The organism is Nocardia sp. NBC_00508 (assembly GCF_036346875.1).
In the GTDB taxonomy this organism is placed as follows: Bacteria; Actinomycetota; Actinomycetes; order Mycobacteriales; family Mycobacteriaceae; genus Nocardia.
This window is the reverse complement of record NZ_CP107852.1, coordinates 634,385-692,055: the sequence shown is the minus strand read 5'-3', so window position 1 is coordinate 692,055 and position 57,671 is coordinate 634,385. Positions and strand designations below refer to the sequence as shown.

Below are 57,671 nucleotides of genomic sequence, written 5' to 3'. Positions count from 1 at the left end.
ACGGATTGGGCCGGTCTCCTGAAAGGGTGCTGATCGGCAGCACCGTCGACAGCCCGAGGAGAGGCCTATGCATACCGCCACCATCCCGAGCATGCGGCGAATGGAGACACTGGAGCTCGGCAGAGCATGCTGGGATTCGGCGAGTCGGCGCGGGGCGCGCTCGATCAACGCCGATGCGGTGGCCGTCGAGACGGACCCGATGACCGGGGCGACGGCGTTCGTGGTCGCCGATGGCGTCGGGGACCATCTCCTGGCCGTGAAGGCGGCGCGCACGACGGCCGCCGTGGCGGCACGGGTGGGTGTGCTCCACGGGGCGCGGGCGGGAATTCTTGCGTCGCAACGGGAGTTGCGTCGGGCGGTGCCGGAGCCCTCGGCCGACAGTGTGCTGGTCGTCGCGGTGCTGCCCGGTACGAGTCGGCCGGACGGGCCGTGCGAGGTGGCGTGGCTCGGTGACTGTCGCGCCTACCGCTGGAACGGGCGAGTGCTGCATCAGATCACCACCGACCACACCGTCGCCGAGTTGTACCGAGCCCGCGGGCTCGTTCCTTCGCCACGGGCGGGTCATGTCGTCACCACATCGGTGCGCACCGTGCGACCGTCCGAGATCGGGTACGCCGCGACCGGATCGAGCGCGGGCAGGCTGCTGCTGAGCACCGACGGAGTGCACAAGCCGCTCGGCATCGCCACGATCAAAGCCCTGCTCGCAGGGGACGACACGACCGCAACCCTGGCGAACACCCTGGTGGACAAAGCACTCCGTGGCGGAGGAACCGACAACGCCACCGCGCTGGTCGTGGACGTACCGGCACGCACGGCCGAGGAGCGCCGCTGAGATCCGGTCAGCAGCGGAGCGGCGGTATTTCAGTACGCTGACGCAGGTGTCCGAACCTGTGCCGCTGACGAGGCTGCTCGATGACGCGGGATTGCTGTCGCTCGAGCATCGCCTCCACCTCGAAGAAGTGCTGGGCGAACACGTGTGGCACGCGGATCTGGATGGACGGCGGCTCGAATTCGTCGGTGCGGAGCACTCCTTCGTGTGCACCAACGTCCACCTGCTCGGCACTGCCGACGCCGAGTCGTGGTTGTGGGGATGGGCCAATCCGTGGGGCTACCCGGCGTCGCTGGTCAAGGCCGCGGAGACGGTGCGCGAGTTCGGCTTTCGATACCGTATCGCCGAATTGCTCGCGGCGGAGCTGCCCGTCGCCCTGGCGGGTGCGGCGCCGGAGCCATACCAGGTCGCCGGGTTGCTGGCGGACGCCGCGAAGATCATCTGTGGGCGCTGGAGCTCCTACTGCGGTCTCACCGACGGCACGTGCGTCGCGTTTCTCGTCGAACATCCGGCGTTTCTGCTGCCGCCGCCCACCGCGTCCAGCCTGGCGCGTGTGCTGGCCTTCGGTGTCGGTGCGCTGCCGCTGGCCGATCATCGGCGCGCCGTGCACAGCTACCTGACCCGGCGGGGCCTGCGAGCCGGTTTTCTCGACGACTACCGGTGGCTCGAATTCAGCGGCCACGGTGTCGCGGGCGATATCGAATTCGACGAGCGCGGCGAGGTGGCTGGTCTCGACATTCGCGTGGACCTGGATCCGGCCGAGCCGCCGTTGGAGCCGAAACCGCCGTCTGCCCAATCCTGCCGAGCATCGGTGTCACGCGGTCTACGACACGCTCCAGGTCATCATGGCCCCACCTCGGGATCGCGGGTCACGGATCTCGGTCTGGACCCACCCCGCCGCTGACGGCAGGGCACGATCCGGGCCCGGCGGTCACCGTGGCCATCGGTCCGTGCGGGCTTCTGACCGCCGTCGTCGACATCGAGGCGACGACCCGCTCGGGTGTGGCGTAGATGCCGGTGCGACTGCTCGGCGCCTGCGCGCTTGGCGGGGAAGGTGTGCGGACTATCGCGCCGGACGATCCAAAGACGCCTATATGTGGCTGTCAATTCTGTGTGCTGGATTCAGCTAATGGCTGGTAAACGCGAGCTTTGTGAGTGCCGATTCGCATGGTTCGGCGAGTGATTTCGGTGGTTGGGACGGATACTGTTGGACATGGAACCAACAGCCAAGCAGCGCGCGGCACTGAGCGTCATCTGCGATACCTTCAACCCGGGTGATGGGCTGACGCTGCCGCCCGCGAGCGCGATCGGCGCCGTCGATACCGTCTTCCAGCTGCTGGATCGTAATCCCCGGCAGGCCGAGAAGAAGCAGATGGCCATGTTGCTGGATCTGTGGGACTCACGGCTGACCGGTTTGCTCACCGGCAGCGGCCCGCGGCGGTTCTCGCGCTTGTCGCAGCAGCAGCGGGAGCGGGCGCTGCTCCGGCTCGCCGATTCGCGCTTCGCGTCGGTGCGCGTGATTTTCCAAGCGCTCAAACAAGCGTCGCTGCTGTCCTACAACGTCACCCCCGGGCCGTCGGGCGCCAACCCGCTGTGGAAGGAGATCGGCTATCCCGCCCCGGTCGGCCCGTTGCCGACGGCGCCGGAACCCCCGTTGACCCCACTGCGGTGCAGTGAGACCACTGAATTGTCCTGCGATGTCGCAATCGTCGGCTCGGGCGCCGGTGGGGGTGCCGCGGCCGCGGTGCTGGCGGAAGCCGGTCTCGACGTCGTGGTGCTCGAACGCGGAAATTATTACGACGACCGGGATTTCGGCACCGGCGAACTCGGCGCTCTGCAGCACCTGTACGCACCTGGCCCGTCCGCGTCCGCGGAAGGCCAGATCACCCTCGTCGCGGGCACCTGTCTCGGTGGCGGGACCGTGGTGAACTGGAGCACCTCCTTGCCCACGCCCGATGACGTCCGGGCGGAATGGGCCGCCCTCGGCGCCCGGCACTTCGCCGAGGCCGAATTCGGCGACGCACTCGACGTGGTACAGCGGCGGCTCGGTGTCACCGATCGGCGCTCCTCGACCTCGGCGCGCGACAGCGTCCTGGAACGCGGCGCCCGGGCCCTGGGCTGGGAGGTGGATACGCTGCCGCGCAACGTCACCGATGCCTGCGACGCCGGTGTGGAGTGCGGACGGTGCGGCTACGGGTGCCGGCTGGGTGCCAAACAGTCGGTGACCAAGACCTGGCTCGCCGATGCGGCCGACCGGGGTGCGCGTCTGGTCGTGGACGCCGACGTGCGGCGGATCATCGTGCAGAACGGTCGTGCGCACGGTGTTTCGGCGCTGACCTCGGAGGGCGTGCAGATCCAGGTGCACGCTCGTGCGGTGGTGGTGTCGGCCGGGGCGATCCAGACGCCCGCGCTGCTGCGACGGTCCGGGCTGCGGAACCAGAATATCGGCCGCCATCTGCGTTTGCATCCGGCCGCCGCCGTGTTCGGGGTGTTCGACGAGGAGATCCGGCCATGGGAGGGCGGCCTGCAGACCCGCATCTGCCGGCATCACAGCGATCTGGACGGCAACGGCTACGGCGTCATCTACGAAACCGGGCCGGTGCATCCCGGTCTCGCCACCGGATTCATGAGCTGGCGCGGCGCGGCCGACCATCGGGCCGTCATGCTCGACTTCGCGCATTCCAACGCGATCGGCATCATCACCCGCGACCGTGATCCGGGTAGCGTCGCCATCGACCGCAGCGGTGAGCCGTTCGTCGAATACCGGCTGTCGGACTATGACGCCGCCCATATGCATACCGGAATCGTCGGGGCCGCAAGCATTCTGGAGGCCGCTGGCGCACGCCGCATCTTCTCCGGACACCAGGCGGGCATCTCCTACGAACCGGGCACGCGCGGCTCGCATGCCGATTTCGCCGCAGCCTGCCAGGCCGCTGGGTATGGACCGGGACAATGCTCGATGGGTGCCCTGCACATCATGGGCTCGGCCCGGATGGGTGGCTCACCGGACATTTCGGCCACCGATCCCGACGGCGCCACCTGGGAAGTACCGAATATCGTCGTCGCCGATGCCTCGTCCTTCCCGACCGCATCAGGTGTCAACCCGATGGTCTCGATCGAAGCGATCGCCTACCTGAACGCGAAACGACTTGCCGCGCAGCTCGTGTGACAACGCGTCGGCGCAGCGGTGCTCAGATCGCCCGGATTCCGTTGAGCACAGCGTGGAGCAGGCCGAGGTCGGTGTTCGCCTCGCCTCCTCCGCCCTGCGCCGACCGGGAGACCAGGTGGCCGTCATCGATCAAGTCGCCGACGAGGACCTTCGTCATCGTCAACGGCAGGCGCAGTTGCGCCGCCACCTCGGCCACCGACTGCGGGGTGCGGCACAGCTGGACAATGGCGGCGTACTCGGGTTCGCTGCGCCGCAGCACGAGACCCTGCCCGGCATCGACCACCAGGGTGGCCACGTTCAGTTCCGGCCGCACGGCACGACCCCGGCCGCGGGTGATGGCGTACAGCCGGACCAGCGGGCCGGCGTCCTCCTCATACCAGGGTTCGCGCGGATAACTCATGGCTGTGTCGAAGCGGACGGGTGCGGGCGCATGTCGACCGACAGATGTGTGCCGACCCGCTGTACCGTCTGATTCATCTCGTAGGCCACCATGCCCATGTCGGCATCGTCGGACGCCAGCAGCGCCAGGCAGGCGTTGGCGCCGGCCGCCGTGACGAACAGCACCGCACGGTCGAGTTCCACCACGGTCTGGCTGACCCCGCCGGCGTCGAAATGGTGGCCAACGCTGCGCGACAGACTGTGCAGCGCCGACGCCATCGCGCAGAACCGCTCGGCGTCGACCTTGTCCAGCTGCTTCGAATGGCCGAGCAGCAGCCCGTCCGAGGAGAGCAGCACGGCCGACCGCGCTCCGGTCAGTCCGTTGACCAGCTCGTCGAGCAGCCAGCCGAGGCCGGTTGTCGGGGAAGTAGTCATCGTCGCCTTCTCGTGGTGAGTTCTCGTCGCGGTCTAGTCGGCATCGGGTCGCGTCCGGCGTCCTTGGCGGGTTCCGTTCTCGATGGCGCTCATCAGATTGCGCGCCTCGTCGGCTGTCCGCTGCCGTACCGGTGCGGTGGCGGGCGGCGCCGTCTCCGTCGTGGCCTCGGACTGGCGGCGGCGGCGCGGCAACGACGGCCGGCCATCCGGAGTCGCCGCGGGAGCCGCGTCGAACTCGCCGCCGACAGCGGGTATGCCGGCACCGGGTGTCGCTGCGTCCGAACCCTGCTCGTAGGCCGGCGTGAACCACGCCGATTGCCGCGTTACCGGCGATGGCTGCGGCGTCGTGGCGTCCGGTGTTGTAGTGCCCGCCGCATCGGTAGACGTACCGTCGAGAACGCCGTCCTCATCGCCTGCTGGGCTGTGCGGCCGCAGGAGTGCGGTGGGAATCAGCACCACCGCCCGGACACCTCCGTAGACCGATTCGCCCAGCCGCACCGAAACACCATGGCGGTTGGCCAGTTTCGCGACGACGAACAACCCCAACCGGGCATCGCTGGACAGCGACACCACGCTGAAATCCGGCGGATCGGCCAGCAGTGCGTTGCGCGCGGCGAAGTCGTCCTCCGACATGCCCAGGCCCTGATCGATGATCTCGACCGCGACCCCGCGCCCGACCACGACGCCGGACACCTCGACGCGCGCCTGTGGGGGTGAGAAGGCGGTCGCATTGTCCATCAGTTCGGCCAGCAAATGGATCAAGTCGGCCACGGCGTTGCTCGACACCTGCGCCTCGGGCATTCGACCGGTCTGGATCCTGGCGTAGTCGAGGCTTTCCGCGACCGCCCCTCGGACCAGCTCCAGCAGCGGAACCGGCTTGCGCCAGCGCCGACCCGGTTGCTCGCCGCCGAGAATGATGAGGTTCTCCGCATTGCGCCTGGCCCGGGTGGCCAAGTGATCCAGCTGGAACAGCAGCTCGAGCTGGTCGGCGTTCTCCTCCTTGCGTTCGGCCTGGTCGAGCAGCGAGAGCTGCCGGTGCACCACTACCTGGCTGCGATGGGCGATATTGAGGAACACCGCGTTGACGCCCGTTCGGGTCTTCGCCTCCGCGACCGCCGCCGCCACGGCCGCGACATGGGCACGGTTGAAGGCGTCGGCGACCTGGCCCAGTTCGTCGGTACCGAAATCGAGACGCGACGCCTCGGCCGTGGAATCGACGTTCTCGCCCTGACCGAGCCTGCGCATCAGATCGGGCAGCCGCTGATCGGCCAATTCCAAGGTGTCGCGCCGCAATCGGCGCATGCGCCCGATGAAGCGGTTGGCCAGGACCAATGCCGCGAGGAAGGCGAGCGTCGCGATCAGCAACACCGCCGCGCCACCGAGCAACGACCGCTGCGCGGTCCGGTCGCCCTGTGCCCGTGCGATCTCGTGGGCGTCGTTGCTCTGGTCCTCCCACAGCTTCAGCAGCGCCGACACCACCTGGCCGGATGCCTCCTGCCAGGTCGCGACGCTCATCGGCAACGGGGTGGCTTTGGCGGTCGAGCGAGGATCCTGCGACCGGCCGGTGCTATCGCTCGACCGCGTGGACTCGTCGGAGGCGGTGTCGGTCGCCGACACCGGGCCCCGCAACATCACCGCGTCCTGCATCGCGATCACCTGCTGGTAGGCCGGTCCGGCGGTGATCCGCTCGAGCTGGGTGAGCCGGGCGCCCGGCAACACCCGGCTGGAATATGCCACTTCACTGCGGAATTCCCCCACCAGGCGGTTGAATTCGGTGAATTGCGCCGGAGGGTGTTCCCCGAGGGTCAGTGCTACCGCGCCCAGGGTGTCCGCCATCGATAGCGCCTCGGCGGCTCGCAGCGGATCGACGCCGTAGCCCAAATCGATGGCGATGCCGGCCTCCGGCGCTACCCGCGCGGCGAGCATCGACGCCGCGATGATCGTCCCGATGACCTGGCTGAAGAATTCGAACACCTGATTCGGCGGCGCCTGCTGGGCGTCGACTCCGCCGCGCAGCGTCGGAACCATCGCGAACAGCTTGTTGTAGCCCTCGATATCGGAGGCGGAGCCGCCGGGATTGAGTTTGCGGGCGGCATCGCCCTTGGCCATCACCGCCGCCAGCGCCGCGTCCGAGCGTTGCCGGGCGGCGGCAAGCCCTTGCGCGGCTTCGGTATCGCCTGCCAGGTGGAGCAGCGACAACCGGCGCTCCTCTTCGAACGCCTGCACCATGAGGATGGCCGGCGTGGTGGTGCTGCTGGCCAGTTCGGCCCATTCCTTCGCGGCTCGGCTGGAGTTCACCAGATAACCTGCCGCGCTGCCGCCGATCGCGAGCAACGTGACACTGGAGATGAGCACGATCGCCAAGAGGCGCACGCGCACACCGACTCGACCCCGGACATTGCGCTGGCTCGACTGTGCCAGTCCCACTGCGGATTTGCGCAGCTCGGCCCACTTGCTCACGCGTAATGCCCTACCTCCGACGCGGCCCCGCCCGAGCCGGACGGTGCCTCACCCAATACCCGCGGAGAGAGTAACGAAACTAACGCGTCACAACCGCGGATCGTGCACAGATGTGACAGGTAACATCGGTTCGGCCGATGTCGTCAACCCCGGCATATTGTCGCTCGTGGCAGGGGAGGTACGTCGGCCCGCGAAAGGCGCATGCGGCTGACGGGGAGTCCACCTCTGATCGCGACCGGTGTCGTGGGCTGCTCGCTCGGGTAACGCCAGCGGGGTCTGCGGCGATCAAGGGCTTGAAACACCCTGCTGGACAGAGGATTCCCATGGGCGTGGTGCAGAGTCTCGAGGTCCCTGGATTCGGTCGGTTGACCGTCCGCGATGGCGTGGAGGCGTATTCGGTCGACGCGCCGGGTGGTGTGTTCGATGACGCGATCAGCTTCCGGTTCGAGTCGAGTCCGCACCTGCCCCCCGAATATCAGATCCATTTCCTGCAATTCGCCGCTCACGAATTACGTGTGCACGGTGAGCGCGGCGATTTCTCCGCCCACGGCGACAGCACGCTGTCCCTCGATCCGGGCCACCTGGTGTGGCGGGTCGATACCCTGTCCCCGGTCGGCGGCGCGGCAAGCATCCGTCCGTGGTACGACGCGGGCGGTAACCATTCGGTCGACGGTGCGACGCTGACGATGGCGGACCGGCCGGGCTTCACGGTGCCCGGCGGCATGGTGGCGACGGTCGCCGGTGAGCTCGCGCACCCGGCCAACCATGCCGAGCTGGCTCGCTGCGGCACCCCGATTTCTGCGGACTACATCCAGCATTTCGACACCTATGTCGTCGGTCTGCGTCCGGCCGGGCTCGAGGTCATCGCCCATGTGCGATGGCAGTCGATCAATCCGCTGGATCATCTCGACACCGGTGTCGCGCACGCGGTGTCGGCCGCGCCCATGCACGCCGTTCACCCACCCGAGCGCGCGTTCGCGGTGACCTATGACCAGTGGGCCGCACTCGGCGCGGACTCCCGTCCGCTGCACCACTACGCCGATCAGCTTCCGCACGGCGCGGACTCACACCACGGCGCCGCGGCCCCGCCGAGTCCCGCCCACAGCAGCGGTTACCCCGCACCGCACAGCGCGATCGAAGGAGCCCTCGTGAACCCCCACCCGACCTCGCCGCCCCATCCTGCCTCTGCTGTGCCGGGGATGGACTTCCACCACGGCCCGGCCGCACCCGTCGCGCCCCTCCCCGGTATGGATTTCGGCGCCGACCACCACGACGCCGGTAAGCACCCCGGCACCGAAATACCGCATCATGTCGCGCTGCCCCCGGACGGCAGCCTCATTCCCCACCACGAGACCACCTACTCCGGTTCGCCCGGTACGTCGCCGAATTCGCAGCCGCAGGAGACGATGGGCTCAACCGCCGGGCCCGTTCAGCCCCTCGGCATGGACTTCGGTGACCCGACGGCTGCTGGACACGGACCGTATGGCTACGCGGCCGCCGCAAGCCCCCACCACGGTGGTGAGGCCCTCGGAGGCTCGGCTGAGGGCGGTCTCGCCGGGCCGCTCGATCTCGGTCCGATGCCCGGTCTGTGACCCGCAGCGATCGGGTCCAGGACCGCGGGTCGGCAGACCCGCGGCAGGGTTGCGGGAGTGCAGATAGGGCCGGGCCCGCTCGGCCTCGCGCGGAGATCCGAACTCGCGCAATTCGATCCGCACCGCGCCGGGGAGCGAAATCGCTCCAGTAAAGTGGGCTGATGTCCGATGCAGCGCATCCTTCCCCAGCGGTGCGTGTCGACCCGGCCGGGGCACCCGTCACCGCACGAGACACGGAGCGTGACCTGCTCGCGCTCGCCAATCAGCTGTGCTTCGCTCTCTACTCGACCTCGCGGGCGATGACCGCCGCCTATCGCCCTTTCCTGGACGCGATGGAGGTCACCTACCCGCAGTACATCGCCCTGCTCGCGCTGTGGGAGAGACCGGGCATGACCATGAAGGAACTCGGCGAACAGCTGCGGTTGGACTACGGGACCGTCTCGCCGCTCATCCAGCGCCTGCAGGCGCGCGGGCTGGTCGAGAGCGTGCGCTGCACGCATGATCGCCGCTCGGTCGAGTTGCGGTCCACCGAGGCCGGGCATGCGCTGCGGCGGCGAGCCTGGGAGATGATCGAATCGGTGTCGGCCGCCGTCGGGTATCCCCTCGAGGCCATTGTCACGCTGCGCGATCAAGTCAACGCGCTCGGCGAACGCTTGGACGCGGTGGTGTGCGAACATCAGGAACACTGACGTTACGTGCGCCCCGCGTCGCGCCACCGGCGGCTCGGTGGACCGTGGAAAGTTGATCCAGCGATCCGATTCGCGCGGCCGTTAGCTGTACTAGACCTTCCAGTTCCAAATTCGCGGATTCTCGATAACGTCGTCACGCATCGACTCATCGGATACGAAAGGCCGCCCATTCGTGAGGAGCAGTGAGCTGGCGCGCACCTGCCCGGACGAAGCAGCGTCCAGGGCAGTGCGGGTGGTTCGTGCGCGCATCTCGGTACGAAAGTCGGGCGGTCGGCAATTAATGTTCATCTCCCGAGCATGAACGCCTCTGCGGCCGACTCTGTTACGGATGGTGACCTGACCAGACGGGGACGTATCCGAGACGCGGCAATTCAGGTATTCGGTGCGCGGGGGTTCGCGGCCGGAATTCGCGCTGTTGCGAGTGCGGCTGACGTATCCCCAGGGCTCGTTATCCATCATTTCGGATCCAAGGATGGTCTTCGCGCCGAGTGCGATGCCCATGTGATCAATATTTTGGACGATCGCAAGGAAGCTTTCCTGGTCTCTCCAGAAGTTATCGAACCATCTTCGATACTTGCCGCGATCGACGAGTATGCGCCGCTTCTCGCATATCTCGCCAGGACGCTTGCGGAAGGGGGAGACCTCGCGCGGTCACTGTTCGACGAGATCGTGGCCAGGAGTGAGGAGGTACTGCACAAGGGGATTTCGAACGGGTTGGTCATACGGAGTCGAGACCCGGCCGCGCGGGCGCGCTATCTGACACTCGCGAGCCTCGCACCGCTCGTGTCGGCCGTTCAGTTGAGAGCCGGTGACGGTAGTGCCGACGGTCGTCAGGTAGTTCGCGACCTCCTGCGCGAACTGGCGCTTCCAGCGCTCGAGCTGTGGACCCGCGGTCTTTTCACGGACTCCAGATTTATCGATGTAGCGATTTCTCACGTATCCGCAGACTTTTTATGAAAGGAACGATCATGGCAGCAGTAATCGAAGTGAGCGGGCTCGAGAAAACATTCGGTCGAGCGCATGCCTTGAACGGGTTGGATCTCACGGTGACCAGTGGCGAAGTCCACGGTTTCCTCGGACCCAACGGAGCCGGCAAATCCACCACGATCCGGGTGCTGTTGGGAATCCTGCGCGCCTCCGCGGGCCGAGTGACTGTGCTCGGGCGGAACCCGTGGTTGGACGCCGTCAGCCTGCACCGCCATATCGCCTATGTCCCCGGTGACGTCACCCTGTGGCCGTCGTTGACGGGCGGCGAGACCATCGACGTCCTCGCGCGTATGCGTGGGGGAATCGACGAGGCCCGGCGCGATGAACTCATCGAACGCTTCGACCTCGATCCCAAGAAGAAGGCGCGGACCTACTCGAAGGGAAACCGCCAGAAGGTGGCGCTGATCTCGGCGTTCTCCTCGCGTGCACAGCTGCTGTTCCTGGACGAGCCGACCTCAGGCTTGGATCCGTTGATGGAGCAGGTATTTCAGGAATGTGTCGCAGAAGCTCGCGACCGCGGCGCCACCGTGCTGCTGTCCAGCCACATCCTCTCCGAGGTCGAGGAGCTGTGCGAACGAGTGACCATTATCCGGGCCGGTCGAACTGTCGAAAGCGGAAGCCTGGAATCGATGCGGCACCTCAGTCGCACGTCGGTGACCGCTGAATTGGTCAGGTACCCGGGAAATCTCATGAAGATTCCCGGGGTCGAGAATGTGCATATCGAGGGCACCACGTTGAACTGCCACGTCGAGAATCAAAGCCTCACCGAAGTCATGCGTCTGCTCGGCGAGAGTGGGGTCCGCAGCGTGGTCTGCCGCCCGCCGACGCTGGAGGAGTTGTTCATGCGGCACTATGCGAACGCCGGTGCAGAGCAGCAGGTGTCGGCATGAGCACGGCGACCCTCGAGCGAACTCGAAACGACGCCACAACCGGTGGTGGGCCATTCGCCGGAACCTCCGAGCTGGCCAGGATGTTCTTGCTCCGGGACAAGACGGTGCTCGGATTGTGGACGGTGTACCCGGCGATCCTGCCGGTCTTCTACGCACTGGCCATGGATCACTTGTATCCGACCGCGGAGGAGCGTGCGCGTTTCATCTCCTCGACGAGCGCCGCGTTGAAAGCCTTGGAAGGCCCGACTTTCGGCGCGAGCGTCGGCGGGCTCACCGCGTGGTTCGCGGGCATCGTCTACCCGGTCATCGCGCTGGCGGTCATCCTCACCGTGATACGGCACACTCGCGCCGAAGAGGAATCCGGGCGCTTCGAACTGGTCGGCTCGACCAGCGTGGGCCGCTATGCGGGGTTGACCGCAGCGCTGATCCTCGCGATCGGCGGGGTTTCGGTATGTGGGCTCTTCTGCTTCACCGGATTGGTCATTGTCGGCCTGCCGGCAGCGGGGGCAGCTGCCTTCGGTGTGGCCGTGATAAGTGCCGGTGCGGTATTCGCCGGTGTGGCGGCGGTCGCTGCTCAATTGAGCACGGGCGCTCGCACCGCTCGGGGAATAGCTCTGGGGGCCTTGGGCTTCGCGTTCATGTTGCGTGCCGTGGGAGACGCCGGGTCGGGCACGGTGTCGTGGGTGTCGCCGTTGAGTTGGTCGCAGCAGATTCGGCCGTTTTCCGACGAGCGGTGGTGGGTCGTCATCTTGCCGCTGACCGCCGTGATCGGCCTGATCACCGTCGCCTACGCACTGTTGCGCGGACGGGATGCGGGGGCGGGCGTGATTGCCGAGCGGCCCGGCCCACGGGTCGCGCCGCCGTCCCTCGCAGGGCCGGTCGGTCTGTCGTGGCGGAGTCACCGGGGGCAGCTGGTCGCGTGGACCGTCGGCTTGGGCCTGTTCGGTTTGCTGGTCGGCGGTATGGCACACGGGGTCGGCGACCAGTTCGGCGATATCGACGCAGTCAACGACATCATCTTGAAGGGTGGTGCATCGCAGGCGCTCGAAGAGTCGTTCATCGCGATGACCCTGAGCATCTTCGGCATTGTGGCGTCCGCCTATGCGGTATCCGAATCGCTGCAGCTACATATAGAAGAGGAAAGCGCTCGTGCCGAGGCAGTTCTCTCCACCGCTGTCGGTCGTATCCGCTGGGCGTTCAGTCATATCTTGTTCGCGATCGTCGGCCCCGCGATCGCGATGGTCGTCACGGGACTATTGGCCGGTCTGACGTACGGAATCGTGATCGACGACGTCTCGGATGCGGTCCCGAGAGTCGTTGCCGGCGCGTTGGTCCAGTTGCCGGCAGTGTGGCTGATGGCCGGGCTCGTCGTCGCGTTGTTCGGTGTGCTGCCGAAATACGCGACCGCAGCGTGGGGCGTGCTCGCCGCGTTCCTCGGTCTCTACATAGCCGGTGTCACCGCTGACATCCCGCAGGTTGTGCTCGACCTGAACCCGTTCTCCCATCTGCCGATCCTCCCGGGAGGCGAATTCCGAGCCGGGCCCGTCGTCGGTCTCACCGCGATCGCTGTGGTGCTGCTCAGCGTCGGGCTGGTGGCCTTCCGGCGCCGCGACATGCGATGACGAACGCCGGGTAGTCGAGTAACGGCGTCGACCCCGGCCGGAAAGTTGCCTCACTCATCGGGGTGTCGAGCACGCGTATTTCACGCGTGCTCGTGCCGATGGTGCGACTGATGTCGATTACACAATGCTCGGGAGGGATCGCGGATCAATGTGAACCGGGATGGCGCCGCTCTCCCTCGCCGGCCGGTGAATGGCTTGGCTCACAAGGTCGGGCTTCTGACCGATGTCATCGGGGACCGCATCTATAGAGCTACGAGACGTGAGGTGGATGAGGGGATTGATGTCCTTGTCGACGCCGATCGGAGTGCCTCGATACAGTACGAGCCGAGCGCCTCGGAACTTCGCGCGCTCACCGGCCACAAGGACACCAGCGGAGGTGATCAGGGATGTTGCGGCGCGGACTCGTCTTTCCAATAGCGCTCGGCCAGGCGCCGTTTATAGAGTTTCCCGGATGACGCGCGCGGCAGGTTGCGATCGAAGTCGATGGTGCGCGGAATCTTGTAGGGCGCCAAGCGGGTTCGGCAGAACTCGGTGAGCTCTTCGGCCAGTTCGGCGGTCGGTACCACGTCATCGAGCGGTTGGACGACTGCCTTGATCTCCTGTCCCCACTCCTCGTTGGGGATGCCGATCACGGCGACGTCGGCGACAGCGGGATGCTCGATGAGAACGTCTTCGATCTCCTGAGGGTAGATATTGACCCCACCGGAGATGATCAGGTCGTCTCGACGCTCGGCGAGATACAGGAATCCGTCCGGATCGAGATACCCGAGGTCACCCACCGTGGTCCAGCCTTCTCTGCTGTAGGCACGGCGCGTCATCTCCGCGTCGCCGAGATATTCGATCGGAACGGCGTCGGAAGCGTAGATTCTGCCGACCTGCCCCGCGGGAAGCTCGTTGCCGTCGTCGTCCAGGATGTGGAACTGCCCGTGGATCGCCTGCCCGACCGACCCGCGGTGTTCGAGCCAGCTCTGCGGTGAAATGTACGCGACGCCCCCTCCTTCCGATGCCCCGTAGTACTCGTGCAGAATCGGCCCCCACCAATCGATCATCGCTGATTTGACCGAGACCGCGCAGCGTGCGGCGGCATGGATAGCGACCCGATGTGTCGACAGGTCGTGGGCACGGCGCTCCGACTCCGAGAGCCGAAGCAGTCGCACGAACATCGTCGGCACCCATTGGCTGTGTGTGACGCCGTAGCGCTCGATCGTCTGCAGCGCGACGTGCGGGTCGAAGGCGTTCATGACGATGTCGGTTCCACCGATGCGGGTGATGGCCATCGTGAACCGCAGGGGCGCAGCGTGATACAGCGGAGCGCCCGGCAGCAAATAGCGGACGTCCTCGTTGTCGAGCTCGAACAGCGCGAAGAAGGCGAACACTTCCGGCGGCAGATCCCGTGGGTGAACACCGAGGAGCTGACGCCTGCCGCCCTTCGGCCGGCCCGTGGTGCCGGAGGTATAGACCATGTCGGAGCCCTCCTCCTCGTCAGGCAGATCTCCGGTGGAGTGCCATGCCGCGAAGGACTCGATGCTTCGGTAGCCGTCGATCTCGCAGCCCAATGAGAGGGCAGCAACCGGCACAGTCAGCTCGGCCGCCAGCGCCTCGGCCTGCTGTGCGCACGCAACGTCGGCGATGATGGCTTTGGCACCCGAGTTCGCAACGATATAGGCCAGCTCCGGAGCCGTCAGGTGCCAGTTCAGTGGGACGTAGTAAAGTCCCGACCGCTGGCCCGCCCAACAGACGCTGAAGTATTCCGTCGAATTGCCCATCAGGATCGCGTAGGTGTCTCCGTGCCCGAGCCCGAGCTCACGCAGCACTTTCGCGATTCTGATCGAATCGTCATTGAGCTGCCGATATGTGAGGGTCTCGCCGGTTTCGGCCAGGATCACAGCGGGTTTGTCCGGTGAGCGTTCGGCATGGATACCCGGATACATAGTTGTCCTCCTAGTAGCGCACAGTTCGGCGTCGGCGATACGGCCGAAGTCAAGACCGTGTCCCACGAGCACGTGACTGCGCGGACAGACTGTGAGTCTGCCGTGACCTCCACGCGCAGAGCTTGCCACCCCGTGCCCGCGTGGCGGCGTTCACTGTCCGGCGGGGCGTTCTACTGGGCAAGATGGCCGTACTTACCTTTGTAGAACAAGAGTGGGGCCCCGTCCGAACTTGCCCCGAGATCCAGGACCCGCCCGAAGACGATTGTGTGATCGCCCGCGTCGACTTCACGCTCGATTTCGCAGTCGACCCAGGCCAAAACGCCGTCGAGAACCGGAGATCCAGTAAGCCCGGGCCGCCAGGAAACTCCGTCGAATTTATCCGAACCGCTGATCGAGAATGCCTGGCACAGATCGTCCTGACGGACGTCCAGAATATTCGCCGTGAACTTCCCGGCGCTTCGGATCCTCGGCCAGGTCGTGGATGTCCGACTGGGGGCAAAACTGACCAGTGGCGGGTCCAGGGAAACCGACTGGAAGGACTGGCAGGCGAACCCGACCGGTTCATCTCCAGCTATGGCAGCGATGATCGTGACGCCACTGCAGTAGTGGCCGAGGACGTGGCGGAAGCGACCTGGCTCGACCACGGGCGTGGTCAACTCCGGCATGAGCTTTTCCTTTCCGATGGGTTCGACGATCCGGAAACGCAAGCGTCAGCCGGGCCCGGTGAAGTCTTTCGTCTGTCTTCCCATTTTGTTTTCGATTATTAACCTTTCGGTGGTCTGCTTGGTTTCGGGTGTGAGCGACCTGGAGCCCGGTGTTAGGCACGCTATACTCGCCTTGTGCAAGCGCTATCGCGGTACCTGTGCGCTAGCGGCACCCAGCTCGCGGCGGCTGTGTGTACCTCGAATGTTAGTAGACGTTCACGTTGTGAGCAAGACTGGAGCCCGGCCGACAGATGGGCGGCCGGGCGTGCGGCAAGTGGTTCGGTCGAGATCGCTGATCGGAACGCTGTGCGTCCGAAGGGTGCCGTGCTGTCGATGATCGTCACCCGCGCCATCCTCTGGGCTGAGCTTCGAGCCGCGCGAATGGTTGCCTGCCTACGGGCCGCCGGTGAATGTCGAGCGCTGTCGGGCACCATCGGCGACCGTCATGTATCGAACTCCTGCGCCGAGTGTGTGTTGGCCGCCACGTCATTTCGGAGTGCGGAGGCGACCTGTCGCTAACTGTAATAGGCGAGCTATTCCCGATCATGTGGCCGCGTGATGTGCTCGACTCGCGACGATTTACGGGATACGAAAGGGCGGGGCGATCGTGAGTATCGAGGCCAGCCGGACACACTCGGACGAAATGCCGGTTCCCGTAGCGGTTCGGGTCGTCTTCGAACCGACTCCGAGACGCGCGGATGGTGCAGGAGGTTTCGCGATTGCGGGACGTGTCGAGGGGAACGGCTGGCGGTCCCCCTTCTGGGGCTGGTTGGAACTGGTTTCGATCCTGGAGTCGGTCAATGAAAGTGCCATCGGTCGGTATCGGGATTTCATACTGCAGTGTGCTGACGGTGTGAATACCGAAGTCGCATCCGCATTAGCGGACCGTGCAGCCTCGGAGTAGGAGAAATAGTGGGTTTCAGGCTCGAGAATCTCGGCAAGTGGTCGAGCGAACTCGAATTCACAGTTACGAATGAGCAGATCCGGAAGTACTCCGCAGCGACGAACAACGTGGCCGCGGAGCACCTCGACGGCGCTCTGGCGCCACCCATGTTCGCTGTGGTTCCGCAAAGCCTCTCGGCTGCCCAGGGCCAAGCGGGGGAGATCGAGTATCCGGTTATCGACCTGGAGCCCGCAGCGGCTATGAAAGTGCTGCACGGTGAACAGGACGTGTACTTCCATCAGCCGATCCGCCCAGAGATGAAATTGCGAATCAAGAGTGCGACGGTGGGCATCTTCGGCAAGTCCAGCGGTACCGCCGCGGTGATCAAGTTCGAGACAACCGATGCCGACAACGCCCCGGTCAATACCCAGTACTGGACGTTGTTCTATCGCGGCGTCTCGCCCACCGAGTCCAGGGGTGAGGCCGCCCCACCAGGCTCCGTAGTGGACGAAAACTACCGCCAGCGTGACCCTTTGGCGACGGTCGTCCAGCAATTCGACGACGATCAGACACGGCGCTACGCGGAGGCGTCGGGCGATCACATGCCGATCCACCTCGACGACGAGCTGGCGAAGTCTGTCGGGTTGCCGGGTGTCATCGTGCACGGCCTGTGCACGATGGCATTCGCCGGCCGAGCCGTGATCGACAGTGTCGGCGGGGGAGACCCGAATGCGTTGAAGCGGCTCGCTGTTCGCTTTTCGCGAGTGGCCTTGCCAGGCGAGCAGATCGACACGCGCATCTGGGACGCCGGTCACATCTTCGACCGGAACATCTATGCATTCGACACCGTGAACAGCGGCGGCGAAACAATCCTGACCAACGGACTCGCGGAGATCGCCCGATGAGCGGAATCTTGTCCTACGGAAGTTATCTGCCGTACCGGCGCCTTCAGCGAGCACACATCGCGTCGGCGATGGGGACGCCTGCTGGTCGAGGCAGTCGGTCGGTCGCGTCCTACGACGAGGATGCGACATCCATGGGTGTCGAGGCATCGCGCGCTGCGCTGGCGCACCTGCCCGGTGGATCGGGCGCCGAGCAGGTCTTCTTCTCGACAACCCGCCCGCCATATCTCGACAAGACGAACGCGGGCGTCCTTCATGCCGCTCTGGGACTGGACCAGGATGCCTTCGCGGTCGACATGGTCGGATCCGTGCGGTCCGGTGTGGGGGCGCTCAAGTCCGCACTGGCTTCCTCCGAAGCCTCGTTGGCCGTGTCGGCCGATATCCGCACCGGTCTTCCGGGTGGCGTCGACGAGCGTGATGGTGGTGATGGTGCCGCGGCGCTTCTTTGTGCCGCCGCAGGCGAGTTCATCGCGGACTATCTCGGGGGCGATTCGGCATCTGCCGAGTTTCTCGATCGTTGGCGAGTGCCGGGCGAGATCGCGTCGAAAGTCTGGGAGGAACGCTTCGGCGAATCCGCCTATGTTCCGCTGGCAGCGGCTGCGGTGTCGAGGGCATTCGAGCAGGTGGGTATCACGGCGACAGACATCGACCACCTCATCGTGACCGGTTTGCAGGCAAGGGCAGTCCGTTCGGTGGCCAAGGCGGTGGGCGTTCGCCCGGAAGCCCTGGTGGACGACCTGACAGGAGTCGTCGGTAATACGGGCACAGCGCATCCGGCCCTGCTGCTGGCGAGCGTTCTCGATGTCGCCGCGCCGGCTGAGACCATAGCCGTGGTCGTCCTTGCCGACGGTGTCGATGTGATGATCTTCCGGACGACGGAGCTGCTGCCGAGTCGGCGCCAACCCCTCGGCGTGCGGGCACAAATCGAAGCTTCGCGCGATGACCTGAGCTATGCGAAGTACCTGACCTGGCGGGGCATCCTTCGAACGGAGCCGCCGCGGCGTCCGGATCCGGTCCCTCCTGCCGCCCCGCCGTCGTACCGCTCCGAACGGTGGAAGTACGCGTTCGTCGGATCCCGCTGCTCGTGCGGGACCGTGCATCTGCCGCCCGCGCGAGTATGCATGCGCTGTCATGCCGTCGACCAGGTGTCGCCGGAATCGATGCGTGAGGTCAAAGCAACGATCGCGACGTACACGATCGACCATCTGACTTACTCCGAGTCGCCCCCGGCGGTGGTCGGTGTACTCGACTTCGATGGGGGTGGGCGATTCCAATGTCAGCTCACCGACGTCGATCCCGACAGTCTTTCGATCGGTGATCGCGTGGAGATGACATTTCGAAATGTGTACACCGCCAACGGCATACACAACTACTTCTGGAAGGCTCGGCCAGTGAGAGGGCAGGACTGATGGCGTCGAGGGGAATTCTCGATCGGGTGGCAATCGTCGGAATGGGTTGCACACCGTTCGGTGAACTGTGGGACAAGGACGCGTCCGACTTGATCGTCGATGCCTCGCAGGAGGCGCTCGCCTCGGCGAACATGACGATGGGCGACGTCGATGCCTTCTGGTTGGGCACGATGAATTCCGGAACGAGCGGGCTGACCGCGTCGCGCCCCCTGAAGATCGACAACAAGCCGGTGACGCGCCTCGAGAATATGTGTGCGACCGGTTCCGAGGCATTCCGCAACGCCTGCTACGCGGTGGCGTCCGGTGCATACGACGTGGCTATGGCCGTCGGCGTCGAAAAGCTCAAGGATGGCGGTTTCTCGGGACTGACCGGTTCGATCCCACCGAACGACGGCACCTTCCCGGATATCAGCGCACCTGCGCTCTTCGCGGCCCTCGCGCCTGCTTACGGAAACAAGTACGGGGTGGACGACGAAACGCTGAAGGATGTGTTCACGCATATTGCGTGGAAGAACCATCGAAACGGCGTGAAAAACCCTCGGGCGCAGTTCCGCAAAGAGGTCGCCAAGCAGACCATCAAGGATTCGCCTCTGGTGGCCGGTCCGCTGGGTATCTTCGACTGCTCGGGCGTATCCGACGGGTCCGCCGCCGCCATTATCGTGCGCGCCGAGGATGCCCACCGCTATCAGGCAAAGCCACTCTATGTCAAGGCATTGTCGTTCGTCGCCGGCGCCGGGACAGGACCGATGGATCCCGACTACGACTACACGAGTTTCACCGAAGTGGTCGCGTCGTGCCGCGACGCTTACCAGCAGGCCGGTATCACCGACCCGCGCGAGCAATTGGCGATGGCCGAGGTGCATGACTGCTTCACCGTGACCGAGATGGTCTTGATGGAGGATCTCGGTTTCGCCGACCGAGGTACAGCGTGGAAGGACGTCCTCGCCGGAGCGTTCGACCATAACGGCACACTGCCGGTCAATCCCGATGGCGGCTTGAAGAGCTTCGGTCACCCGATCGGCGCCTCGGGGCTTCGCATGCTGTTCGAGATATGGCTTCAGCTGCGGGGCGAAGCGGGCGAGCGTCAGATCAGCAACGGCAAGAAGCTCGGCTTGACCCACAACCTGGGTGGTGCTCCGGGTTCTGCCGTGTCGTTCGTCTCCATCTGGGGCTCGGAACCCTCTGCCTGACAACGAATTCACCACTACTACAGAGACGAGGTCGATATGGGTTCACTTGAAGGTCGAGTAGCGATCATCACCGGTGCGGGTCGCGGAGTCGGGCGCGCCCATGCGCTGTTGTTCGCGCAGGAGGGCGCCAAAGTTGTCGTCAATGATGTCGGCGGTGCGCCCGATGGGGCCGGATCGGATTCCTCAGCCGCCCAGTCGGTGGCCGACGAGATCACGAGTCTGGGCGGGCAAGCGGTCGCCAACACCGATAGCGTGTCCGACTGGGCGGGGGCCGAGCGGCTCGTTCGAACCGCCATCGAGAGTTTCGGCGATCTCGATGTCTTGGTGAACAACGCGGGAATCATCCGCGACCGAATGCTGGTCGGTATGACGGAAGCCGACTGGGACAACGTCATCGACGTCCATCTCAAAGGGACCTTTTGCACGACGAGGCATGCCGCCGCGTACTGGCGCCAACAGGCGAAGGACGGTCGGACGGTCAACGCGTCGGTGGTGTGCACGTCATCGAATTCCGGGCTCCAGAACAATGTCGGCCAGACGAACTACGGAGCTGCCAAGGCGGGCATCGCTGCCTTCGCTCAGATCGCAGCCAAGGAGCTCGGCCGCTACGGCGTCCGAGTGAACACGATTGCGCCGGTCGCGCGAACCCGGTTGACCCTGCAGACGCCGGGCCTCGATGAAATCGTCAAGCAGCCCGACGATCCGCAGGCGTTCGACCTGTTCGACCCGGCGAATATTTCGCCACTCGTCGCCTACCTGGCCACCGCCGATTGCACTGTCACCGGCGGAGTCTGGGGAGTCTGGGGCGCGGAGATCAGCCTCTACGAGGGATGGCGGGTGATAGCGAACGCGGTCGGCGACAAGCAATGGAGTGTCGAGGACCTCGCTGTCCGGATCCCGCAGATCGTCGGAGAACGCGCGGATCTCGCCGAGATGCTGATTTCCGAGGGGCAGAACGCAGCGGACCTGATGCGCGGCGCTTTCTCCGCCGACTGAACAAGGCGGATCGACGGCATCGGCGGAATTCGGAGACTATGAGATGCGATTTCGAGACACGCCCGCAGAGGCTGCGTTCCGCAGCGAGCTACGCACTTGGCTCGCGCGGAACGCGCCTGCGGAAAAGGATTGCGTGACCTTCGAGCAGCAACACGAGTGGCAACGCGTCCTGGCCGCGGCCGGATGGGTCGGTGTCGCGTGGCCCGTCGAGCACGGCGGTCGTGGCGCGAGCCTGATCGAACAAGCGATCTTCAACGAGGAGATCACCCGGGCACGGGCTCCGCAGCCGATCAACGCCATTGGGCTCGGCATGGTCGGGCCGACGATCATGGCGGTCGGCACGCGAGAACAGAAGGATCGTTACTTGCAGAAGATCCTGGCCGCCGACGAAATCTGGTGTCAAGGATTCTCCGAGCCGGGATCCGGAAGCGACCTGGGGTCCCTGCGTACTCGTGCCGCCGCCGATGGCGACGACTTCGTGGTCAACGGGCAAAAGGTCTGGACCAGCTTCGGCAATGTCGCCGACCGATGCGCGTTACTCGCCCGAACCGACCCGGAAGCCGGTAAGTACCAGGGCATTACGTACTTCCTGCTGGACATGCACACGCCGGGAGTGGAAGTGCGGCCCTTGCGTCAACTGAACGGGGATGCGGAGTTCTGCGAAATCTTCTTGACCGACGTTCGGATCCCTCGGGAAAACATTCTCGGTGAGATCAACGGCGGCTGGAAGGTCGCGATGACAACGCTGATGCATGAGCGGGGGACCTTCGGCTTCACGCTGGTTACCGACGCACGGATCAAGTTGCAAGAGTTGGTCGCACTCGCCACGGCTGAGGGCCGGGACGGTAGTCGGCCGGTCGATGATCCTGTTGTCCGCCAGCGACTCGCGCAACTCTACGTCGACGTCGAGACCATGTGGCTGAATGCGGTCCGTGGTCTTTCGGCGACGATGAAAACCGGAATCCCGTCTCCGGAAGCGTCCTTGTCGAAGCTCGGTTGGAGTGAAACGACGCAGCGTATCGCGGCTCTCGCCGTCGAGATCCTGGGCCCGGCAGCGCTGGTGACATCGGGTCTGTCGCCGTGGCCACAGGTCCAGTTGCGATCGCTTGCCCACACGATCGAAGCGGGCACGAGCGAAGTGCTCCGCAACTCGATCGCCGAGCGCGTTCTCGGTCTTCCGCGATACAAATAGGAGAGACGACCCATGGAGTTCGGGTTCTCGGTAGAGCAAGAGGAACTGCGCCGTACTGTTCGTGACCTGCTGGCAAAGGAAGCGGGCCCCGCGCCGTTCCGTGCCGCACTCGATGCTTCGGACCATTCGCCGGACGCGCTGTGGCAGAGGGTTTCCGACGAACTGGGTTGGTGCGGTATCTGCGTGCCAGTGTCAGCCGGAGGCCTCGGATTGGGCATGGTCGAGCTGGCCATCGTGCAAGAAGAGGCGGGACGGGCCCTGTTCGGCACACCGTTCTTCTCGACTGTCTGTCTTGCCACTCCGCTGGTAGCGGAATCCGGTTCGGGACCCGTTCAGGAGAACTTCCTGCGTGGGGTCGCCACCGGCGGATTGTGCGCGACCGCCGCACTGATCGAGCCGACGGGCAGATGGGATGCCGCCGGCGTCGAAGCGTGTGCGACGCGCAGCGGCGATTCGTGGCGGCTCTCCGGTTGCAAATCGTTCGTCACGGACGCGCACCTCGCGGACGAGATAGTCGTGCTTGCTCGAACTCACCCGAGCGAGGCGCCGGAGGATGGACTGTCGCTGTTTCTTGTTCCAGCCGAGCTGCTCGTCCGTCCCCCGGAAGTGATGGATTCGTTGGACAACACGCGGCGACTCTGCCGAGTGTTTCTGGACGGCGTCGATATTCCGGCGGAGAGATTGCTCGGAGCCCCGGGCGCGGGGTGGCAGATTCTCGAAGCGGCAATGGACCGCATGGCCGTCGCGGTGGCGGCCGAGGCGGTCGGCGTCGGTGCGCAAGCGGTCGACATGGCGACCGGTTACGCCAAGCAGCGGGTCCAATTCGACCGCCCCATCGGGAGTTACCAGGCGATCGGTCACCGCTGCGTCGATATGTTCGCGGCCGTCGAGGCGGCGCGGTCGGCAGTGTATTTCGCGGCGTGGGCTATCGACGAGATGGCCCCGGAAGCGCGTCCGGCGGCTGCGACGGCAAAGGTTGCCGGAGGCGAAGCAGGTCATCTCGCCGCGGCGGGGTGCGTTCAGGTGCACGGGGGCATCGGATTCACATGGGAGCACGACGCGCATCTGTTCTACCGACGCGCTCAATTCTGCCGAATGTTCTTGGGCGACGCCTCGCGCTGGCGGGACCGTATCGCCGTGCTCGCACTCACGGGATGAGTCCAATGGTGAGTTGTAGCAGCGGAAATGCCCGTCCGCGAAGCGATCTCGGAGACCGCGTCCGAGATTCCCAGCGCCTGATCGGGTGGATGGTTCAGCGATGACGGAGCCGGAGAACATGACAAGAGACGACACTTCCGCTCGGCATCTGGAAGAAGTTCGCCGAGCCGAGCAGACTGTCAACAGTCTCGAGCGCGTGAGCGATCAGCTTCGTGCGAAGGGCCGGGCGGCAATCGGCGTCACGGGCGTGGATTCCGCCCCGGGATTCCGCCGAGCGGTGCAAGCCGGCAGCGGCTTGCCTGTTCTGGCCGCCCTCGGCTGCCTGGCCGGGGTCGGCACGTTCATGTTCTTCGGGGCCTTCTTCTCGGCGCCACAGATCGAGGACGCGATCGATGCGAGCTCCGGCCAGTTGTCATCGGCAAGTGGCATTCGTGTCGCGGTCGCGGCTATGGCCGGGCTGGTCCTGGCCGCTGTGAGCTGCGGGCGGCCGCGCCTACGGCGTCGGTCGATCCTGTTCGGCGCGATCCTCTCGAGTCTCGCATTGTTCGGTGCCTCGGTGACGCCGAACCTGGTGGGCATGTACGCCGCGCAGATCGCCGCTGGCGCGGGCCTCGGTGCGTTGGTGCTGTACCCAGCTGTCGTGATGGATGGATACCCGCCCACGGTCCGATTTCGCGCGCTGTCGACGATGTTCGCCGTGCAGGTCGGCGGGCTCGCGATTGCGGCCCTGCTGGTTTCCGTTCTGACCGGCGGTCTCGATCTGTCGTGGCGAGTCGCGGTCGCGGTGCTGGCATCGCTGTCGGTGTGCTCGGTGGCGGTGGCCGCGTGTGCACGGAACTTTCCGGACACCGATGCCGACAGCAAGACATTGCTCGCCATGGTGGAGTCATCGACCGATCAGGGGGCGGCGCATCCGCGAGCTATGACCGGCCGGCCGCGGGTGAACGAAGTACTTCGTCATATCTCGACGGTGCCGACCGCTCGCCGGATGCTGTCGGGAGCTGTCCTCCTCGGCATGTCGTCGATTCCGTTGCCATATCACATATTCGACTTCCTCCGGGAGGAACGGCAGGTGGGGGGAACCGAGCGTGGCGTGGTATTCGCCGGTGTCTGCCTCATGGCATCCCTTGGGTTGATCGCCGTGTCACGGCGGGGAGAACGTTCCTTCCACAAGGATCCGGCTGGGTTGCTGAAGCTCGGCTGCGCTGTCTTGATGGCCGGGATGGCGGCACTGTGCCTGGCCACCGGTGTTCCGGTGTACGCGCTGACGGTGATCGCCTTCGGCGTCGCGCTGGCCCTCGTCGCTGCCATGGCGCCGATCTCGACGCTCAGCTTGATGTCCGTGCTGCCCCCCGGTATGCGGACGCATGCGCTCGCGATCATGAACGCACTGTTCTGGGTGGTAGGCGGGGCTTGCGGGATCGCCTTCGTCGACGGAATGGCCCGACGGTTCGATCTGTTCGGCGTCTGCGTCGCGCTGGTCTTGCCCGCAGTGGGAGCGGTCTACTTCCTGCGCCAGGCTTCCCTGTCGATCAATGGCGATCTCGATCGGGCCGTGGATACCGTGGTCGAGGATGCCGAGGTCCAGATCCTGCGCAGTTCCGGCGCCCATCTTCCGATGATCAGGTGCCAGAAGATCGACTTCTCGTACGGCCAGCTGCAGGTGCTGTTCAATGTCGACTTCACCGTGGACGACGGCGAGATGGTCGCCCTGCTCGGCACGAACGGCGCAGGCAAGTCCACCCTGCTGCGAGTCATTTCCGGTCTGGGCCGGCCGAGCCGGGGGATAGTCCGTTTCCGCGGGGTCGACATCACCACGGTGGACGCGCAGCGTCGCGTGCCCATGGGAATTTCGCAGGTACCGGGTGGCCGCGGCGTCTTCGGGAACCTTACGGTTGCCGAAAACCTCCGCCTCATCGGATACACCCATGGACGGAACCGGTCGAAACTCGAGGCCGGAATCGACGAGACGTTCAGTTGTTTTCCCCGCCTGGCCGAACGGCGCAATCAGCTAGCCTCCACCCTTTCCGGCGGAGAGCAGCAGATGCTCGCCCTCTCGAAGGCATACATCCTCGAGCCGCGATTGCTGCTCATCGACGAACTGTCACTGGGTCTGGCGCCGAAGATCGTCTCCGAGCTGTTGACGATGGTTCGTCGCATCAACGCTCGGGGGACCGCGATCGTACTGGTCGAGCAGTCGGTGAACATCGCGCTCTCGCTGGTGCAGCACGCGTACTTCATGGAGAAGGGTGAGATCCGTTTCGATGGCCGCGCGGAAGACTTGCTCGAGCGCGGCGACCTGCTCCGCTCGGTATTCCTCAAAGGCGCCGCAGGCGGATTGGCCGAGACCGAGACCGTGAACCTGGAAACGACGACTATAGGCGGCCCACGATGAATATCTCTCTGGCAGGGTTCGAGATCGTGGGCTCTGCGGTCACCCTCGGAATCATCGCGGGCATGGTGTACGGCATCCTCGCAGTAGGGCTCGTACTGATCTATCGCGCCAACCGCATCATCAACTTCGCGCATGGCGCTATCGGTGCACTCGGGGCGTCTCTTCTCGGGCTCCTGGTCGTGGAGCGGCACGTTCCGTACTGGATCGCCTTTGTTCTCGCGCTTGCGGTTTCCGCCTCCGTCGGTGCCGCCACGGAGGTGGTGGTGGTCCGACGACTCCGCAAAGCTCCCAGTCTGATGGCGATGGTGGCGAGTCTCGGTGTGGCGCAATTCCTCCTACTCATGTCGGTGGTGGCGAACAACTCGGTAGGCGCCGGCTCGACCTTCCCTCAGCCGACTTTCCTTCCCGAGTTCCAGATCGGCGCTCTGGATGTCACACCGGCCTATTCGGCGATGCTCTTCCTGACGCCTGCCATCGTGGCGGGTCTGATGCTCTTCTTGCGGAAATCCCGCTTCGGACTCGCCATCAGGGGATCGGCGGACAACCCGGAGGCCGCGCAACTGGCCGGTATCTTCACCGGTCGCATGTCGACACTCGCGTGGGCGATCGCAGGCGCCATAGCCGCTTTCACCGCGATCCTCATCCTTCCGACCCAAGGTTTCACCTCCACGGATGCGCTGGGGCCTGCGCTGTTGCTGCGGGCACTCGTTCCAGCCGTGATCGCCCGAATGGCGAGCTTGCCCATCGCCCTTGGCGCCGGAATAGGCGTCGGGATCATCGAGCAGGTCCTCCTCTGGAACTATCCGTCCGGCGGCGCCGTGGAGATGATGCTCTTCGTCGGCATCGTTCTCGTCCTGCTCCTGCAACGAACGCGTACCGGCCGCGATGAAGACAAGGGCGCCTGGAAGATGGTCCGGCCATGGCCACCGCTTCCGGTCGGGTCGCGGCGAGCCACGGTGGCGAGAAATCTGAGTTGGGCGGTGGGAGCCGTCGCATTGATCGTTGCGATCCTGCTTCCGCTCGGACTCAGCAGTCAGTCGACGATCATCCTCGTCGCGGTTTTCGGCTACTCGATCGTAGGGCTGTCGGTCGGTGTGGTCACCGGGCTGGCCGGTCAGCTCTCGCTGGGGCAATTCGCCCTCGCAGGCATCGGTGCTGCGGCGTCCTACTGGATGACAAAGCACACCGGGGACTTCGCTTTCGGACTCTTGGGCGCAGCGGCCGCAGGTGCCGTCGCCGCGGTCCTGATCGGCCTGCCTGCGCTGCGCATTCGTGGCCTGATGCTGGGCGTGACCACGCTTTCCTTCGCGCTCATGGCACAATCCTGGCTGTTCCAACAGGATTGGATGTTCTCCGGGGGAGTCAACCCGGAAGATCCGCGTATCGGTTCCGCCTATTTCGATACGTCCAAGCGGTACTACTTCTTCGCCTTGGCCGCGCTGGTAGTCGCGGTACTGCTGACTCGGAATATCTGGCGAAGCGGCATCGGCCGCCGTCTGATCGCGGTTCGTGACAACGAAGAGGGCGCACGTGCGTTCGGGATCTCGGCTGTCTACGTGAAACTCCAAGCGTTCGTATTGGCCGGCGCTCTGGCCGGGTTCGGTGGCGCCGTATTCGGCAACTCGCTGTCGCATATCTCTTCGAACACTTTCGGTGCGCACGCGTCCATCGACGTTGTGGCGATGACAGTCCTCGGCGGAATCGGCGTGCTCGTCGGTCCGATCGTCGGTGCGCTCTACGTAGTCGCCCTGCCGAGTTTCGCGCCCTTGGACAACGCCGGGCTCGCCGCCACCGCACTCGGCTGGTTGGTACTGATCTTGTGCTTCCCGGGGGGAATCGCGCAGGTCGTTCAGCCGTTGCGGGAACGTCTGATCGACCTGCTCGCGGGAATCGGCGGGTCGAGACAGTCGACCGATAGTGGTGAAATACAGGCTGCCGCAAACGGTTTCGACTTGCCCGCCCGCGTCTCGGACCCAGCTCGGTCGGACGCGCGGAAGAGCCTCGAAGGTGTCGGGATTCGCAAGCGGTACGGAGGCCTGGTGGCCGTCGACAACATGAGTCTGCGCGTGGAGCCCTCCGAAACCGTTGGATTGATCGGTCCGAATGGTGCCGGAAAGACCACGCTGTTCGAGCTGCTCGGCGGCTTCGTCCGCGCTGACGAAGGCAAGGTCGTGTTCGCAGGCCGGGATGTCACCAAGCTCGGCCCGGAGAAGCGAGCCCGTCTGGGGCTCGTTCGATCCTTCCAGGACGCGGCTCTGTTCCCGACGATGACTGTCCTCGAAGTCGTTCAGGTTTCGTTGGAAAGGACGAAACCGACCCGGTTCCTGCCTTCCATCATCGGTCTTTCTCGGAGCGAGCGGCGGAATGTGGAGACGGCTCGGCGGCTCATCAGGCTGACCGGGTTGGAGGCGTACGAGAACAAGCAGGTAGCCGAACTGTCCACCGGTACCCGGCGCATTGCGGATATCGCTTGTATCGTTGCCCTCGAACCCACGTTGTTGCTGCTGGACGAGCCGTCATCAGGAATCGCGCAGCGCGAGACCGAAGCGCTCGCTGTGGCGATCGCGCGGCTGCGGGATGCCTTCGGTATGAGCTTGATCATCATCGAGCACGACATTCCATTGGTGATGAGCCTTGCCGACAGGATCGTCGTGATGGAGTCGGGGCGGTTCCTGGCGGAGGGTACTCCCGCGGAAATTCAGAACAACCCTTTGGTCATCGATGCGTACTTGGGGGCGGACCCACTCGTGCTGGAGCGATCCGACACGGTGAAGCCGACGGGCGAAAGCCTCGTCACCCCTGGCGCGGTGTAGCGGGACGCGCACCCGTGGACGGCAGCGGGTGATGTGGCGGGATGGCAGTCGGCCGCCTCGACGCGGGGTCGGCCGCCATCAGCTCGGCCGCGTCTCCTGGTCGAGGTGGCGCCGTCGAAGTTCGCGCTTGAGAATCTTCCCGGCGCCGGTGAGCGGAAGCGCATCGATGAACTCGACGGTGCGTGGTGCTTTGTACCCAGCGATAAGGGTTTTCACATGCGCGCGCAGCTCCTCTCTCGTCACTGTTCGACCGGCTCGGAGCGTGACGACGGCGTGCACACGTTCGCCATAGGTGGGGTCCGGCAAGCCGATAACGGCGCAGGCGGACACTGCCGGGTGCTGGTGCAGGGCCTTCTCGACCTCGGCGGAGTAGACGTTCTCTCCGCCTGAGACGATCATGTCCTTGATCCGATCGATGACGAAGAGATAGCCGTCCTCGTCGAGGTAGCCGGCGTCACCGGTACGCATCCACCCGTCGCGGAGCGCTGCGGCCGTCGCGTCGGGTCGATTCCAGTATCCGAGCATGACATGACCACCGCGGCTGACGATCTCCCCGATCTCGCCCGGTGCGACATCGTCACCGGCGTCATCGACGACGCGGATCTCGCTGTGCGGGGCGGCGCGGCCGGCGGAGTACCGTCGCGCGGTGTCGCTGCGGTGGTCCTCGGGCCCGAGCAAGGTGGCCACGGGTGAGAGTTCGGTCATGCCGTAGGCCTGGGCGAGTTCGACATCGGGCAGGAGGCTCAAAGTCCGGTCCAGGACGTGCGGCGGGATCGGCGAGGCGCCGTAGCAGAACCGCCGGAGACTGGACAGGTCGTATTCGCCGAATCCCGGATGCTCTATGAGCATTTGGATCATGGTCGGCACGAGGAACAGGTCGGTGATGCGGTGCTCCTCGACCGCTCGCAATACCCGGCGCGGCTCGAAGCTCGGCACGATGACGTGGGTGCTGCCGCCCAGAGAATGTGCCGCCCACATCGAGAGATCCGCGAGATGGAACATAGGCGCCGAATGCAGGAAACGCCCACCGGGTGTCGCCCAGAACCCCGCGACCGCGCTGCCCATCGCCGAGGTCATCAGATTCGCATGACTGAGCATCACGCCCTTGGACTTTCCGGTGGTTCCACCGGTGTAGAACAGGGCCGCGAGCGAATCTCCACCGCGTCGCGCGTCCGGCACCGGAGTCGCATCGGCGATCAATTCTTCGTAGTCGATCCAGTTCGCGACGCCGATGGCGGGGCGCCCGGTGTGAATGACATGCCGTAACGGGGGGCAGAGCTCCTGCAGATCGGCAACAGCCTCTGCGTATCGGTCATCGACGAGGAGAACTTCCACCTCGGCGTCGATCAGGCTGTCGACGATCTCCTGGGCGCTCCACCGTATATTGACCGGAACGAGCACGGCGTCGGCCCAAGGGACGGCCATCAGGTATTCGAGGAAGCAGTCCGAGTTCTCGCTGTACATCGCCACCCGGTCACCGGAGCGTACGCCGATCGATCTCAAACCACCGGCGAGGCGGGCTATCCGGTCGACATGTTCGCGGAAGGTCCGGTGGCGGTGGCCATCGATGGTTGCGATCCGGTCCGGGTATTGCTGTATCGCGCGATGAAGTGGCTGTGTGAGATACATCGTGGCCTTTTCCTACTCATCGGCTTGAAACGTGCCTCAGGCCTTGAACAAGGCGCTCATGACCATCGCTCGCAGGATGATTCGCGCGCGGTCCGGTTCGAGCGTGACCCGGCCCTGCCAGTAGCCGTTCATCAGGCCGAGCGCTCCATAAGTCATGGTGCGCGCCTCGGCATCCGACCGGTCCGTGCGTACTTGGGTGACAACCGTGATCCAGTCGTCGACGTAGTTCCGTGCGCCGCGATCGATGAGTCCGCGCTTTTCGTCGGACAAGGCGTGCTTTTCCGTCCAGTAGACCGCGGACAGGTCGGTGTCGCTGATGGTGAGATCCAGGTAGCTGTCGACAAGGCGTTCGAGGGCATCGGCTGGACTACGGGCATGCAGCAGTGATCTGTTCATGCTCATGGTCAACTGCTCGTTCACACGCGCGAGGGCCGAGTACAGGATGTCTTCCTTGCTCTTGAAATGTCGGTAGAGGCCCGGACCGGTCATGCCTACGGCCGCGCCGATGTCGTCCATTCCTATTCCGCTGAAGCCATGCTGCCGCATCAGTGGAAGCGCCAGGGCAAGGATCCGCTCGCGCGCCGAAGCGCGCTTGATCGGTGTGGTCCAACCGGCGGAGCCGGTCTCATCCCGCACTGTGTCGTCATGGTCGTGCGCATCCGGAATGGGCTGGGTCAGTACATCCGGAAACTCGTATGCCGCGAGAAGCATTTTGGTGAGCAGGTCGGTCAGCCGAGATCGGGACAGTTGCGGTTGGTAATACCGAAGAGTCGGTGTCAGGCATGCGCCGACCGTCACCATGAACTCGGCCTCGCTGATATTCAGCTCGGGATGGAGTTTTTGCAGCGGCTCGATCCATGTGTGGGCGTAGTCATTGGCCTTCTGAACCGTAGGCTGCACCATTTCCGCAGGCAGGTGGCGCAACTCGGCAATTGCCAGCGGCCAGAAATTGTTCTCGTCGATCTGCGGGCCGATCGTTCGCTGCGCGAGCGCGTTGAGGCGATCGACGGGGGTGTGGGTCTGGGCCACGGCCTCGTGATAACTCGCACCGTATCGATCGACCAGCCGATCGATCACCGTGACGAGCAAGGCCTCCTTGCTCGGGAAGTGCCGGTACACTGCTGGGCCGGTTATTCCTACGGCCTCCCCGATGTCGTCGAGGCTGACCGCATGGAATCCGCGCTCGCTGAAGAGTCTGGTCGCCGCGGAAACGATACGTTCGGCTCGATCTTTGGGGCGCTTCATGCCCGCTCGACCGTCCTGCGCTACTGGGCCCATGACAAGAAAGTTTACATGGACATACTTGATCAGGGGAGATAGCGCGCTCGATTGTCGATCTTCCCCCTTACAAGCACTGCTTTACCGTTGCGTGGAGTGCCACGATCGAGTCCAGGTCGGCCGTCGACGACGTAACCGCTCGCTTACTCTTGGCTCGCGTCGGAGCCCAGGGCGACTCACTGCGGTGCGCGCCGAAACGGTCGCGGTCCGGGTCGGACGTCGTCGCTGTAAGCGTTGCCGAGAGCAACGCGGCCTCCGGGGCGGTTACCGGACGAACCCGCACGAAGTATGTGCGATCAGCAGCCTCGAGCAGTAGAAGACCGGCAATCGGGTGTCCGGCGCGCGGTACTGGGCTCGGTAGCCTCAGCGGCCACGACGAACTCGTTGAAGTCTGGAACCGGTGTCGAACAGCCCGGCGGCTCCGGTCGGTTCTGTGGAATCTGTCAAGTTTACGTGCCCGAACTTAATGGATACTTGCCCATGGCTCGTCCGATCCTGGAGTTCCGTATGTAATCCGAGGTAGTAGACGACAACTCCGCGTGTCCAGCGCGACGTACAGTGTCGAAGTCATCTTGCATCGTGTTGTCTACGAATGCTAACGTCTACTAACTTGATGGACCAGGGAAGGGCTGGCATGATTGAGACCCGCTCGAGCGGAGCACTGCAAGCGCGAGGCTCCGACGCCGCCGACCGAGCGATCGCGGCTATCGCGCGCGGCGAGATCGTCGTGGTCGTGGACGCCGCCGACCGTGAGAACGAGGGCGACCTCGTCATCGCCGCTCAGTACGCGACGCCCGAACGCATGGCATTCTTCGTCCGGCACACCTCCGGCCTGATCTGCGCCGCTGTCACCGAGGCTCGGGCCGACGAGCTTCATCTGCCGCTGATGGTCGATCGAAGTCAGGAGCCGCACAAAACGGCGTTCACGGTCACCGTGGATTACCGGCACGGCACGACGACCGGAATATCAGCGGCCGATCGCTCGGCCACGGCGCGGGCGTTGGTCGGCCCTGAAACGCACCCTTCCGACTTCACGCGCCCCGGCCACCTCCATGTCCTGCGGGCACGGAACGGCGGCGTCTTGACGCGTCCCGGTCACACCGAGGCCGCGGTCGACCTGGCTCGGCTCGCGGGCCTGTATCCGGCGGGCGTCATCTGCGAACTGGTATCGGAAGACGGAAGCGAGATGATGCGCGGACCGGATCTCTATCGCTTCGCGGCCGAGCACGAACTCACGGTGGTGACGATCGAAGAACTCATCAGTGCCAGGTACCGGTCGGAGCGGATCATCGAACGAGTCGCGGAAGCGAGGCTACCCACCTCCTGGGGTGACTTCACCGCGATCGGGTATGTGAACGCCATCAGTGGGGAACAGCATCTGGCGCTCGTTCTCGGTGACGTCGCCGGTTGCGAAAACACGCTGGTCCGCGTGCACAGTGAGTGTCTCACCGGAGACGTTTTCGGATCGCTCAAGTGTGACTGTGGTGATCAGCTCGACGCGTCGCTGCGGAGCATCGCCGAGGAAGGCCGGGGTGTCGTGGTCTATGTCCGTGGTCATGAAGGGCGCGGTATCGGGCTGGTCAACAAGATCCGGGCATACGCGCTGCAGGATCAGGGATACGACACCGTCGATGCGAACCTCGCCCTCGGACTCGCCGTCGATGCGCGCGATTACCGCGCGGCCGGGCAGATCCTGCGCGATCTCGGGGTCGTCGGAATCCGTTGTATGACCAACAATCCCGCGAAATACGCGGCGCTCGAGGATTTCGGCTTCGAGATGGTCGAACGTATACCGATGCGGCCTCGGGTGCATGCGGAATGTACGGCCTACCTGAGGACAAAACGCGAGCGCATGGGCCATCTGTGACTCCGAGCCCGGCACAATGCCTTCCCGCCTCTCGTCGAGTCACCGCCGACTGCGGGCTTCGGGACGGACCCAGAAACCCGGGGCGTTGGTAGGCGAACCCACCGTTCGGTAGACGGCATCGACCAGCGCTTGTCCGCTGCTGCCGAGACCCGTTCCAGCCGAGTGGCGGTTGACGGTGTACGCGAACGAAAGCCGGCAGGACGGGTCCGCGAATCCGATCTGGCCACCCAGGCCGGGTGTGCCGAACGCATCCTCGCCGATGATGACACTGTTGCCCACTCCGTTGGGCCAGGACTTGGCGAACCCCAGTGTGTAGCAGGTCCGCAGGCACGAGACCGCATCGACATCGGTCCACGCCTGCGGGTACCGCATCCTCGGAATGGCGGCCTCGCTGATGACGCGTACGCCGTTGATTCGTCCGCCCAGCGCCAATGGGGCGTAGACGCCGGCCAACCCCCGCGCGTTCGAGATCGCGCCTCCCGCAGGGATTTCCGCGGCATGAGCTGCCCGGGTATCCCACTCTGACGGCCACGACCCCATGTTGGAGATCGCTTTCACCATGGGAGATTCCGGGTTGGACAGCGCGGCCAGAATACGAGGCGGCAGATCTACGGTGGCACCGCCGCCAGGGATGCTCGGAGCAACTCGCGATTCGTGTTCCGCGGGTAGTCCGATCCAGCAGTCCACGCCGAGTGGTTCGCCGATCTCATCCCGGAAGAAGCGGCCGATGGACCTGTCGGTTATCCGCCGAACGAGCTCGCCGATGAGCCAGCCGAAGGTCATGCCGTGGTAGCCGACTCGGGTTCCCGGTTCCCACAGCGGCGTTGTTTCCTCGATCAGCGAGATCATCAGCTCCCAATCGGTGAAACCGCCGCGGGGAACGCGACCGTCGACGTGTGCCACGCCGGACTGATGGGTGAAGACCTGGCGCACCGGGATGTCACCCTTTCCGTTCCGGGCGAATTCGGGCCAATAGTGTGCGACGGGAAGATCCACATCGAGCTGGCCGCGGTCGATGAGCAGATGGCCGCACAGGGCGGTGAGCCCCTTGGAGCACGACATGATCAGGTGCACCGTGTCGTCTTGCCACTCGCGCCCGGTCTCTGGATCGGCTACGCCTCCCCACAGGTCCACGACCGGTTCGCCGTCGAGGAAGACACACACCGACGCGCCCAGCTCGCCGCGTTCGGCGAAGTTGCGTTCGAACTCATCGCGAACACGCGCGAAAGCCGGGTCGCAATGACCATGTACTGCCATGTCGCGGGGTACCTCCAGCTCGACCTGTGGACTCGCATCACAGTAAACCATCACTTACAACAGAACTACCTGTCCGGCTGGTCGAGCCATCGATATACAGTGGCTCTTATGCCAACTACTTAGTGTTCTACACTTAGCAGGCCTTGAGTTCCGGCCCGAGGCTTCGTTGCGGGGTGCTTCCTTCGGGAGTTAACATCAACTATCAAATTGCAATCCGCCAGCTAGTGTCGTGAGCGCGATCCACGCAGCGCCGCATCTTTCAGGAGGTTTCGCCGTGTCAGCGAGTGTTGAAGACCAACAGGGAGTCGATGAGGCCGCTCAGGTGGCTGTCGAGCAGCGAACCACCGACCAGAGGACTCTGCTCGGAATACTGGCCGAGCGTGCCGAGGGGACCGACGGAGATCGCATCTGGCTGGAAGACATCGATGGCCGTACCCAGACGTACGCGCAGGCGTACGAGTCGTCGTTGCGCTGGGCCGACGTCTACCGCCGCGTCGGGGTCGGATCGGGTGATGTCGTCGTGACGATGCAGTTGAACACGTTCGAATACCTGCTCGGCTGGTTGGGGCTGAGTTGGCTCCGAGCGATCGAGGCGCCGATCAATACGGACTACCGGGGTGATCTGCTCCGGCACGTACTCGACAACACGCGCGCCAAGGTGATGCTGGTCCGTCAAGAGTACGTAGACCGGATTGCCGCTATCGCCGATCAGTTGGAGCATCTGAAGACGGTCGTGGTCGTGGATCCGACCGGAGACCCGCTTCCCGACCTGCCGTTCGACGTCGTCCACGTCGATGACCTCCTCTCGGATGCGAATCCCATCGAGCCCGTGCCCGTGCCTGATCCGTGGGATATCGCCTGTGTCATGTACACGTCCGGGACGACAGGTCCGTCGAAGGGTGTGCTCATGCCGTGGGGGCAGTTCCACGCCTGGGCGCTGATGTGGGACGCGGACGGGGACATGGGACCTGACGAGGTCTTCCACTGCCCCGGACCGACTTTCCACGTTCCGGCCAAAATGCTTCCGTACCTTGCCGCCATCCTCGGTGCCAAGGCGTACATGCGTCCCTACATTCACATCGCGTCGACGGCGGACGACCTCAGGAAAGTCACCTTCGCTATCTGGGTCTTTCCGCAGGCGATCAACGAATGGCTGGCCGAGCCCGAAACACCGGAAGACAAGAACGTCATGCTGCGGCGGATACCGGCCGGGCCGATATTCCCTGGTCTGCTCGAGTTCCTCGACCGATTCGACGTTCGCACGTTGCGTATCTTCAATATGACCGAGGCGGGCTGCCCGATCGTCGACCCGGGGTGGAACCAGAGCCATTTCGCTCCGGATGGCACACCGAGCGTAGGAAAAGTCCGGCAGGGCTATCCGCACTATGAGGTGCGTTTGGTGGATGAGCACGATCAAGAGGTGCCCGCCGGCGTGCCGGGCGAACTCATCGTCCGCACGTCCGTGCCGTGGACGATGAATGCGGGATATTTGAACATGCCCGAGGCGACGGCGAACGCATGGCGGAACGGGTGGTATCACACCGGGGACGGGCTGTACAAAGACGACCGAGGCAACTTCTTTTTCAAGGATAGAATCAAGGATTCCATCCGGCGTCGAGACGAGAACATCTCGTCGTCGGAGGTGGAATTGCTCGTGTACCAGCATCCAGCGGTGCAGGAGGTGGCGGCCGTCGCTGCTCGGGGCGGCTACGACGAAGAGGTAAAGATTTGCGTCGTCCGCAAACCAGACGAGAAGTTGACGCACGAAGAACTCATCGAGTACCTCATTCCCAGGATGCCGCGATTCATGGTGCCCAGGTACGTCGAATTCATGGATGAGCTCCCGAAAACGCCGACGGCGAAGGTCCGGAAGTTCATCCTCCGCGAGAATGCGGTGAACGAGAACACCTGGGATCGCGAGGCAGCGGGAATCGTGGTCCCTCGATGAGTGCCATTCTGTCACCCGAAACCAGCAGTAGTTCCGCCGAATCTCGAAGGGGGCTGTAGTGGGTCCGCTGGACGGTATGAAGCTCGTAGCGATGGATGGTGCCGTCGCGCTGGCGCCCGCCGGATTCCTGGGCGATCTCGGTGCGCACGTCGTGCGGGTCGATCGCGCTGTCGGCGACAACGCCCACCACGCCCAGCTGGATGTGCATACCGGCGATGACTGGGCAACTCCGATGGGCACCTTCGGAACATGGCACCCGATTTCTGTCGACCTCAAGCATCCGCGCGGCGCGGAAGTCGTCTTGCGTCTCATCGAGAATGCCGACGGCTTCGTCGAAGGATTTCGACCTGGCGTTGCAGAACGACTCGGAATCGGTCCGGACGCATGTCTGTCCCGCAATCCGCGGCTCGTCTATCTCCGCATGACCGGTTGGGGTCAGACGGGGCCACTCGCCGAGGTGGCCGGTCACGACTTCAACTACCTCGCGATAGCGGGCGCCATCGGCGCCTTCGGTCGAGAGGGAGAAATTCCTTTCCCGCCGTTGAATCTGCTCGGCGACATGGCGGGTGGGCTGCACGGCGCCCTCGGTCTTCTCGCCGGTATCTTCGAAGCTCGAAAGTCGGGAAAGGGGCAGGTGATCGACGCCGCAATCATCGACACCGTGACGTCGTTGATGGGTTTCATCTACTTGATGCAGTCGAACGGCATCTGGACCACGGAACGCGGCAACAACCTCATGGATGGCGGCGCCCCCTTCTTGAATGTCTACGAGACAGCCGACGGAAAGTTCGTGACGGTTACCCCGTTCGAGCCGCAGTTTTGGTCGGAGTTCCTCCGCAAGCTCGGCTTGGACGAGAGCGAGCTTCCTCCGGAGATGGACCGGGCGTCCTGGCCGGAACTGCGCCAGCGGATCGCGCAGGTATTCAAGACGAAAACCCGTGACGAGTGGGCGGAACTCCTCGAATACACCGACGCGTGCGTATCGCCCGTATTGTCGCTGGCCGAAGCGCCGGACCATCCGCACAATGTCGCGCGCGGCACCTTCATTCGACAAGATGGTGCAATCTACCCGGCCCAATCGCCGCGGTTCTCACGGACCAGGCCGGGATTGCGTCAAGAGAGCCCGTCGACCAAGGAGTCGCGCCGCACGACTTTGGTCGAATGGGGTTTCGGGGAAGCGGAGATAGATCGACTGCTCGAGGGCGGAGTGATCGTCTGACGCCCGTGTCCCGCCCGCACCCGCTCGCCGTGGAACAGCCGCGACGAGCGGGTGCGTCTTCCCGGATGTACCGAACTATGTGTCCAAGGGGCTTTGACCACCAATGTCATCGCCGACGGTCCCCCGCAAAGTGCCGGGGGCCGGGCGACTTGCCGGAGTCGTTGCAGCTTATTGAGCCGTCTTCTCGGCAGGGATCTGGGCGGCCCTGATCGCCCGTTTCGCAATGGCCCACCGATGTACCTCAGATGGTCCGTCGTAGATGCGGAAGGGCCGGATCTCACGAACCAATCGCGCGAGCGGGGCATCATCCGCTATGCCCAATGCGCCGCACATCTGCATGCTGCGATCGGCCACCCGGAAGATCGCCTCAGCCGCAAAGGTTTTCGTGATGGATGTCGAATCCGACGCTGTGTGGCCCGCATCGAGTTCCCAGCACGCGTGTACCAGCAGGGCTCTTGTGGCTGCGATGTCGATCTCGTTATCCGCGATCATCTTCTGCACCATGCCGAGATCGCCGAGCCTGGCCCCGAACGCGCGGCGGCGTGCGACATGCGCGACAGCGAAATCGTGCCCGCGCCGCGCCGCGCCCAGCCAGCGCATCACGTGTGTCATTCGGGCCGGCCCGAGCCGGATCTGCGCGTACTCGAACCCGCGGTCGACTTCTCCGAGGACGGCGGAGTCGGGAATCCGGACCTCGTCGAGGAGTAGCTCGCAATGTCCGCCGACCATCGCCTTGTCCATGGTGTTGATATGCCGACCGACACGGAGCCCCGGTGTCTGCGCCGGTACCAGGAACATGGTCGCGCCGCCTCGTTGCCCCGGTGTGCCCGACGTGCGCGCCATGATGATGAAGAAGGCAGCGCCATCGGCTCCGGTGATGAACCACTTTCGCCCACTGATTCGCCAACCTCCGTCGGACCTGTCGGCTCGCGTGCTGAGGGCTGACGGGTCCGAGCCCGCGCCCGGCGCGGGCTCGGTCATCGCAAAGGCGGAACGGACATCGCCCCGCGCAAGCGGTGCGAGGTAGCGCTGTTTCTGATCGGGATCGGCCACGTGCGCGAGGAGGTGAAGGTTTCCTTCGTCGGGTGCGGCGATGTTCAGCGCCATCGGTCCGAACAGCGAGTACCCCGCCTCCTCGAAGACCGGGACACGACTCGACATGTCCAGGCCGTGCCCACCGAGTTCCGCGGGTACATGCGGGCCGAATACACCCGCGGCTTTGGCGGCGGACTGCAGTTCGGCCCGCAGGGTGTCGCCTCCTGCGGCGGTGATGTCGCCGTCGAACGAATCCTCGATAGGGAGTACCACGTCGCGCGTGAACGCTTTCGTCCGCTCGACGAGATCCAGCAACACCGGCGAGTACGTAAGATCTATCGGCACCGGTCCTCCTCGACCATGTCACTTGTCTGTGCTCGATTCGGAGCCGTCGTGGGTTCGCGCCGACCGAGCGTTGTCTCCGGATGTCCCGCGATCAGGCTGAGAATGTCGGCATCCGACCACGTTCCCTCGGTCGACACCACGGACCGGCTCGAGTTGTGGATCGCCTGCTTGGTCATCGACTGCACGGCGGCGGGTGCGCGGAGCAACTCGTCGGTCAGTTGTGAAAGGTCCTTTTCACTGTCGGCAACGCGGTGGACGAGCCCCCAGGCGAGGCCTTCCGCGGCGCCGATCTTCTTCCTGGTGAGTATCGCCTCGCGCGCACGACTGACCCCTACTTCTCTGATCAGTCGCGAGACACCGCCCATCGTCAACGGCAGCCCGAGAAACAGCTCGGGAAAGCTGATCTGCACATCATGATGCGCAACGCGCAGGTCGCAGGCGAGTGCCAGGACGGCACCCCCGCCGATGACGTGACCGTGCAGCCTGGCAACAGTTATCTGCGGAAGGGTCTCGAGGGAATCGACCAGGCGGTTCCATCGCGATACGCCGATACGCCGTGATTGCCACGTATCCTCTGGTGCAATCGGGGCTTTGAGGTCCGCACCCGCACTGAACGACTGACCCGCCCCTTGGATTACCGCTACTTGCCCCGGCCAGGAAGCGGTGTCGTTTACGATCTGCTCGAGCTCGTCCAACAACTCCGGCCCCAAGGCGTTTCGGCGCGCGGGCCTGTTCAACGTGATCGTTCGCAGCGCCCCATTGTCGGCGACATCGACGAAGCCCATCGGTTAACCACCACTCGTTTTTGACCAGGACGGCAATCACAACCTGCGAAGCCCCGAATGCGAAGCAGGAGCATCGCCGACGTCGTCGGAGGATCCCGCGCACCGAACGGCGGTTGACGTGGGGTGATCAGCCATCAATTGGTTCGATCTGAACGTTAACGAACGATATCATATGCGTTGCGTTAGGTGCGTGTCATGCCCCGTTCCGTGGGCGACGAAACCAGCGTGTTTGTCTCTCTAACCTGGTTGGACTGCGATCTGCACGCGCCGATTCGAGCTCGACTGAGCGCTGCATTGACATCGTTAGAGTAGTGAACGTACGCTGACATCATTACGGCAGAGCTGCCCGAGTTACGGCTTCGGAACAACCAAGGCCCGGGCAGGTCGCGGCGACTGCATAGGAGAGCTTCCCATTGCGACTCGAGGGTAAGACGGCGGTTATCACTGGCTCCGCCCATGGGATCGGGAGAGCGACCGCCGAGCGGTTCGCCCGGGAGGGCGCCGCCGTCGTTGTAGCCGATATCAATCAAGAGCTCGGTCAGCGTGTGGCGGACCGCATTCGAAAAGATGGCGGTAGGGCGGCATTCGTCGAGACGGATATTTCCGATCACGCGCAAGTAGACGCGATGGTCGAGTTCGCGTGTAGCCAGTTCGGGCGGATCGATATCTTGCACAACAACGCATACACCTTGGGTGCGGGCCGGGTGGGGGAATTGTCGACAGACGACTGGCAACGGACCATCGATGTCTGTCTGACCGGGTACTGGTATTCGACGAAGGTTGCGTTGGGCGTGATGGTGCCGAACGGGGGCGGGGTCATCATCAATACCGCATCGGTGGCCGCTCTTGCCGCTGACTACACGCTCGCCGCCTACAGCGCCGCGAAGGCAGGAGTGATCAACCTGACCAGGGTCACGGCGATCGACTACGCGCGCAAGGGGATTCGGTGCAACGCGATCTGCCCGGGCCCGATTTGGACGCATTCCGAGAAGGCATTTCAGGAAGTTCCGGATGAGATGTCCAAGGCGCTGTTGCACGCGGTTCCCATGGGGCGGCTCGGCCGACCCGAAGAAGTCGCGAATCTCGCGCTTTTCCTTGCTTCGGATGAATCGTCGTTCGTGACCGGTTCGCACTGTCTCATCGATGGGGGACTCTTTGCGCAGACCGGGATGCCGTCACTGTCCGGGGCTGGAGCGGAGTGGTGACGCGGATGTCCGTGGGCGCGGCCGACTCGCGAGTATCAACACAGGAAGAACGGATGTACGATGGCGCGGCTTAGTGGAAAGACGGCTCTGATCACCGGTGGTGCCCGAGGTCAGGGCGCCGCCGAAGCGCGCCTGTTCGTTGCCGAAGGTGCGCGGGTGATCATCGGTGACATTCGCGATGATGAGGGCTCCGCACTCGCCGATGAGCTGGGGGCAGCATGCTCCTACATCCATCACGACGTCACGGACCCGGACAGTTGGACTCGCGCGGTCGACCACGCACTCGACGTATCGGGGCGTCTCGACGTTCTGGTCAACAACGCGGGAATCTTCCGGCTCACGCTTATCGGCAAGACCTCCGTCGACGAGTATCTCGACGTGATCCGAGTAAACCAGGTGGGAACCTTTCTCGGAATTCAAGCGGCCGCGTCGGTGATGCGAGGAAGCGGTGGTGGTTCGATCATCAACGTATCGTCTGTCATGGGTCTGCGCGGTGGGCCGGGAATGCTTGCCTACAGCGCCAGTAAGTTCGCAATACGGGGAATGACCAAGGCCGCGGCGCTCGAGCTGGCGCCCGCGCACATTCGGGTGAACTCGCTACATCCGGGCGTGATCGATACACCCATGCTGGCCGACATGCTTCCCACAGCGGGAGGCGCGGAGCAGGTCGGATCGCGGATCCCGATCGGCACTGTGTCCCAGCCGGAGGACGTCGCTCCACTCGCCCTGTTCCTGGCATCCGACGAGAGTCGCCATTGCACCGGCGCCGAGTACATCGTCGACGGCGGGATCGTCGCCGGCTTGGGTGTGGGCGGATAGCTGGTGTATTCGAGATCGCGAGGGCCGATTGATGATTGACGACAGCACGGACGACGGGCTCCCGTCCTACCACGAGCTCGTGAGTCGCTCCGACCGGCCGAGCGGCTCGTCGTGGGGCGTGTGGGGCGATGACGACGTCTTCGGTTCGTTGAATCTACTGACGCCGGAGCGCGTGACCTCGGCGGCGAAGCTCGTACGTAAGGGCGCGGTGTTCCCCGTCAACTGGGAGATGGAGCTTCCTGATCCTCCCCTTTTCGGCCGGGCCGGCTTCACTCATCGCGTCAATTGGTTGCCCGGTCGTCTCGGTCACGATGACGAATTGGACGGTTGGAACACCCAGAGTTCGAGCCAGTGGGATGGATTCCGGCACCTGCGCAGCGTTCAACACGGCTTCTACTCCGGCGTGGCCGATGCCGAACACGGCGTTCATCATTGGGCCCGGCGTGGCGTGGTCGGCCGTGCGGTCATCCTCGATATCGCTCGGTGGCGTTCCGGAATCGGCCGCCCGCTCGACATGTCCGCGGCCGATCCGATCGACGCCGAAGAGCTCTTGAAAGTTGCTGATTACCAAGATGTTTCGTTGCAGGAGGGCGACGTTCTGCTGATCCGCACGGGGTGGATCGACTGGTACAAGGGGCTCGATGACGCGGCCCGGAAGGCATTGGCAGGCAACTTGACGACCCCGGGGCTTCGATCATGCGAACGAACGGCCGAGCTGCTGTGGGACCTCCATGTCGCGGCAGTTGCCGCCGACAATCCGGCCCTCGAGGTATACCCTCCGGAGATACCCCCCGGCTCGGATGCGGCGGATCTGGTCGATGTGTTCGCGCACATGAGACTTCTGCCACTGCTCGGCATCCCGATCGGCGAGCTCTTCGATCTCGATCGGCTGGCCGAGGACTGCGTGACAGATGGCGTGTGGGAAGGCCTGTTCACCTCCGCTCCGTTGAACCTCCGCGGTGGCGTCGCGTCGCCTCCGAACGCCCTCGTCATCAAGTAAGTACCGTCACTACACCGAACATGTCAGGGAACCAAATGTTGCGGCTTGAAGGAAAGACAGCACTGATCACGGGTGGCGGCGGCGGTATCGGCGCGGTTACCGCGAAGACGTATGCCCGGGAAGGGGCTGCCGTCGTCGTGGTGGATATCGACGAGCAGGCCGGGAAGTCCGTCGCCGCCGAGATCAAGCAAGCAGGCGGCGAAGCCGAGTACTTCCATGCGGACCTGGCACAACCCGCTGATATCGAAGCGATGATCGATTACGCGCGGACCACCTACGGGAAATTGGACATCCTGCACAACAATGCGATTGCGCTTGCGTGGGGGCGGGTCGGAGAGTTGGACCTCGAGGGCTGGCGGCACACGATCGACGTAGGTCTGACCGCGTACTGGTATGCGACCAAGGTGTCACTGCCGACGATGATGGCCCAGGGTTCCGGCGTCATCGTGAACACGGGCTCCGTCTCGGCGCTCGCGGCCGACTACGGGATCGCCGCCTACAACGTCGTCAAAGCCGGTGTGATCAACTTGACTCGCGTGACGGCTATCGAGTACGCCCGGCGAGGCATCCGCTGCAACGCCGTGTGTCCAGGTCCGATCGGGACGCCTGCCATGCTTGCGGCCGAGAACGAGCGTCCGGCCCAGTTCGGACCGGTGAAGGATGCGATTCCGATGGGCCGCTTCGGCGATCCGCAGGAGATCGCGAACGTTGCGCTCTTCCTCGCATCCGACGAGTCGTCGTTCATCACGGGGGCTTATTTCGTAGCCGACGGCGGTCTGAATGCCCACACGCACCTGCCCGGCTTCGGAAATGCCGACTGGTAGCGACTTGAAGTTAACATCTAGTCACTTTATGTGACACCAACGATGCCGGTTCGCGTGGTCTGCATCCGAGTCGCCGGACCACCCCTAGTGGAACTTTGTTGCTGAATCGCGTCAAGGCAGGTGAATTCCCGCGGGGTTGGCGAGGACGTCGGGTTCCGATGAGTTTCGACCAGTGAAGTATTGACACAACAACATATGTTAACGAATACTGACTTATCAACGACTTTCGGCCGTACTAGCCGTCATTGGAGGCCACTTTGATCGAGTCGCACAAGCTCGGCCGATACACGGTTCGTGTGTGGACGCACGGTGAAGGGCGCCCCCTGCTATACCTGCACGGCTACGAGCATCACCCTGGTGACGCGCCGTTCCTCCGTCGGCTGGCCCGGTCGCGGCGAGTAATCGCCCCAGAGCATCCTGGGTACGGCGCGTCGGAAGGCTTCGATGCGCTGCAGGACATCACCGATCTCGTTCTGTTCTATCGGGAACTTCTGGGCACGTTCGGCGTCGGGCGGGTCGACATCGTCGGCCACTGCTTCGGGGGGATGATCGCGGCGGAACTGGCTGCTTTCTGTCCCGAACTCGTGGAACGCCTGGTGCTGGTCAACGCATACGGCTTGTGGCTCGACGGTGTCGACACAGCCGATCCGTTTTCACTGAGTCCGGAGCGGTTGCGTCGGGCGAAGTGGCACGACCCGCAGAACAGCCCGGTTCCGGAGCCTTCGCTCGCTGTCGCGGATCCCTCCGACCGGATCGCCGCAACAATCGAGCGGAGCCAGAATCTGGCGGTCGCGGCGAAGTTCATGTGGCCGCTGCCGGACCGCGGCCTTCGGCGCCGCCTGCACCTGATCAAGGCGCCGTCGCTGGTCATCCACGGCACGTCCGACGGGCTGCTGCCGGTGGCGCATGCCGATGAGTTCGTCCGTCTTATTCCGAACGCGGAATATCTCCCGGTCGATCGCGCCGGGCATTTGCCGATCATCGAGCGTGAGAAAGAAGTCTGTGCGGCGATAGTGAACTTCTGCTCGGCTCCGGAGAGAGCAGACCATGAAGTCTGACTCGGATGTCGGCGCGGGCGGCTCGGAGTTGCCCGGATTCCAGCCACTCACCCCGCTTTCGTTCCTCGACCGTGCCGAGCACGTGTACGCCCAGCGCCTGGCCGTCGTCGACGGTGATCGGCGGTTCACCTATGCCGAACTGGCGGACCGTTCGCGACGGTTGGCTACCGGGATCCAGAGCATGGCGGGTGGCGCGCCCGTCGCGATCTTGGCGCCGAATACCCACGCGATGATCGAAGCTCACTACGGGGTGCCGTTGGCCGGTTCTGCCCTCGTCCCGCTCAATACGCGATTGAACGGCAGTGAGCTGGCCTATATTCTCGACCACGCGGAGGTCGGGGTCCTGCTCGTCGATGAGTCGTTGACCGATGTGGCCACGGATGCCTTGGGCCGCACCGGACTTCGGATCGAGTTGATCCGAATCGGTGGGCCGCAGGACGGCTATGAAGCTCTTCTGCGCGATTCTGCTCGGTCGAAGGCGGAAATAACGTATGAGCTGTCCGTATTCTCCGTCAACTACACGAGTGGAACAACCGGAAATCCCAAAGGTGTCATATTCAGCCATCGCGGAGTGTACCTTCAATCTCTTTCGATGTATGCACACAGCCAACTCGACGCGTCGACGAGAATGCTGTGGACACTGCCGATATTTCACTGTCACGGTTGGGCATTCGTGTATGCGGTGACGGCATGCGGGGGCACCCACGTCTGCCTGCGCCGGTTCGACGCGGACACCGCATGGCGGCTGATTCGCCGCGAAACGATTTCCCATCTGAATGGCGCCCCTACCGTTCTGAGCTCACTCGCTGCAGCCCAGGAAGCCCGTGCGCTGGACGGGCGCAGGTTGCGGGTCGGAACGGGTGGTGCCCCGCCATCGCCTGCGCTCCTCCAGCGACTGGCCGACCTGGGTATGGACGTGACTCACCTGTATGGACTCACCGAGACACTCGGGCCTGCTGTCATCAACGAGTTGCAACCCGAGTGGTTCGACGCCGAACCGGACGAGCTGGCGCGCCTTCATGCGCGGCAAGGCATACCGACGATCATTTCGCGCCCGCCGCGGGTTCTCGACGACAACGGGAACGATGTCCCAGCGGACGGAGTAGCGCAGGGTGAAGTCGTGTTCCGTGGAAATAATGTCATGCGGGGATACCTGAAGAACTCCGAGGCAACGCGACAGGCGCTGACCGAAGGATGGTTCCGTTCGGGAGATATCGGCGTGTTGCACTCGGACCATTATCTGGAGCTGAAGGATCGTTCGAAAGACATCATCATCTCCGGTGGGGAGAACATCTCGTCGATCGAGGTCGAGCAGGCAATCGCATCTCACCCTGCGGTCTTCGAGGTCGCCGTCATTGCTGTGCCGGATGAGAAGTGGGGTGAAGTGCCCGCGGCATACGTCTGTGTACGTGACGGTTCCGTTCCGACGGAAGCCGGAATAATCGACCACGTACGCCAGAGGTTGGCGCATTTCAAAGCTCCGAAGCGTGTCGTTTTCGGGGAGTTGCCGAAGACCGCCACTGGAAAGATTCAGAAGTTCTTGCTGAGAGAGTCTGAATGGAGCGGTTACGAGCATCGAATTTCCTGAGTGCGACGGCAACCGAATCCGGTCGTCTGCCTCTGGCTCGAAGAAGAAGGGACGAGTTCTTGTCTGCTGAACCCGCCATCGTGTGCCGCCATTTCTTCGACGCTTTGGAAGCGCGCGACGGTGAGCGGATCAGGTCGCTTATCGCTCCGGACGCGGTGCTGTCCCGCAACGGGGGTCCCGAAGTTCCGCTGGCTATCCTGTCGAACAGGAAGATCCTGGCGTCCATGGAACGCTCGATGGGGCGGCACAGGTATGAGGACGTTCGTCAGATCGTGCAGGGCCATCGAGTGGCCGAGCAGCACCGCATTCGCTCCACCGCGCCCGACGGAACCGAGATAGACGCGGATGTCTGTGTCGTGGTCACCGTCGATGACGGCGGCCTGATCGCCCGCGTCGATGAGTATTCCGACCTCCATCTTCCCAGCTCTTCGGAATCTGCACACGATCTTCGATAACGCGCCGGAGCGTACATGATCCTGCGTGCGTTCGACGGCTAACAGCCCTATACGTTGCACTGACGCGCCCTGTTCTATACCGATAGAGTTCGGGATGACGATACCGGGCTGTCTGGCCGGGTTCCGCTATCGTGCATTCCATTGAAATAGAGATCGGCGTCGGCACGACCCGGTCTCCGGGGAAATCCGAGGAAGCCCATGCGCCGCGATCTATATAATTCCGACCACGAATTGTATCGAGATACCGTCCGAAACTTCTTCCAGCGTGATGTCGTCCCACACTACGAGGATTGGGAGAGAGGCCGGATCATCGATCGAGGTGTTTACCCGCTGGCCGCACGCCACGGCATCTTCGGTCTGGAGATTCCGGAGGCGTACGGTGGTTCCGGTGTGGCTGACTATCGGTACAGGATGATCGTATGTGAGGAAAGCGCACGGGTTTTCACCACGAGCTTCAACGTCACACTCGGGTTGTTCGACGATGTGGTTCTGCGGTACCTCCTCGAGCTTACGACCGAAGAACAGAAGCAGCGCTGGCTACCTGGGCTCGCATCGGGGGAACGCATCTGCGCGATGGCGATGACGGAACCTGCCGCCGGTAGCGACTTGCGAGGAATCCGCACGACTGCCCGCAGGGATGGTGACGCCTGGATTCTGAACGGGTCGAAGACGTTCATCTCCTGCGGTACGTGTGCCGATATGGTCATCGTGGCGGCCAGGACGGGATCGGGGCGAAGTGATTTCAGTCTGCTGGTAGTCGAGGAGGGCATGGAGGGTTTTGTCCGCGGACGGAAGCTGGACAAGGTCGGCCTTCATTCTCAGGACACGGCTGAGCTCTTCTTCGAGAACGTTCGGGTACCGGCCGGGAACGTGATCGGTGATGTGGGGTCAGGATTGTCGCACATGATGTTCAATCTGCCCAGGGAGCGTCTCAGCGTGGCCGCTCAGTCGTACACCTCGGCGCGGAGTATCTATGAGGTCACGCGAAGCTATGCCTCCACTCGCTTCGCATTCGGTAAACCGCTTGTCGATCAGCAGCACATCAGATTCGTGCTTGCGGAAATTGCCACGGAACTGGATGTGGCAGAGGCTTACTTGGACAGATCGGTCTCCGCGCTCGACGCTGCGTCCCTGACCCCGGTGGACGCCGCAAAGGGAAAATGGTACGCGAGCGAACTCTACAAGCGAACTGTTGATCGGTGTGTTCAGATCTTCGGAGGGTACGGGTACATGGTGGAGTCGCCGGTCGCCCGTGCCTTTATCGACTCACGTGCATCGACGATCTACGCAGGCACAACCGAAATCATGAAGGAGATCATCGGGCGCGACCTGCCCGACCGTGAGGTCGACGGCGGCGAGGCGGCAGTGGCGAGTGAACGTGCCTGAGGGCAGATGACCGGGTGATACCCGAGGCGGGTCGAGCCGCCGACAGCCACGACGCTGGAGAGTGTGCTTCGATCTCGAGGGCAGGGCTGTGAGTCGAGCGGCTCGGCCGTCGGACACTCGGGGCATGACTGCAGACGAAGACGGCGGCCGTTGTGCGGGCTCAGCCCGTGCCGATCCGCGCGCGACCGCATCTCGAGGGTGGTCAGCTACCAGTGTTGGCGGGCTCGCCACGAAGTAGGTCGTATCGGGACGAGTAACCGGTCCGTGCATAGATGCGGGTGAGATACGCATTGATGGTGTGCTTGCTGTACGAAAGCCTTTCTGCGATCTGCCCGTTGCTCAACCCTTCTCGAACCAGATTGACGATGTCCTTTTCGACCTCGTTGAGTTTGTCCGGCTGACGCCGTGGCGCCCGCGGGACGGGGAAGCCGCGAACTCGAAGGGCGGCACCACTTCTGCGTCGCCACACATCGGCTCGCAACACACGGAAGCGGTGCCATGCGTCGGCGAGGACATCGGCGGGCTCGTCGTCGAGTTCGCCGCGCAGCAGCTGCGCTCGAGCCGCAAAGAAGGGCATATTTGTGGCAGAGGCGATCTCGAACGCTTCACGTGCGGCCGCGGGATCACGGGATACTTCCGCTATCGCCAGCCTTGTCTCGATTCTGACGCGCGGAACAGGGTAGTTCGCTTCGAGGTCCACGCAGGTATTCAGGTGTGACTTCGCGGCGTTCGTGTTTCCCAGCGCATGATGCGCGCGTGCGAGCAATGCCAGAAGCAACGCGCGATTCATCGTGTCGGCCGTGTCCGACAATCCTGCCGTCAGTTCTTCGCATGCCTCCCTCGGCCGTCCGGTGAACAGTTCCAGCCAGCCTCGCGTGCCGGACCGGATCGCTCTCAACGCCGGCGAGGAGGGGGAACCCGAACGTGCGGCGATCTGTCGTGCGCCTGCCAGGTCCCCCCGTGACGCCCGGATGGTGGTTTCCACGAACTCCAGATAGGGGAGACACGCGGAGACTCCTGTGCCCACCGAGTGCTCACTCTGATCGACTGCCCGCACAATTGCCTCATCCCACTCTCCGCGATAGAAGTCGATCAATGTCTCCGCCATCTCGAGGCGTTCATCGACGGCGTCATCGTCTCCATCGCGGATCAACTTCCGTGCGCGTTCGAGTTGGGGCTGCGCCAGTTCGATTCGGCTCTCGTGGGCGAGAACCTGCGCAGCGAGGCTATAAGACAGAATCTGTGTGTGGCGGGAGAGTCGCGGAGCCACCCGCAGCAACTCCTTCAGCATGTTGTCGACATCCGCGAGGTGCCCTCTGGTCTCCGCCAATCGCACCGCATTGGTGAGCGCCAGTAGGTAGTCCGTGCTGTCCACCGAGGCCAGGGATCTGGCCAACTCGACATCCGCGGCGGCTTCATCGAACCGACTCAAGGCCGTCAGCGTCGAGCTTCGGTCGATCAGCAACCGCGGCGGTACGCTGCCGACTCGGCTGATTTCCGAGTCGAGCAGTGCGAGCGCCTCCGCCTCGGCGTCGACGTTGCCCGACCGCAGGAGCGCCGCGGTGACTATCGACAAGCAGCGTGCTCGTTCGGATGGATCGGTCAGGCCTTTCAGCGCTTCGCGTGCCCTGGCGATGGCCTCGGGCACGATCTGAGCGCACATCAGCGCCCGGGCATTTCGCGCCAACCGGATGAACCGTAGCTCGCAGCGGGGTGGTGTGAGGCGTACGGCAGTGTGATACCAATTTGCTGCGGATAAGGGCGCGAAGTCGCAGACTGCGTCGCCGCACTCCTGGGCAAGCGCTGCCGCGGTCTCATCCGGCCCATCAGTCGCTGCGACCGCGTGGGTCGCGACAATCGTGATGTCCACCGAATGGCCACGCTGTCTGGCGTCGAGCAGCTGGGTCGCGAGGTCGATATGAATTCGCCGTCGTGCGGTGGGGCTCAAATCCTCGTACAAAGCCTCCCGGAGGATTTCATGGCGGAAGCCGAACGATCCGTCGGGACGTCGGACGAGCAGGTGGGCACGAACGAGGCTGTCGAAGGCGGTCTCGGCCTCGATATCCGACAGTTTCGCGACTTGCGCAATGGCCGGAAGATGGCTCAAGCGAAGATCTCCACTGGCGGACAAGACGCGGGCCAATGTGAGGACGGGCCCGCCCAAGGGAAGGATGCGCTGGATTACTGCCAGCGAACGGGTGGGCCATACCCGATCTTCGCGTAATGCGAGGCGTCGATCGGTATCCAACTGCAGGCCACCACGATCGCTCATCGCGGCGCAGAGCTCGGCGACAAAGAAGGCATTTCCTCCGGACCGGTCGTAAACGCCGTCCACCACAGTTGCCGCAACCGGACCACCCGCGATTTCCTCGAGGATTCGGCCGACATGCTCTTTGCTCAGCGGGCCCAACTCGATGATGCTGGTGCGGGATTCGGATGCGATCGGTGCGAGAAACCGGTTGATGTCCCCCAGTGCGATGAGGTCGTCGGACCGCGCGCTGATCAGGATGAGCACCGGAAGACCGGCGAGTCTTCGGGTCAACGCGGCCAGCAGCGCGATGGTGTCCTCGTCTGCGGCGTGGAGATCATCGATCGCGAGGACGGTCGTCTGGTCCGCCGCGAGCCGGTGGATGAGGCGCCAGCACGCATCGAGCGCCAGTTCGGTTCGTCGCTCGAGTTTGCGTTCGGACGACGCGCTCATCGCGTCGATAGCTCGTTCGACCAATGGCGAAATCGACTCGGATGCGTGCGGGACAATCCGGGCGAGCGCATGATGGATCGGCGCGTAGGGGATCCCACGCTCGAGTAGATCTGCGCGCCCGGCGATGATCTGCGCGCCACGTTTCGTGGCTTCTTCGAGGAATTTGTCGATCAACAGCGTCTTGCCGATGCCGGCCTCGCCGCGCACCACGACGACGGTCACGGCGGCCTGGGTTGCTTGCGTGAGCGCTCGCCGCAGGACGCCTAGTTCATCGTCACGTCCGACGAGCAATGTCGCCGCTGACGAGACGCTGGTCGTGACCGTGTCCACCGGTTAACTTTAACACGGTCGACTCGAAAATGTCTATACACGTTAACTTACATAATGGTCGTCCTACCGCATGGCCGCGGCCTGTGGTGCGCGTTGCCGCCCCGTTGCGGTGTGGCCGGAGTTGGGTCTCGCGAGGCCGGTCGAGTCCTGAATATCCAAGGTAGAAGCGGTCGAACATGGACCTGTGACCGACTTGCCCTGCACTGTTTCACCGCTCCGGCGGAGTGCTCGGATCGGTCGCTCCCGCTCGGCTGTCCGGAAGGGGATGTTAGCGCACCTTAGCATTTGCTAATTGTGTGCCAGTGGTCGCTCGGGCGACCTCCGTTGTGTGCCGTTCTCCAGGTCGTGTCGGCATGGTCCCGAACCGCGCGCATGCGGGCGTGGACGGCTGGATCGATCAGGTGGGTATGACGTCGAGGTGGCAACGAGCCGGGCGGACCACTGCTGGCCGCGTCGGCTCGGCCTCGCGAAGTCTGCCGCGCGTCGTCGTGTGCCTGAAATCGGCCTTCGTTCATGTGGCGACGCGATACTCGCGCCTTCAAGCGCCGGTGTACCGCATTGATGTGGCCGCGGAATAAGAAGATATGACTGCGCTAACTCTACTAGCCGCGCTACTACCTCCCCGGGTGGCTGTGTGTTGCGATGCACACAGCAAATATTCCAGCCCTGCGCCACAGGCACGTGAGAGGAAGTAAGAATGACCACTGTCCGTGGAGTACATTATCGTAAAGCTGGCGGTCGGTTAATTGCACTACTTGCAGCTGTTGCGCTGGCGTCGGTTGCGTGCTCGCCGTCCAACGATGAATCATCGGGAGACGGTGTCGTCCATGGTGTGACCGACGAGGCGATCAAGATCGGCTTTGCCGTGACCGACCCGAAGGTCGGCAACAATACTTTCTCGAAGGTCGGCTCGGAGGGGGTCACGATCCCGGATGAGCGGGGAATCGTCGACGCTGTTGTCCGCCACATCAACGAAAATGGGGGCATAGCGGGCCGGAAGGTCGAGCCGGTATTCAGAATGAATACCGAGGACGACACGGCGCCGGAAATGCAGGCCGTTTGTGCGGCGTTCACCGAGGAGACGCCCGTATTCGCGGGCTACACGACCAATGCGTCCGCGGGCACCGTGCGTCAACTCGTCGACTGTATGGTCGAGCACGAAACCGTATTCCTGCTGAATACCCGATCGATTGTGGACGACAAAGATTTCGAAAAATGGAATCCGTACGTCTACGCGCCCGGTGTGCTGTCCGCACAACGTTGGACGTCGGTGATCGATGACCTGGCCAAGACCGACTATTTCGGGAACGGCGCGAAAGTCGGCCTGGTTTCGATTCAGGAACCGGGTTCGCAGGAACTCGTGGAAAAGGTGGTGAAGCCCGCGTTGGAGAAGAAGGGCGTCAACGTGGCCGCTACGGTGGCGACGTCGTCGTTCAGCGATCTGTCCGGCATCAGCCAGGTGGCGTCACAGGCCAACAACTTCGTCGTCCAGTTCAAGAACGAGGGCATCGATCGTGTGATGTTCGTCGGAACGTACTCGGCGGCATCGTGGTTCTTCCCGCAGGCGGCCGAGCAGCAGAACTACCATCCGCGCTACGCCTTGAACAGCACGGAAGCGCCCGGTGCCTTGGCGCTGAATCAGCCCAAGGCTCAGCTCAAAGGTGCGGTGGGCGTCGGCTGGCTTCCGATGCTCGACGTGACCGCCGAACAGGATCCCGGCGACAACGGCGCCCAGAAGGAGTGCGTAAATATTCTGCAGAAGGCCGGAGTGAAGGCCGACACTCGCGCGTCGGAATTCCAGATTCTCGGGATCTGCGACTCCCTCTTCTTCCTGCAGAAGGCTCTGCGTGATGTCGAGCATCCGACCGCCGAATCGTTGCGGGACGCGGTCGCGAAGCTCGGGTCGTCGTATCAGTCGCCGCTGACTCCCCGGACAGATTTCGGAAGCGGACGCAGCGACGGAGTAGGCGCCACGCGCACCTTCGAATACGACGAAGGCTGCTCGTGCTTCAAATACAAGTCGGCATGGGCTGATATCCCATGATGTTGCGGGTGCCCCGGTGACAAGCGTCGCCGGGGCACCTGCCAGGTCTTGCACACCAACAACGATCGGAGACACGATGACTGCCATCCAGGCGCGCAGCCCCTTGGCCGAACTCGTTGCCCAGCTTCCGGAAGCGGTGGTATCGACCGATCCGGACGTGACCGCGGGTTACGCCCAGGACTGGGCAAAGGATCCGGCGGCGAGCACACCGATCGCAGTAGTACGTCCACGCTGCACGGAGCAGGTACAGGTCGTGATGCGATGGGCGAGTTCGCAGGGGGTAGCGGTGGTCCCGCGTGGCGCGGGAACCGGGCTGTCGGGCGGCGCGACCGCGGTGGAGGGCGGGATCGTGCTCTGCACCGAGCGGATGCGTGCGATATCGGTCGATCCGGTGACGCGGACCGCGGTGGTTCAGCCCGGCCTCCTGAACGCGGAGGTGAAGAAAGCCGTTGCCGCCCATGGGCTGTGGTACCCGCCGGACCCCTCGTCGTTCGAGATGTGCTCGATCGGAGGCAATGTGGCGACCAACGCTGGAGGCCTGTGTTGCGTCAAGTATGGCGTCACGACCGACTACGTGCTCGGGCTGGAAGTGGTGCTGGCGGACGGGACCGCGGTACGCCTCGGCGGGCCGAGGATCAAAGACGTCGCCGGCCTGTCCATGACGAAGCTGTTCGTCGGCAGCGAAGGCACTCTCGGTGTCATCACCGAGATCACGCTGCGTCTCCTACCGGCGCAGCTGCCCGGCCCGACTCTGGTGGCCACCTTCGACGACATCGATGATGCCGCCGCGGCAGTGCTCAGCATCACCCGGTCGATGCGACCGGCGATGCTCGAATTCATGGACCGCGCCTCGATCAATGCCGTCGAAGACTACACCCGGATGGGGCTGGACCGAGCTGCCGAGGCGATCCTGATAGCCCGTTCCGACGCCCCTGGCGGACACGCCGCGTCGGAGATCCGGACCATGGCCGATGCATGCGAATCACACCGGGCATCGGAGGTATTCAGCACCGACGACCCCGAAGAGGGGGAGGCGCTGTGCGCTGCCCGGCGCGCGGCGTTCCCGGCGCTGGAACGCAAAGGCAGCCTCCTGCTCGAAGACGTAGGCGTCCCACTCACCGAGCTTCCCGCGTTGATCACTGGGATCGCGCAGATTGCCGCCGACCGCGCTGTGACGATAGCTGTTGTCGCACATGCCGGTGATGGGAACACTCACCCGCTGATCGTCTACGACCCCGAGGACGCCGATCTTACCGAGCGCGCCCTGACAGCATTCGGCGAGATAATGGATCTCGCACTGTCTCTGGGTGGCACCATTACCGGCGAGCACGGGGTCGGGCGGATGAAGAAAGCCTGGCTACCTGCATATCTCGGACCCGAGGCTCTCGAACTGAACCGGCGCATCAAAACCGCGTTCGATCCGCAGGGTATCCTCAATCCCGGTGCGGTCTTCTGACCGGACGAATCGTGTCACGAACCCCTTTGATTCCAGCGGCTCACCGGAGCGGAGAAATCGGTCCGCTCAGGATAGGGAGGTAGCCGGCCATGAAATCAGCACTTGTCACAGGAGCCACTCGCGGGATCGGTCTGGGCGTCGCGTCTCGACTTGCTGCGCAGGGCTACGACCTGACAATTACCGCGCGCGACCGAGAGAGTCTCGCAGTCGTGGCCGACCGGCTTCGGGCCGAAGGCGCAAGGGATGTGGCATCGGTTGCCATCGATCTTGCCGCCGAGGACGCCGCGGAGGCACTTGCCGGGACTCACGAAAACCGGTACGGAGGCATGAATGCGCTGATCCTGAACGCAGGCGTCGGGACAGCAGGCCGTATCGAGGATTATCCGATCGGCCGTTACCACAAGACGGTCGCGGTCAATCTCGGAGCTCCGTTTGCCCTTCTGCAGCGATGTTTGCCGCTACTTCGTAATGCTGTGCGAGAAAACGCTGTCAGCGGTGCGAAAGTGATTGCGCTCGGATCTATTGCGGGAGTGTATGCCGAGGCGGGGCTCGGTGTATATGGAGCGACCAAGGCTGCACTCGTCTCGTTGATCGAGACACTCAATGCCGAGGAATCGGGAAACGGGATCAGCGGGACAGCGGTCGCTCCGGCATTCGTCGACACCGACATGTCTGCATGGGCCCGCGAAAGTGTGGCACGGGAGGAGATGATACGTGTCGACGACATCGTAGAAATTGTCGATATGCTGCTGCGGCTCTCCCGGCAAGCTGTTGTTCCGAAAGTTGTCGTAACCAGGGCGGGTACCGACGGATTTCGAGCATGAGTGGCCGGTTGCCTCAGCACGGCGAGCCCGGCAGGGTGCCGAAACAGGCCAGGAAGAGCACGCCCCGTGGTCGCCGGCATCGACCACGGGGCGTCTTCGGACCGGCGTCAGTGTGCGCCCTGGGCGGGTCCGATCCGACGAGCGCAAGGGGAGTGGTTTCTCAAGGCATCGCGTCGATGATCTCCGCCGTTCGCTTCTCCAGCCATTCCTTCAGCAGGGAATCGGTCAGCACGTACAAGCGATTCTCGCGAACGGCATCGATCGCCATTCGGCCGACCTGGTCGGGCGTGGCTCCGTGCGCCAGCATCTTGGCGAACACCTGAAGACGGTCATCCAGGCCGGCCATGACCGTGGGGCCTTGATCGACCTTCGGCGCGGAGGCCGTGGTATTGGAGATGATGCCGGTGGCAACGGCGCTCGGGCACAGGACGCTCACACCGATGTTGTGCGGTTCGAGCTCCGTACGCAGGGCTTCGGAAAGCCCGACGACCCCGAACTTGGAAGCGCTGTAGAGGAATCCGGCACCGGCGCCGAGCAGCCCCGCACCTGAGGCCGTGTTCAGGATATGGGCGGGCTCATTGCGTTCGATCATCCGAGGCACGAAGGTTTGAATGCCGTTGTACACGCCGGTGAGATTGATGCCGACCACCCAGTCCCACGCTGCGTAACTGAGGTTCGTCACGGTGGTGTTGCCCGCGACGCCGGCGTTGTTGCAGAGAAGCGTAACGTTGCCGAGCTGGGCTTCGACCCTGTCCGCGACCTCCGCGTAGGCTTCCCGATCGCGGACGTCGAGCACCATGGCAACGACGTCCGTTTTTCGACTGAGTTCCTGCTCCGCCTCGCGAAGTGCCTGTTCGTCGACATCGACGATGGCTACCTTCATTCCCTTCGCGGCGCACTCGTGCGCGATGCCGAGACCGATGCCTTGGGCGCCGCCGGTCACAAACGCCGTTTTCCCAGTCAGTTCATGCATTCGGGATTCCTCATTCCTGCGGCGGCAATGGAGCCGGATCTTGGAGTGCTTTGACGGCGGGGAGAACTTCCTTGGCGAACAGTCGCATGTTGAGGCGTGCCTCATCAGCCGGCATGGCTCCGTACTTGACCGTTGTTATCAGGTGTGAAGGACCCCATCGTTTGTGAATGGCCTGGATCTTGTCGAAGCACTGCTCCGGCGTACCCCACACGTGGTTGTCCAGCCAGATCTGGCCCAGTTGAGCTCCGAGATCAACCTTGTACTTCTCGACCGCTTGTGCGGTCGTGGCGTAATGCTCGTAGCCCTTCTGGCCGGCGAAGTGCGCGCCGTCGATCTCGTAGTGCAGCACCGGCGTGCGTGCGTAGGCGGTCATATGCTCCATGGCGCCGGCGTGTGCCTGCTCTTCGGTCTCGGCGCAGTAGACCCAGACGACGATCATGGGCTGGGCGGGTGCGTAGCCGCTGTCGGTGCGGACCTTCGCGAACTCGTCCATCTCGGCCGTGTAGTCCTCGAAGGGCTTTTGCGGGATGAGGAATGGTTTGAGGCCGAGCTCGGCTGCGATCGGAGCGCTGGGCGGGCTCCCCCATGCGCCGTAAAGGTTCTCCAGCAGTCGTCGATCCCGCGGGTAGGGCCGCATCGAAGTATCGGGGATGGTGAAGTGGGTGCCTTGGTAGGAGAAGCGGTCTTCGGTCAGTGCGAGCTTGAGGATGTCGACCGACTCCGCGAAGCGCTGCCGCGATTCGCTCATGTCGACGCCGAAAGCGTTGTACTCGCGGCGCGCGAGCCCACGGCCCAGGCCGAGGAGCAGATCCCGATCCGGGCCGAGGAGGTTTTGCAACATCGTCGACTGCTCTGCCACGCGCAGCGGGTGATGCCATGGCAATACGACCACCATCGTGCCGAGATCGATCTGCTCCGTGCGGCCGGCGAAGTAGGTCAGCACCTGGAGGGGATCTGTCGAGAAGCAGTACGGGGTGAAGTGGTGTTCGGGGCAGAAGATCGACTCGAACCCGAGCGGCTC

The 57,671-nt window shown here is 64.0% G+C and carries 44 protein-coding genes and 2 pseudogenes (1 of these 46 cut by a window edge); 30 read left to right on the top strand and 16 right to left on the bottom strand.

Annotated elements, in window-relative coordinates:
- Nucleotides 1–67 precede the first annotated feature (67 nt).
- From OHA40_RS02875 to OHA40_RS02865, 3 genes are all read left to right on the top strand, one after another.
- Nucleotides 68–832, top strand: a complete 765-nt coding sequence (locus OHA40_RS02875; protein ID WP_330231512.1) for a PP2C family protein-serine/threonine phosphatase — start codon at nucleotides 68–70, stop codon at nucleotides 830–832.
- Nucleotides 833–878: 46 nt separating this feature from the next.
- Nucleotides 879–1,733 (top strand): DUF6882 domain-containing protein, encoded by an 855-nt coding sequence (locus tag OHA40_RS02870; RefSeq protein ID WP_330231511.1) that lies wholly within the window; start codon nucleotides 879–881, stop codon nucleotides 1,731–1,733.
- Nucleotides 1,734–2,042: 309 nt separating this feature from the next.
- Entirely contained in the window at nucleotides 2,043–3,998 is a 1,956-nt protein-coding gene (locus tag OHA40_RS02865; RefSeq protein WP_330231510.1) for an FAD-dependent oxidoreductase, read from the top strand.
- A 22-nt stretch (nucleotides 3,999–4,020) separates the two neighbouring features.
- Here the strand turns inward: OHA40_RS02865 and OHA40_RS02860 are convergent, their stop codons facing one another.
- From OHA40_RS02860 to OHA40_RS02850, 3 genes are read right to left on the bottom strand one after another with little or no spacing between them, the layout of a single operon-like run.
- The gene (locus OHA40_RS02860; RefSeq protein ID WP_330231509.1) at nucleotides 4,021–4,398 is read right to left on the bottom strand and encodes a DUF742 domain-containing protein; all 378 of its coding nucleotides are present in this window, start codon (nucleotides 4,396–4,398) and stop codon (nucleotides 4,021–4,023) included.
- Nucleotides 4,395–4,811, bottom strand: a complete 417-nt coding sequence (locus OHA40_RS02855; RefSeq protein ID WP_330231508.1) for a roadblock/LC7 domain-containing protein — start codon at nucleotides 4,809–4,811, stop codon at nucleotides 4,395–4,397. The genes OHA40_RS02860 and OHA40_RS02855 overlap by 4 nt, the downstream gene beginning before the upstream one ends.
- Before the next feature lie 33 nt (nucleotides 4,812–4,844).
- Nucleotides 4,845–7,271 (bottom strand): sensor histidine kinase, encoded by a 2,427-nt coding sequence (locus tag OHA40_RS02850; protein WP_330231507.1) that lies wholly within the window; start codon nucleotides 7,269–7,271, stop codon nucleotides 4,845–4,847.
- A gap of 323 nt (nucleotides 7,272–7,594) precedes the next feature.
- On the opposite strand from OHA40_RS02850, the gene OHA40_RS02845 reads away from it, so the two are divergent.
- A complete protein-coding gene (locus tag OHA40_RS02845) occupies nucleotides 7,595–8,863 on the top strand; it encodes a hypothetical protein (protein ID WP_330231506.1) in 1,269 nt (422 codons plus the stop codon).
- Between the two features lie 161 nt (nucleotides 8,864–9,024).
- On the top strand, nucleotides 9,025–9,552 hold the full coding sequence (locus OHA40_RS02840; protein WP_330231505.1) for a MarR family winged helix-turn-helix transcriptional regulator: 528 nt from the start codon (nucleotides 9,025–9,027) through the stop codon (nucleotides 9,550–9,552).
- Between the two features lie 90 nt (nucleotides 9,553–9,642).
- Here OHA40_RS02840 and OHA40_RS02835 read toward each other — a convergent pair whose 3' ends face one another.
- Nucleotides 9,643–10,053: a hypothetical protein gene (locus OHA40_RS02835; protein WP_330234506.1), complete on the bottom strand. Its 411-nt coding sequence runs from the start codon at nucleotides 10,051–10,053 to the stop codon at nucleotides 9,643–9,645.
- On the opposite strand from OHA40_RS02835, the gene OHA40_RS02830 reads away from it, so the two are divergent.
- Genes OHA40_RS02830 through OHA40_RS02820 form a run of 3 tightly spaced genes read left to right on the top strand, consistent with a single transcriptional unit; the run spans nucleotide 9,958 to nucleotide 13,051 of the window.
- Entirely contained in the window at nucleotides 9,958–10,509 is a 552-nt protein-coding gene (locus OHA40_RS02830) for a TetR family transcriptional regulator (RefSeq protein ID WP_330234019.1), read from the top strand. The genes OHA40_RS02835 and OHA40_RS02830 overlap by 96 nt on opposite strands.
- Nucleotides 10,510–10,520: 11 nt before the next feature.
- Nucleotides 10,521–11,429, top strand: coding sequence for an ABC transporter ATP-binding protein (locus OHA40_RS02825; RefSeq protein ID WP_330231504.1), 909 nt, complete (start codon nucleotides 10,521–10,523; stop codon nucleotides 11,427–11,429).
- Nucleotides 11,426–13,051 carry an ABC transporter permease gene (locus OHA40_RS02820; protein WP_330231503.1) on the top strand — a complete coding sequence of 542 codons (1,626 nt, stop codon included), beginning with the start codon at nucleotides 11,426–11,428 and terminating at the stop codon, nucleotides 13,049–13,051. Before OHA40_RS02825 ends, OHA40_RS02820 begins: the two co-directional genes overlap by 4 nt.
- A gap of 380 nt (nucleotides 13,052–13,431) precedes the next feature.
- Here the strand turns inward: OHA40_RS02820 and OHA40_RS02815 are convergent, their stop codons facing one another.
- Both OHA40_RS02815 and OHA40_RS02810 read right to left on the bottom strand, forming a co-directional pair.
- Nucleotides 13,432–14,982: an acyl-CoA synthetase gene (locus tag OHA40_RS02815; RefSeq protein WP_330231502.1), complete on the bottom strand. Its 1,551-nt coding sequence runs from the start codon at nucleotides 14,980–14,982 to the stop codon at nucleotides 13,432–13,434.
- Nucleotides 14,983–15,152: 170 nt separating this feature from the next.
- Nucleotides 15,153–15,647, bottom strand: coding sequence for a flavin reductase family protein (locus tag OHA40_RS02810; RefSeq protein WP_330231501.1), 495 nt, complete (start codon nucleotides 15,645–15,647; stop codon nucleotides 15,153–15,155).
- Nucleotides 15,648–16,598: 951 nt separating this feature from the next.
- Here OHA40_RS02810 and OHA40_RS02805 point away from each other — a divergent pair.
- From OHA40_RS02805 to OHA40_RS02770, 8 genes are all read left to right on the top strand, one after another.
- On the top strand, nucleotides 16,599–17,474 hold the full coding sequence (locus OHA40_RS02805) for a MaoC/PaaZ C-terminal domain-containing protein (RefSeq protein WP_330231500.1): 876 nt from the start codon (nucleotides 16,599–16,601) through the stop codon (nucleotides 17,472–17,474).
- A complete protein-coding gene (locus OHA40_RS02800) occupies nucleotides 17,471–18,880 on the top strand; it encodes an OB-fold domain-containing protein (protein ID WP_330231499.1) in 1,410 nt (469 codons plus the stop codon). Before OHA40_RS02805 ends, OHA40_RS02800 begins: the two co-directional genes overlap by 4 nt.
- Nucleotides 18,880–20,070 carry an acetyl-CoA acetyltransferase gene (locus tag OHA40_RS02795; protein WP_330231498.1) on the top strand — a complete coding sequence of 397 codons (1,191 nt, stop codon included), beginning with the start codon at nucleotides 18,880–18,882 and terminating at the stop codon, nucleotides 20,068–20,070. Before OHA40_RS02800 ends, OHA40_RS02795 begins: the two co-directional genes overlap by 1 nt.
- Before the next feature lie 36 nt (nucleotides 20,071–20,106).
- A complete protein-coding gene (locus OHA40_RS02790; RefSeq protein ID WP_330231497.1) occupies nucleotides 20,107–21,066 on the top strand; it encodes an SDR family oxidoreductase in 960 nt (319 codons plus the stop codon).
- 43 nt (nucleotides 21,067–21,109) lie between these two features.
- Nucleotides 21,110–22,258: an acyl-CoA dehydrogenase family protein gene (locus OHA40_RS02785; protein WP_330231496.1), complete on the top strand. Its 1,149-nt coding sequence runs from the start codon at nucleotides 21,110–21,112 to the stop codon at nucleotides 22,256–22,258.
- A gap of 12 nt (nucleotides 22,259–22,270) precedes the next feature.
- Nucleotides 22,271–23,416, top strand: a complete 1,146-nt coding sequence (locus tag OHA40_RS02780; RefSeq protein WP_330231495.1) for an acyl-CoA dehydrogenase family protein — start codon at nucleotides 22,271–22,273, stop codon at nucleotides 23,414–23,416.
- Nucleotides 23,417–23,612: 196 nt separating this feature from the next.
- Complete coding sequence (locus OHA40_RS02775; RefSeq protein ID WP_330231494.1) at nucleotides 23,613–25,811, top strand: MFS transporter; 2,199 nt, start codon at nucleotides 23,613–23,615, stop codon at nucleotides 25,809–25,811.
- The gene (locus OHA40_RS02770; protein WP_330231493.1) at nucleotides 25,808–28,624 is read left to right on the top strand and encodes an ABC transporter permease subunit; all 2,817 of its coding nucleotides are present in this window, start codon (nucleotides 25,808–25,810) and stop codon (nucleotides 28,622–28,624) included. The genes OHA40_RS02775 and OHA40_RS02770 overlap by 4 nt, the downstream gene beginning before the upstream one ends.
- 78 nt (nucleotides 28,625–28,702) lie before the next feature.
- Here OHA40_RS02770 and OHA40_RS02765 read toward each other — a convergent pair whose 3' ends face one another.
- The 3 genes and pseudogenes from OHA40_RS02765 to OHA40_RS34635 all read right to left on the bottom strand — a co-directional run.
- Nucleotides 28,703–30,253 carry an acyl-CoA synthetase gene (locus OHA40_RS02765; RefSeq protein ID WP_330231492.1) on the bottom strand — a complete coding sequence of 517 codons (1,551 nt, stop codon included), beginning with the start codon at nucleotides 30,251–30,253 and terminating at the stop codon, nucleotides 28,703–28,705.
- A gap of 36 nt (nucleotides 30,254–30,289) precedes the next feature.
- A complete protein-coding gene (locus OHA40_RS02760) occupies nucleotides 30,290–31,330 on the bottom strand; it encodes a TetR/AcrR family transcriptional regulator (protein ID WP_330231491.1) in 1,041 nt (346 codons plus the stop codon).
- A 63-nt stretch (nucleotides 31,331–31,393) separates the two neighbouring features.
- A pseudogene (locus tag OHA40_RS34635) lies at nucleotides 31,394–31,498 on the bottom strand (TetR family transcriptional regulator); the annotation flags it as partial.
- Nucleotides 31,499–32,165: 667 nt separating this feature from the next.
- Here OHA40_RS34635 and OHA40_RS02755 point away from each other — a divergent pair.
- Nucleotides 32,166–33,398: a bifunctional 3,4-dihydroxy-2-butanone-4-phosphate synthase/GTP cyclohydrolase II gene (locus OHA40_RS02755; RefSeq protein WP_330231490.1), complete on the top strand. Its 1,233-nt coding sequence runs from the start codon at nucleotides 32,166–32,168 to the stop codon at nucleotides 33,396–33,398.
- A 39-nt stretch (nucleotides 33,399–33,437) separates the two neighbouring features.
- On the opposite strand, the gene OHA40_RS02750 is transcribed toward OHA40_RS02755, so the two are convergent.
- Nucleotides 33,438–34,655, bottom strand: coding sequence for a serine hydrolase domain-containing protein (locus tag OHA40_RS02750; protein WP_330231489.1), 1,218 nt, complete (start codon nucleotides 34,653–34,655; stop codon nucleotides 33,438–33,440).
- 274 nt (nucleotides 34,656–34,929) lie between these two features.
- Between OHA40_RS02750 and OHA40_RS02745 the strand changes: the two genes are divergently transcribed.
- Both OHA40_RS02745 and OHA40_RS02740 read left to right on the top strand, forming a co-directional pair.
- Nucleotides 34,930–36,603 carry an AMP-binding protein gene (locus OHA40_RS02745; RefSeq protein WP_330231488.1) on the top strand — a complete coding sequence of 558 codons (1,674 nt, stop codon included), beginning with the start codon at nucleotides 34,930–34,932 and terminating at the stop codon, nucleotides 36,601–36,603.
- A 76-nt stretch (nucleotides 36,604–36,679) separates the two neighbouring features.
- On the top strand, nucleotides 36,680–37,822 hold the full coding sequence (locus tag OHA40_RS02740) for a CaiB/BaiF CoA transferase family protein (RefSeq protein ID WP_330231487.1): 1,143 nt from the start codon (nucleotides 36,680–36,682) through the stop codon (nucleotides 37,820–37,822).
- A gap of 168 nt (nucleotides 37,823–37,990) precedes the next feature.
- Here OHA40_RS02740 and OHA40_RS02735 read toward each other — a convergent pair whose 3' ends face one another.
- Nucleotides 37,991–39,202, bottom strand: a complete 1,212-nt coding sequence (locus OHA40_RS02735) for an acyl-CoA dehydrogenase family protein (RefSeq protein WP_330231486.1) — start codon at nucleotides 39,200–39,202, stop codon at nucleotides 37,991–37,993.
- Nucleotides 39,193–39,987, bottom strand: a complete 795-nt coding sequence (locus OHA40_RS02730; RefSeq protein WP_330231485.1) for an enoyl-CoA hydratase/isomerase family protein — start codon at nucleotides 39,985–39,987, stop codon at nucleotides 39,193–39,195. Before OHA40_RS02730 ends, OHA40_RS02735 begins: the two co-directional genes overlap by 10 nt.
- Before the next feature lie 413 nt (nucleotides 39,988–40,400).
- Between OHA40_RS02730 and OHA40_RS02725 the strand changes: the two genes are divergently transcribed.
- From OHA40_RS02725 to OHA40_RS02690, 8 genes are all read left to right on the top strand, one after another.
- The gene (locus OHA40_RS02725; RefSeq protein ID WP_330231484.1) at nucleotides 40,401–41,192 is read left to right on the top strand and encodes an SDR family NAD(P)-dependent oxidoreductase; all 792 of its coding nucleotides are present in this window, start codon (nucleotides 40,401–40,403) and stop codon (nucleotides 41,190–41,192) included.
- 60 nt (nucleotides 41,193–41,252) lie between these two features.
- A complete protein-coding gene (locus tag OHA40_RS02720; protein ID WP_330231483.1) occupies nucleotides 41,253–42,011 on the top strand; it encodes an SDR family NAD(P)-dependent oxidoreductase in 759 nt (252 codons plus the stop codon).
- Nucleotides 42,012–42,042: 31 nt separating this feature from the next.
- Nucleotides 42,043–43,011 carry a cyclase family protein gene (locus OHA40_RS02715; RefSeq protein WP_330231482.1) on the top strand — a complete coding sequence of 323 codons (969 nt, stop codon included), beginning with the start codon at nucleotides 42,043–42,045 and terminating at the stop codon, nucleotides 43,009–43,011.
- 35 nt (nucleotides 43,012–43,046) lie between these two features.
- Complete coding sequence (locus OHA40_RS02710; RefSeq protein ID WP_330231481.1) at nucleotides 43,047–43,835, top strand: SDR family NAD(P)-dependent oxidoreductase; 789 nt, start codon at nucleotides 43,047–43,049, stop codon at nucleotides 43,833–43,835.
- Nucleotides 43,836–44,092: 257 nt separating this feature from the next.
- Nucleotides 44,093–44,893 (top strand): alpha/beta fold hydrolase, encoded by an 801-nt coding sequence (locus tag OHA40_RS02705; RefSeq protein ID WP_330231480.1) that lies wholly within the window; start codon nucleotides 44,093–44,095, stop codon nucleotides 44,891–44,893.
- A gap of 28 nt (nucleotides 44,894–44,921) precedes the next feature.
- On the top strand, nucleotides 44,922–46,481 hold the full coding sequence (locus tag OHA40_RS02700; RefSeq protein ID WP_330231479.1) for an AMP-binding protein: 1,560 nt from the start codon (nucleotides 44,922–44,924) through the stop codon (nucleotides 46,479–46,481).
- 59 nt (nucleotides 46,482–46,540) lie between these two features.
- A complete protein-coding gene (locus tag OHA40_RS02695; protein WP_330231478.1) occupies nucleotides 46,541–46,936 on the top strand; it encodes a nuclear transport factor 2 family protein in 396 nt (131 codons plus the stop codon).
- A gap of 198 nt (nucleotides 46,937–47,134) precedes the next feature.
- Nucleotides 47,135–48,322, top strand: a complete 1,188-nt coding sequence (locus tag OHA40_RS02690; protein WP_330231477.1) for an acyl-CoA dehydrogenase family protein — start codon at nucleotides 47,135–47,137, stop codon at nucleotides 48,320–48,322.
- Between the two features lie 202 nt (nucleotides 48,323–48,524).
- Here OHA40_RS02690 and OHA40_RS02685 read toward each other — a convergent pair whose 3' ends face one another.
- Nucleotides 48,525–50,732, bottom strand: coding sequence for a helix-turn-helix transcriptional regulator (locus OHA40_RS02685; protein WP_330231476.1), 2,208 nt, complete (start codon nucleotides 50,730–50,732; stop codon nucleotides 48,525–48,527).
- 156 nt (nucleotides 50,733–50,888) lie between these two features.
- Nucleotides 50,889–51,353, bottom strand: a pseudogene (locus OHA40_RS34630) (ATP-binding protein); the annotation flags it as partial.
- A 697-nt stretch (nucleotides 51,354–52,050) separates the two neighbouring features.
- On the opposite strand from OHA40_RS34630, the gene OHA40_RS02675 reads away from it, so the two are divergent.
- From OHA40_RS02675 to OHA40_RS02665, 3 genes are all read left to right on the top strand, one after another.
- A complete protein-coding gene (locus tag OHA40_RS02675) occupies nucleotides 52,051–53,397 on the top strand; it encodes an ABC transporter substrate-binding protein (protein WP_330231474.1) in 1,347 nt (448 codons plus the stop codon).
- A 76-nt stretch (nucleotides 53,398–53,473) separates the two neighbouring features.
- Nucleotides 53,474–54,853 carry an FAD-binding oxidoreductase gene (locus tag OHA40_RS02670; RefSeq protein ID WP_330231473.1) on the top strand — a complete coding sequence of 460 codons (1,380 nt, stop codon included), beginning with the start codon at nucleotides 53,474–53,476 and terminating at the stop codon, nucleotides 54,851–54,853.
- Between the two features lie 89 nt (nucleotides 54,854–54,942).
- Complete coding sequence (locus OHA40_RS02665; protein ID WP_330231472.1) at nucleotides 54,943–55,677, top strand: SDR family NAD(P)-dependent oxidoreductase; 735 nt, start codon at nucleotides 54,943–54,945, stop codon at nucleotides 55,675–55,677.
- Nucleotides 55,678–55,837: 160 nt separating this feature from the next.
- Here the strand turns inward: OHA40_RS02665 and OHA40_RS02660 are convergent, their stop codons facing one another.
- Nucleotides 55,838–56,650, bottom strand: a complete 813-nt coding sequence (locus tag OHA40_RS02660) for an SDR family oxidoreductase (RefSeq protein WP_330231471.1) — start codon at nucleotides 56,648–56,650, stop codon at nucleotides 55,838–55,840.
- 10 nt (nucleotides 56,651–56,660) lie between these two features.
- Nucleotides 56,661–57,671 carry the 3' portion of an LLM class flavin-dependent oxidoreductase gene (locus tag OHA40_RS02655; RefSeq protein WP_330231470.1) on the bottom strand. 147 nt of this gene lie beyond the right edge of the window, so the window shows 1,011 of its 1,158 coding nt (coding positions 148–1,158); the start codon falls outside the window, past its right edge — the gene reads right to left on this strand; the stop codon is at nucleotides 56,661–56,663.

What these genes read in the sequence shown, in the direction of transcription:
- OHA40_RS02785 (WP_330231496.1), top strand. Translation starts at nt 21,110, where the DNA reads ATGCGATTTCGAGACACGCCCGCAGAGGCTGCGTTCCGCAGCGAGCTA.
- OHA40_RS02720 (WP_330231483.1), top strand. Translation starts at nt 41,253, where the DNA reads ATGGCGCGGCTTAGTGGAAAGACGGCTCTGATCACCGGTGGTGCCCGA.
- OHA40_RS02770 (WP_330231493.1), top strand. Translation starts at nt 25,808, where the DNA reads ATGAATATCTCTCTGGCAGGGTTCGAGATCGTGGGCTCTGCGGTCACC.
- OHA40_RS02665 (WP_330231472.1), top strand. Translation starts at nt 54,943, where the DNA reads ATGAAATCAGCACTTGTCACAGGAGCCACTCGCGGGATCGGTCTGGGC.
- OHA40_RS02690 (WP_330231477.1), top strand. Translation starts at nt 47,135, where the DNA reads ATGCGCCGCGATCTATATAATTCCGACCACGAATTGTATCGAGATACC.
- OHA40_RS02875 (WP_330231512.1), top strand. Translation starts at nt 68, where the DNA reads ATGCATACCGCCACCATCCCGAGCATGCGGCGAATGGAGACACTGGAG.
- OHA40_RS02840 (WP_330231505.1), top strand. Translation starts at nt 9,025, where the DNA reads ATGTCCGATGCAGCGCATCCTTCCCCAGCGGTGCGTGTCGACCCGGCC.
- OHA40_RS02815 (WP_330231502.1), bottom strand. Translation starts at nt 14,982, where the DNA reads ATGTATCCGGGTATCCATGCCGAACGCTCACCGGACAAACCCGCTGTG.
- OHA40_RS02755 (WP_330231490.1), top strand. Translation starts at nt 32,166, where the DNA reads ATGATTGAGACCCGCTCGAGCGGAGCACTGCAAGCGCGAGGCTCCGAC.
- OHA40_RS02790 (WP_330231497.1), top strand. Translation starts at nt 20,107, where the DNA reads ATGGGTTCACTTGAAGGTCGAGTAGCGATCATCACCGGTGCGGGTCGC.
- OHA40_RS02675 (WP_330231474.1), top strand. Translation starts at nt 52,051, where the DNA reads ATGACCACTGTCCGTGGAGTACATTATCGTAAAGCTGGCGGTCGGTTA.
- OHA40_RS02765 (WP_330231492.1), bottom strand. Translation starts at nt 30,253, where the DNA reads ATGTATCTCACACAGCCACTTCATCGCGCGATACAGCAATACCCGGAC.
- OHA40_RS02780 (WP_330231495.1), top strand. Translation starts at nt 22,271, where the DNA reads ATGGAGTTCGGGTTCTCGGTAGAGCAAGAGGAACTGCGCCGTACTGTT.
- OHA40_RS02715 (WP_330231482.1), top strand. Translation starts at nt 42,043, where the DNA reads ATGATTGACGACAGCACGGACGACGGGCTCCCGTCCTACCACGAGCTC.
- OHA40_RS02730 (WP_330231485.1), bottom strand. Translation starts at nt 39,987, where the DNA reads ATGGGCTTCGTCGATGTCGCCGACAATGGGGCGCTGCGAACGATCACG.
- OHA40_RS02810 (WP_330231501.1), bottom strand. Translation starts at nt 15,647, where the DNA reads ATGCCGGAGTTGACCACGCCCGTGGTCGAGCCAGGTCGCTTCCGCCAC.
- OHA40_RS02835 (WP_330234506.1), bottom strand. Translation starts at nt 10,053, where the DNA reads ATGGGCATCGCACTCGGCGCGAAGACCATCCTTGGATCCGAAATGATG.
- OHA40_RS02855 (WP_330231508.1), bottom strand. Translation starts at nt 4,811, where the DNA reads ATGACTACTTCCCCGACAACCGGCCTCGGCTGGCTGCTCGACGAGCTG.
- OHA40_RS02865 (WP_330231510.1), top strand. Translation starts at nt 2,043, where the DNA reads ATGGAACCAACAGCCAAGCAGCGCGCGGCACTGAGCGTCATCTGCGAT.
- OHA40_RS02710 (WP_330231481.1), top strand. Translation starts at nt 43,047, where the DNA reads ATGTTGCGGCTTGAAGGAAAGACAGCACTGATCACGGGTGGCGGCGGC.
- OHA40_RS02800 (WP_330231499.1), top strand. Translation starts at nt 17,471, where the DNA reads ATGAGCGGAATCTTGTCCTACGGAAGTTATCTGCCGTACCGGCGCCTT.
- OHA40_RS02670 (WP_330231473.1), top strand. Translation starts at nt 53,474, where the DNA reads ATGACTGCCATCCAGGCGCGCAGCCCCTTGGCCGAACTCGTTGCCCAG.
- OHA40_RS02825 (WP_330231504.1), top strand. Translation starts at nt 10,521, where the DNA reads ATGGCAGCAGTAATCGAAGTGAGCGGGCTCGAGAAAACATTCGGTCGA.
- OHA40_RS02820 (WP_330231503.1), top strand. Translation starts at nt 11,426, where the DNA reads ATGAGCACGGCGACCCTCGAGCGAACTCGAAACGACGCCACAACCGGT.
- OHA40_RS02860 (WP_330231509.1), bottom strand. Translation starts at nt 4,398, where the DNA reads ATGAGTTATCCGCGCGAACCCTGGTATGAGGAGGACGCCGGCCCGCTG.
- OHA40_RS02845 (WP_330231506.1), top strand. Translation starts at nt 7,595, where the DNA reads ATGGGCGTGGTGCAGAGTCTCGAGGTCCCTGGATTCGGTCGGTTGACC.
- OHA40_RS02795 (WP_330231498.1), top strand. Translation starts at nt 18,880, where the DNA reads ATGGCGTCGAGGGGAATTCTCGATCGGGTGGCAATCGTCGGAATGGGT.
- OHA40_RS02740 (WP_330231487.1), top strand. Translation starts at nt 36,680, where the DNA reads ATGAAGCTCGTAGCGATGGATGGTGCCGTCGCGCTGGCGCCCGCCGGA.
- OHA40_RS02660 (WP_330231471.1), bottom strand. Translation starts at nt 56,650, where the DNA reads ATGCATGAACTGACTGGGAAAACGGCGTTTGTGACCGGCGGCGCCCAA.
- OHA40_RS02750 (WP_330231489.1), bottom strand. Translation starts at nt 34,655, where the DNA reads ATGGCAGTACATGGTCATTGCGACCCGGCTTTCGCGCGTGTTCGCGAT.